At 60.4% G+C, this 56246-nt stretch carries 54 protein-coding genes (1 of these 54 running past the window's edge); 13 read left to right on the forward strand and 41 right to left on the reverse strand.

The annotated features are described in order from the left end of the window. Positions 1-118: 118 nt before the first annotated feature. The 5 genes from hemG to FOT55_RS11600 all read right to left on the reverse strand — a co-directional run bounded on the left by hemG (position 119) and on the right by FOT55_RS11600 (position 5415). Complete coding sequence (gene hemG / locus FOT55_RS11580) at positions 119-652, reverse strand: menaquinone-dependent protoporphyrinogen IX dehydrogenase (RefSeq protein ID WP_043137471.1); 534 nt, start codon at positions 650-652, stop codon at positions 119-121. A 21-nt stretch (positions 653-673) separates the two neighbouring features. Continuing rightward, positions 674-2125 (reverse strand): Trk system potassium transporter TrkH, encoded by a 1452-nt coding sequence (trkH, locus tag FOT55_RS11585; protein WP_025304932.1) that lies wholly within the window; start codon positions 2123-2125, stop codon positions 674-676. 35 nt (positions 2126-2160) lie between these two features. Continuing rightward, on the reverse strand, positions 2161-2775 hold the full coding sequence (locus tag FOT55_RS11590; RefSeq protein ID WP_060434754.1) for an IMPACT family protein: 615 nt from the start codon (positions 2773-2775) through the stop codon (positions 2161-2163). After that, positions 2775-4106: a Xaa-Pro dipeptidase gene (gene pepQ, locus FOT55_RS11595; RefSeq protein WP_025304931.1), complete on the reverse strand. Its 1332-nt coding sequence runs from the start codon at positions 4104-4106 to the stop codon at positions 2775-2777. The genes FOT55_RS11590 and pepQ overlap by 1 nt, the downstream gene beginning before the upstream one ends. Before the next feature lie 112 nt (positions 4107-4218). Next, the gene (locus FOT55_RS11600; protein WP_043137482.1) at positions 4219-5415 is read right to left on the reverse strand and encodes an MFS transporter; all 1197 of its coding nucleotides are present in this window, start codon (positions 5413-5415) and stop codon (positions 4219-4221) included. Positions 5416-5648: 233 nt separating this feature from the next. Between FOT55_RS11600 and fadB the strand changes: the two genes are divergently transcribed. Then, positions 5649-7838: a fatty acid oxidation complex subunit alpha FadB gene (gene fadB, locus FOT55_RS11605; RefSeq protein WP_147823489.1), complete on the forward strand. Its 2190-nt coding sequence runs from the start codon at positions 5649-5651 to the stop codon at positions 7836-7838. A 10-nt stretch (positions 7839-7848) separates the two neighbouring features. Beyond that, the gene (gene fadA, locus FOT55_RS11610) at positions 7849-9012 is read left to right on the forward strand and encodes an acetyl-CoA C-acyltransferase FadA (RefSeq protein WP_025304928.1); all 1164 of its coding nucleotides are present in this window, start codon (positions 7849-7851) and stop codon (positions 9010-9012) included. 172 nt (positions 9013-9184) lie between these two features. On the opposite strand, the gene fre is transcribed toward fadA, so the two are convergent. The 3 genes from fre to pepE all read right to left on the reverse strand — a co-directional run bounded on the left by fre (position 9185) and on the right by pepE (position 12245). After that, on the reverse strand, positions 9185-9886 hold the full coding sequence (gene fre / locus FOT55_RS11615; RefSeq protein WP_060434756.1) for an NAD(P)H-flavin reductase: 702 nt from the start codon (positions 9884-9886) through the stop codon (positions 9185-9187). Between the two features lie 50 nt (positions 9887-9936). Then, positions 9937-11433 carry a 4-hydroxy-3-polyprenylbenzoate decarboxylase gene (gene ubiD, locus FOT55_RS11620; protein ID WP_099816950.1) on the reverse strand — a complete coding sequence of 499 codons (1497 nt, stop codon included), beginning with the start codon at positions 11431-11433 and terminating at the stop codon, positions 9937-9939. 86 nt (positions 11434-11519) lie between these two features. After that, the gene (pepE, locus tag FOT55_RS11625; protein ID WP_025304925.1) at positions 11520-12245 is read right to left on the reverse strand and encodes a dipeptidase PepE; all 726 of its coding nucleotides are present in this window, start codon (positions 12243-12245) and stop codon (positions 11520-11522) included. 246 nt (positions 12246-12491) lie between these two features. Between pepE and rfaH the strand changes: the two genes are divergently transcribed. Next, a complete protein-coding gene (gene rfaH / locus FOT55_RS11630; RefSeq protein WP_025304924.1) occupies positions 12492-12980 on the forward strand; it encodes a transcription/translation regulatory transformer protein RfaH in 489 nt (162 codons plus the stop codon). A 45-nt stretch (positions 12981-13025) separates the two neighbouring features. Here the strand turns inward: rfaH and hemB are convergent, their stop codons facing one another. From hemB to udp, 12 genes are all read right to left on the reverse strand, one after another. After that, complete coding sequence (gene hemB, locus FOT55_RS11635) at positions 13026-14048, reverse strand: porphobilinogen synthase (RefSeq protein WP_141971623.1); 1023 nt, start codon at positions 14046-14048, stop codon at positions 13026-13028. 14 nt (positions 14049-14062) lie between these two features. Further along, positions 14063-14845 carry a 3'-5' ssDNA/RNA exonuclease TatD gene (gene tatD, locus FOT55_RS11640; protein WP_147823490.1) on the reverse strand — a complete coding sequence of 261 codons (783 nt, stop codon included), beginning with the start codon at positions 14843-14845 and terminating at the stop codon, positions 14063-14065. A gap of 53 nt (positions 14846-14898) precedes the next feature. Beyond that, the gene (gene tatC, locus FOT55_RS11645; RefSeq protein WP_004934456.1) at positions 14899-15669 is read right to left on the reverse strand and encodes a Sec-independent protein translocase subunit TatC; all 771 of its coding nucleotides are present in this window, start codon (positions 15667-15669) and stop codon (positions 14899-14901) included. Between the two features lie 3 nt (positions 15670-15672). Then, positions 15673-16218: a Sec-independent protein translocase protein TatB gene (gene tatB / locus FOT55_RS11650; protein ID WP_147823491.1), complete on the reverse strand. Its 546-nt coding sequence runs from the start codon at positions 16216-16218 to the stop codon at positions 15673-15675. A gap of 3 nt (positions 16219-16221) precedes the next feature. Next, positions 16222-16485 (reverse strand): Sec-independent protein translocase subunit TatA, encoded by a 264-nt coding sequence (gene tatA / locus FOT55_RS11655; protein ID WP_004934452.1) that lies wholly within the window; start codon positions 16483-16485, stop codon positions 16222-16224. An 80-nt stretch (positions 16486-16565) separates the two neighbouring features. Beyond that, positions 16566-18197, reverse strand: coding sequence for a ubiquinone biosynthesis regulatory protein kinase UbiB (gene ubiB, locus FOT55_RS11660; RefSeq protein ID WP_025304920.1), 1632 nt, complete (start codon positions 18195-18197; stop codon positions 16566-16568). Next, positions 18194-18802: a ubiquinone biosynthesis protein UbiJ gene (gene ubiJ, locus FOT55_RS11665; RefSeq protein WP_025304919.1), complete on the reverse strand. Its 609-nt coding sequence runs from the start codon at positions 18800-18802 to the stop codon at positions 18194-18196. Before ubiJ ends, ubiB begins: the two co-directional genes overlap by 4 nt. Positions 18803-18815: 13 nt before the next feature. After that, positions 18816-19571 carry a bifunctional demethylmenaquinone methyltransferase/2-methoxy-6-polyprenyl-1,4-benzoquinol methylase UbiE gene (gene ubiE, locus FOT55_RS11670; protein ID WP_025304918.1) on the reverse strand — a complete coding sequence of 252 codons (756 nt, stop codon included), beginning with the start codon at positions 19569-19571 and terminating at the stop codon, positions 18816-18818. 78 nt (positions 19572-19649) lie between these two features. After that, positions 19650-21197: a DNA recombination protein RmuC gene (gene rmuC, locus FOT55_RS11675; RefSeq protein WP_049209369.1), complete on the reverse strand. Its 1548-nt coding sequence runs from the start codon at positions 21195-21197 to the stop codon at positions 19650-19652. Positions 21198-21337: 140 nt separating this feature from the next. After that, entirely contained in the window at positions 21338-21868 is a 531-nt protein-coding gene (locus FOT55_RS11680; RefSeq protein ID WP_004934438.1) for a DedA family protein, read from the reverse strand. Between the two features lie 79 nt (positions 21869-21947). After that, a complete protein-coding gene (locus tag FOT55_RS11685) occupies positions 21948-22730 on the reverse strand; it encodes a tyrosine-protein phosphatase (RefSeq protein WP_025304916.1) in 783 nt (260 codons plus the stop codon). 294 nt (positions 22731-23024) lie between these two features. After that, a complete protein-coding gene (gene udp, locus FOT55_RS11695) occupies positions 23025-23786 on the reverse strand; it encodes a uridine phosphorylase (protein WP_004934432.1) in 762 nt (253 codons plus the stop codon). Positions 23787-24275: 489 nt separating this feature from the next. Between udp and FOT55_RS11700 the strand changes: the two genes are divergently transcribed. Next, complete coding sequence (locus FOT55_RS11700) at positions 24276-25103, forward strand: dienelactone hydrolase family protein (protein ID WP_060434760.1); 828 nt, start codon at positions 24276-24278, stop codon at positions 25101-25103. Between the two features lie 84 nt (positions 25104-25187). Here FOT55_RS11700 and metE read toward each other — a convergent pair whose 3' ends face one another. Then, entirely contained in the window at positions 25188-27476 is a 2289-nt protein-coding gene (metE, locus tag FOT55_RS11705) for a 5-methyltetrahydropteroyltriglutamate--homocysteine S-methyltransferase (protein WP_187181938.1), read from the reverse strand. A gap of 90 nt (positions 27477-27566) precedes the next feature. Between metE and metR the strand changes: the two genes are divergently transcribed. Beyond that, positions 27567-28511 carry an HTH-type transcriptional regulator MetR gene (metR, locus tag FOT55_RS11710; RefSeq protein WP_016929455.1) on the forward strand — a complete coding sequence of 315 codons (945 nt, stop codon included), beginning with the start codon at positions 27567-27569 and terminating at the stop codon, positions 28509-28511. A 15-nt stretch (positions 28512-28526) separates the two neighbouring features. Here metR and FOT55_RS11715 read toward each other — a convergent pair whose 3' ends face one another. Then, the gene (locus FOT55_RS11715; protein ID WP_025304913.1) at positions 28527-29387 is read right to left on the reverse strand and encodes a carboxylate/amino acid/amine transporter; all 861 of its coding nucleotides are present in this window, start codon (positions 29385-29387) and stop codon (positions 28527-28529) included. A 151-nt stretch (positions 29388-29538) separates the two neighbouring features. Between FOT55_RS11715 and FOT55_RS11720 the strand changes: the two genes are divergently transcribed. Next, on the forward strand, positions 29539-29868 hold the full coding sequence (locus FOT55_RS11720; RefSeq protein WP_060434764.1) for a hypothetical protein: 330 nt from the start codon (positions 29539-29541) through the stop codon (positions 29866-29868). On the opposite strand, the gene FOT55_RS11725 is transcribed toward FOT55_RS11720, so the two are convergent. The 12 genes from FOT55_RS11725 to FOT55_RS11780 form a co-directional block, all read right to left on the reverse strand. Then, on the reverse strand, positions 29849-30805 hold the full coding sequence (locus FOT55_RS11725; RefSeq protein ID WP_025304911.1) for an AEC family transporter: 957 nt from the start codon (positions 30803-30805) through the stop codon (positions 29849-29851). The two genes, FOT55_RS11720 and FOT55_RS11725, sit on opposite strands and share 20 nt — an antisense overlap. 60 nt (positions 30806-30865) lie before the next feature. Then, entirely contained in the window at positions 30866-31603 is a 738-nt protein-coding gene (gene ugpQ, locus FOT55_RS11730) for a glycerophosphodiester phosphodiesterase (RefSeq protein WP_025304910.1), read from the reverse strand. Next, positions 31603-32673: a sn-glycerol-3-phosphate import ATP-binding protein UgpC gene (locus tag FOT55_RS11735; RefSeq protein WP_147823493.1), complete on the reverse strand. Its 1071-nt coding sequence runs from the start codon at positions 32671-32673 to the stop codon at positions 31603-31605. Before FOT55_RS11735 ends, ugpQ begins: the two co-directional genes overlap by 1 nt. Before the next feature lie 5 nt (positions 32674-32678). Continuing rightward, positions 32679-33524, reverse strand: coding sequence for a sn-glycerol-3-phosphate ABC transporter permease UgpE (gene ugpE, locus FOT55_RS11740; RefSeq protein ID WP_025304908.1), 846 nt, complete (start codon positions 33522-33524; stop codon positions 32679-32681). Further along, positions 33521-34408, reverse strand: coding sequence for a sn-glycerol-3-phosphate ABC transporter permease UgpA (ugpA, locus tag FOT55_RS11745; RefSeq protein WP_015376293.1), 888 nt, complete (start codon positions 34406-34408; stop codon positions 33521-33523). Before ugpA ends, ugpE begins: the two co-directional genes overlap by 4 nt. Before the next feature lie 78 nt (positions 34409-34486). Then, the gene (gene ugpB / locus FOT55_RS11750) at positions 34487-35806 is read right to left on the reverse strand and encodes a sn-glycerol-3-phosphate ABC transporter substrate-binding protein UgpB (protein ID WP_147823494.1); all 1320 of its coding nucleotides are present in this window, start codon (positions 35804-35806) and stop codon (positions 34487-34489) included. A 187-nt stretch (positions 35807-35993) separates the two neighbouring features. After that, complete coding sequence (locus tag FOT55_RS11755; protein WP_147823495.1) at positions 35994-37181, reverse strand: aminotransferase-like domain-containing protein; 1188 nt, start codon at positions 37179-37181, stop codon at positions 35994-35996. 44 nt (positions 37182-37225) lie between these two features. Beyond that, positions 37226-37927, reverse strand: coding sequence for a high-affinity branched-chain amino acid ABC transporter ATP-binding protein LivF (gene livF, locus FOT55_RS11760; RefSeq protein WP_025304905.1), 702 nt, complete (start codon positions 37925-37927; stop codon positions 37226-37228). Between the two features lies 1 nt (position 37928). Continuing rightward, positions 37929-38699 carry a high-affinity branched-chain amino acid ABC transporter ATP-binding protein LivG gene (livG, locus tag FOT55_RS11765; RefSeq protein ID WP_025304904.1) on the reverse strand — a complete coding sequence of 257 codons (771 nt, stop codon included), beginning with the start codon at positions 38697-38699 and terminating at the stop codon, positions 37929-37931. Continuing rightward, positions 38696-39979: a high-affinity branched-chain amino acid ABC transporter permease LivM gene (locus FOT55_RS11770; RefSeq protein ID WP_025304903.1), complete on the reverse strand. Its 1284-nt coding sequence runs from the start codon at positions 39977-39979 to the stop codon at positions 38696-38698. Before FOT55_RS11770 ends, livG begins: the two co-directional genes overlap by 4 nt. Beyond that, positions 39976-40902, reverse strand: coding sequence for a high-affinity branched-chain amino acid ABC transporter permease LivH (gene livH / locus FOT55_RS11775; protein WP_015376290.1), 927 nt, complete (start codon positions 40900-40902; stop codon positions 39976-39978). Before livH ends, FOT55_RS11770 begins: the two co-directional genes overlap by 4 nt. A gap of 117 nt (positions 40903-41019) precedes the next feature. Beyond that, positions 41020-42135: a branched-chain amino acid ABC transporter substrate-binding protein gene (locus tag FOT55_RS11780; RefSeq protein WP_025304902.1), complete on the reverse strand. Its 1116-nt coding sequence runs from the start codon at positions 42133-42135 to the stop codon at positions 41020-41022. Positions 42136-42540: 405 nt separating this feature from the next. On the opposite strand from FOT55_RS11780, the gene panM reads away from it, so the two are divergent. Genes panM through FOT55_RS11795 form a run of 3 tightly spaced genes read left to right on the forward strand, consistent with a single transcriptional unit; the run spans position 42541 to position 46209 of the window. Continuing rightward, positions 42541-42933 carry an aspartate 1-decarboxylase autocleavage activator PanM gene (gene panM / locus FOT55_RS11785; RefSeq protein ID WP_060434771.1) on the forward strand — a complete coding sequence of 131 codons (393 nt, stop codon included), beginning with the start codon at positions 42541-42543 and terminating at the stop codon, positions 42931-42933. Further along, complete coding sequence (locus FOT55_RS11790; protein ID WP_147823496.1) at positions 42930-44147, forward strand: DUF3142 domain-containing protein; 1218 nt, start codon at positions 42930-42932, stop codon at positions 44145-44147. Before panM ends, FOT55_RS11790 begins: the two co-directional genes overlap by 4 nt. Before the next feature lie 43 nt (positions 44148-44190). After that, positions 44191-46209 (forward strand): hypothetical protein, encoded by a 2019-nt coding sequence (locus FOT55_RS11795; RefSeq protein ID WP_406883178.1) that lies wholly within the window; start codon positions 44191-44193, stop codon positions 46207-46209. A 64-nt stretch (positions 46210-46273) separates the two neighbouring features. Here the strand turns inward: FOT55_RS11795 and rpoH are convergent, their stop codons facing one another. The 4 genes from rpoH to ftsY form a co-directional block, all read right to left on the reverse strand. Next, positions 46274-47131 carry an RNA polymerase sigma factor RpoH gene (gene rpoH, locus FOT55_RS11800; RefSeq protein WP_004934345.1) on the reverse strand — a complete coding sequence of 286 codons (858 nt, stop codon included), beginning with the start codon at positions 47129-47131 and terminating at the stop codon, positions 46274-46276. A 318-nt stretch (positions 47132-47449) separates the two neighbouring features. Then, positions 47450-48403, reverse strand: coding sequence for a permease-like cell division protein FtsX (ftsX, locus tag FOT55_RS11805; protein WP_004934340.1), 954 nt, complete (start codon positions 48401-48403; stop codon positions 47450-47452). Beyond that, a complete protein-coding gene (gene ftsE / locus FOT55_RS11810) occupies positions 48393-49064 on the reverse strand; it encodes a cell division ATP-binding protein FtsE (RefSeq protein ID WP_004934337.1) in 672 nt (223 codons plus the stop codon). The genes ftsX and ftsE overlap by 11 nt, the downstream gene beginning before the upstream one ends. Before the next feature lie 5 nt (positions 49065-49069). After that, entirely contained in the window at positions 49070-50686 is a 1617-nt protein-coding gene (ftsY, locus tag FOT55_RS11815) for a signal recognition particle-docking protein FtsY (protein ID WP_147823498.1), read from the reverse strand. A gap of 242 nt (positions 50687-50928) precedes the next feature. Between ftsY and rsmD the strand changes: the two genes are divergently transcribed. Further along, positions 50929-51549 carry a 16S rRNA (guanine(966)-N(2))-methyltransferase gene (gene rsmD, locus FOT55_RS11820; protein WP_025304896.1) on the forward strand — a complete coding sequence of 207 codons (621 nt, stop codon included), beginning with the start codon at positions 50929-50931 and terminating at the stop codon, positions 51547-51549. Then, entirely contained in the window at positions 51539-51811 is a 273-nt protein-coding gene (locus tag FOT55_RS11825) for a DUF1145 family protein (protein ID WP_004934327.1), read from the forward strand. Before rsmD ends, FOT55_RS11825 begins: the two co-directional genes overlap by 11 nt. Positions 51812-51814: 3 nt before the next feature. On the opposite strand, the gene FOT55_RS11830 is transcribed toward FOT55_RS11825, so the two are convergent. Continuing rightward, positions 51815-52171 (reverse strand): DUF2500 domain-containing protein, encoded by a 357-nt coding sequence (locus FOT55_RS11830; protein ID WP_060434781.1) that lies wholly within the window; start codon positions 52169-52171, stop codon positions 51815-51817. A 159-nt stretch (positions 52172-52330) separates the two neighbouring features. Here FOT55_RS11830 and FOT55_RS11835 point away from each other — a divergent pair, with 159 nt between their 5' ends. Then, positions 52331-52957, forward strand: coding sequence for a lysoplasmalogenase (locus tag FOT55_RS11835; RefSeq protein WP_025304894.1), 627 nt, complete (start codon positions 52331-52333; stop codon positions 52955-52957). Positions 52958-52997: 40 nt separating this feature from the next. Here the strand turns inward: FOT55_RS11835 and FOT55_RS11840 are convergent, their stop codons facing one another. Both FOT55_RS11840 and FOT55_RS11845 read right to left on the reverse strand, forming a co-directional pair. Next, positions 52998-53375, reverse strand: a complete 378-nt coding sequence (locus tag FOT55_RS11840) for an AprI/Inh family metalloprotease inhibitor (RefSeq protein ID WP_025304893.1) — start codon at positions 53373-53375, stop codon at positions 52998-53000. A gap of 54 nt (positions 53376-53429) precedes the next feature. Continuing rightward, a complete protein-coding gene (locus tag FOT55_RS11845; RefSeq protein ID WP_025304892.1) occupies positions 53430-54893 on the reverse strand; it encodes a serralysin family metalloprotease in 1464 nt (487 codons plus the stop codon). Between the two features lie 683 nt (positions 54894-55576). Here FOT55_RS11845 and FOT55_RS11850 point away from each other — a divergent pair. After that, positions 55577-56246, forward strand: partial view of a zinc/cadmium/mercury/lead-transporting ATPase gene (locus tag FOT55_RS11850; protein WP_099816939.1) — the start only. It continues 1649 nt past the right edge of the window; the window shows 670 of its 2319 coding nt (coding positions 1-670); it begins with the start codon at positions 55577-55579; its stop codon lies beyond the right edge, outside the window.

Here is a 56246-nt window from a genome sequence, read left to right on the forward strand (position 1 = left end):
GTTCCCGGTCAGTGGAGGCGCATTATAGGGAGTTCTCGGCGGGCCGCAACCCCTAAATGCAAAAAACTTTTCAAGCGCGGATTTTTTCGGCAAAACGCTGGCCAAACCCGCGTTTTTGTCACTTTTCGTACTGGATCTGGCTAAATTCCTGGGCAAAGCGGTCGACCTGTTGCCAATCTGTGTACTCCACTTCCTTACTGGTATCCGTTTCACCGCCCGTCATACGCATAATGAATTGAATCATGATGCGATCGAACCAGCGATAGCGCGGATAACGCAATGCGCCGGCAAACACCGCGCACTGTTTTGGCTGCCACGGCGAAGCCAACAGGAACTTGCGGGTATAGGCGTTGGTTTGTGGCGAACGCTTTTCCGGTTTGCGCGCGGTCAGGTTGACGGCAAAGAATGCGCTCGGCATCCGATTCAACTGCTCAGCATGACGCTTGACAAATTTATCCAGCGCCGGGTTAAAGTGCCCGTAACGGATAGAAGCGCCGATCATCACCTGCTGATACTGGTTAAGATCGACCTGTTCTGCCTGCAGCAGATCGATCACCTCACAACGCAGCGTGTCCTGCAACTTGCTTGCTATATAAGAAGCGATAGCACGTGTTTGCCCGTCACGGCTCGAATAAAGTATCAATGCCTTCATGGCCTACTCCTTATATCAGGCTTACTCACGCCAGAAGGTTGGCGTGAACAGCACCAGCAATGTAAACACTTCCAGGCGCCCGAACAGCATCGTCACCACCAGGACCCACTTGGCCGCCGCCGGCATCGTGGTGAAGTTATCCGCCACTACGCCCAGACCGGGGCCGAGGTTATTGAGCGTTGCCGTCACTGCGGCGAACGCGGAAAAGTCGTCAACGCCGGTGGCAATGATCGCCAGCATGCTGACGATAAACACCAGCGCATAAGCAGAGAAGAATCCCCACACCGCCTCCAGAATGCGTTCCGGCAGCGCACGGTTGCCCAATTTGATGGTATAGACCGCGTTGGGGTGCACCAGCCTTTTCAACTCGCGCGAACCTTGCAGGTACAGAAGCAGGATACGGATCACCTTCAGGCCGCCGCCGGTCGAGCCGGCGCAACCGCCGATGAACGCCGAGCACAGCAACAACATCGGCAGGAACAGCGGCCACTTGGCGATGCTGTCGGTCGTGAAACCGGCCGTAGTCGCCATCGATACCACCTGGAAGAACGCCTGATTGAGCGTTTCCATACCGCTCTTATAGACGCCATGTCCCCAGAGCACCAACGTACACACCACCACCAGCGTCAACTGAACGAAGATAAACATGCGGAATTCAGGATCGCGCCCATACACCTTCAGGCTGCGGCCGCTCAGCAAAGCGAAGTGCAGGCCGTAGTTACAGCCGGAAATCAGCAGGAACACGGCGATGATGGTGTTGATGGTCGGGCTGGCGTAATAACCGATACTGGCGTCGTGGGTAGAAAAACCGCCGATGGCGATGGTCGAGAAACTGTGGCCGATGGCATCGAACACCGACATCCCAGCCCCCCAGAGCGCCAGCGCACAGGCGACGGTCAGCAACACATAGATTAGCCACAGGGTTTTGGCGGTTTCGGCGATGCGTGGACGCATCTTGTTATCTTTCAGCGGCCCGGGCATTTCCGCCCGATACAGCTGCATGCCGCCGACGCCGAGTATCGGCAGTATCGCCACCGCCAACACGATGATCCCCATGCCGCCCATCCATTGCAGCATTTGGCGATAGAAGAGAATAGCCTTCGGCAGCGAGTCCAACCCCACCAGCGTCGTCGCACCGGTGGTCGTCAATCCCGAGAAGGATTCAAAGAAGGCGTCGGTCAGCGACAAATTGGGCCGTTCCGAAAACAGGAACGGCAATGCCCCCACGCTGCCCAGCACGGTCCAGAACAGCACGACGATCAGGAAGCCTTCACGCGGCTTCAGCTCGTGTTTTTGCTTGCGGTTCGGCCACCACAGCATCAGCCCGATGGTCAGCGCCACGAAGAACGTTTGGCTGAACGCGCGCCCCGCCCCATCGCGATAAATCAATGCCACCAGGCCGGGAATAAACATCGTCCCGGAGAACAGGATGACCAGCAGACCAACGATACGGGTTATGGCGCGAAAATGCATTTCAGCACGATCCTTAGCAATTCAATTGGGAGGAATTATTGCGAAATGGGGGTTAATTGCAAATTACCGCGACTGAGATCACGCAATTTATTCCCAAACAGCTCGACCTCGGTGGCCGGCAACGCCAGATGCAGCACGACGGCGGCACCGTATTCGCCCTGCAGGATCCGACCTGCGGTTTGCTGCAGCAAGTTCTCCACCATCGCCAACTGCGCATAGTCGCACTGCAAGATATATTCGGCTTCCGGCACCTTTTCTACCAACACCAGCTGCTTCAACGCCTGTTGAACACCGTTGCCATAAGCTTTCACCAGCCCGCCGGTGCCCAACTTGACGCCGCCATAGTAACGAACGACCACGGCGGTCACTTCGCCGATACCGCTGCCCATCAGCTGCGCGAGGATCGGTTTGCCAGCGGTGCCCGACGGTTCTCCATCGTCGGAGAACCCCAGCTGCTGTGAGTCATCGGGGCTACCGGCGACGAAGGCCCAACAATGGTGCCGCGCCGCCGGGTGCTCATCCCGCACTTGCTGAATAAACGCCTTTGCCGCTTCTACCCCGCTGGTTGGCGCCAGCAGGGTGATAAAACGGCTCTTCTTTATTTCTTCGGTAAAGCGGGTTGCTTCCGCCGGTATCGGGTACGGCCGCATCAGGCCAGGTTCAGATCGCGCGTCATGTTCTCGATACGCTTTTCATGGATCACGATGTTGTCTTCGATGCGAATACCGCCATACGGTTTCAGCGCATCGATGCGATCCCAGGCGAAGTGCTGCTTGAACTCACCGCTGCGCCACGGCGCCAACAGAGATTCGATGAAGTACAGACCCGGCTCGATGGTCAACACCATGCCCGGCTGCAACACGCGGGTACAACGCAGGAACGGATACTTGGACGGCGCCGCCAGATGGGTGCCTTGCTCGTCCTGCATAAAGCCTGCGGCGTCGTGCACCTGCAGGCCCAGCGGGTGCCCCAGCCCGTGCGGCAGGAACGGCGTGGTGATGCCCGTTTCAACCATCGCCTCTTCGCTGAGGCCATTCACCAGTTTGTGATTCTTGAGCAACTTGGCGATGCGCTGGTGCATCTGCACATGGTAGTCGGTATAGCGCACGCCGGTTTTAATGGTGTCGATCAGCGCCAGCTGTTCACTATTGAGATCTTTCACCAGATGAGCGAACTCGCTGCCGCTTTGCGCCGCATAGGTACGCGTCAGATCGGCGGCGTAGCCGTTATATTCCGCCCCGGCGTCGATCAGAAAACTCAGGGACTCGGCCGGCGGCTGATGATCCAGCTTGGTGTAGTGCAGTACCGAAGCGTGCTCGTTCAACGCCACGATGTTGTCGTAAGGCACATCGGTATCGCGGTGGCCGGTCGCCGTCAGGTAGGCCAGATTGATGTCGAATTCGCTCATGCCGGAGAGGAAGGCCTCATGCGCGGCACGATGGCCGGTTACCGCCGTCTTCTGCGCTTCGCGCATGCAGGCCAGCTCGTAGCCGGTTTTGATCGAACGGTGGAAATCCAGGTAGTTCAGCACCGCTTTCGGGTTGATGTTCTCAGAAGGGATGCCGAGATCGCGGGCGCGCTGTTGGGCATAACCGATATAGCCGACGCGCTCGCGCTGCGGCGGAAGCTGCTGGGCGATGGCGTCGGCGTTGGCCAGCGGCATCAATTCAAGGGATTTGGTCCAGAAACTGTCCGGCAGCGGCTCTACGCTGTGCCAGTAGTCAACCGGGGAGTAGAACCACAGCTTCGGCTTGTTGACACCGTCGATCCACAACCAGCAGTTCGGCACCGACGTCACCGGCACCCAGGCTTTGAAATGCGCGTTCACTTTGAACGGATAGCTATGGTCGTCCAAAAATACCTTTTGCAGTTCCCCGGAGTGAATCAGCAGCGCATCCAACTTGTTGCGCTCCAGCACTTCGCGCGCGCGTTTTTGCAGCTCTGCTAGGTGGTCGTTATACAAAGAAGCCAGCGTTTCCATCACAGTACCCTTATGCCTTAGCACGAAAGAAGTCATCTTAACACAGCGCTCCGACGCTCCAACCTCATCGCGTTGGGCATGCGGAGCAGCTCGCAATTCCCTGCAAATGCCGTTACATCCGCAGCTTAACCATTAACCAGCCGCCCAAACCGAGCAGCGCTATCGCCAGCGCCCACAGGCCATGGTGTTCCAACAACACCGCACCGGCCGCGGCGACGCCCGCCAGACACTGCTGCAGAAAGCCGCACAGCGCCATCGCATAGGCACCATACTCTTTGGCATCGCTGACCGCCATCGCCATGCTGTTGGGAAACAGCACCGCCTGGCCAAAAATGGTCAGGCAATACAGCGCAATGAACAGCGCCATACCGGAAAGGCCGGCCAGGACGCCGCTCCACCACAGCAGCAGGATCGCCGCCGTCGCCAGCGCCACGATGCCGCTGCCGGCCTGCATCAGTTTTTTCCCGCCGAGACGCGCCACCGTACGGTTCACCGTCAGCGCCCCGCTGAAGTAGGCGACGCCGATCACCAGCCCCAGGGCGCCGAACGCCGTGACGTTGAGACCAAACCCCTGCTGCATGACGAACGGACTCACTTCCTGCAGTGTCACCGTGGTGGCAAAACCCAGCCCACCGACGCAGGCCGGCCAAAAAAATCCCGGCCGCCGCAGGATGGCGAAGTAGGTGGCCGCCATCGCCGGACGTGGCCCACGAGCGCGCCCTGCCTCCAGCGGCAGCGTCGCCATCAGCGCCAGAATGGCCAAACCGGTGGCGCCCATCAAGACGAAGCCCATCTGCCAGTGTGAATATTGGCTGAGCAGGCCGCCGACGAACTGGCCGCCGCCCAGCGCGGTGATAAAAGCGATGGAGAGCACCGACAGCCGTCGCGCCAGCTCGTCACCGCTCCAGTTATCCCGCACGATGATACGCGCGATGATCGCCGCACCGCCGGCACCCACGCCCTGCAGCGCACGCAGCGTCAGCAATTGGGCGCCGTTGCTGCACAGCGCCAACAGCCCGCTGCAGCCAATGAAAAGAAACAAAGACAGCGTCAGGGGCGCGCGGCGGCCAAAGCGATCGGCGGCCGCGCCCCAAAACAGCACCGGCAAGGCGGCGCCGATGACGAAGATTGAAATGGACAGCTCGGTGGCACGCCGGCTCATCGCCAGCTCCCGCATCACCGTTGGCAGCGAAGGCAAATACACGGTCGTCGCCATTTGCGCCATAAACACCAACAGACACGCCAGCGCCATGGTTCTGGCGGGAATGCTCCACAAGCCGCTGCGTTTAACACAAGCCGCCTTAGTCATGCGTAACCTCGTCTGAATGTTCATTCGCTGCGAGCAAGTGTATGAGTGCCGACACACTCCAGCAAATGCCGATAGCACATAAAATATAACTTCGTTTCAAATCAAAAAACTAACTTGGCGACTTGTGATCCGACCAGCAAATATGCAATCTCTCATTTGCATATTTTTAACATAAAAACCACAATCCTCTTCATCTGGTCATACCAGATCATACGCTGATTCAGGAGATAGACATGCTCTACCAAGGCGAAACATTACAACTGCACTGGCTCGATAACGGCATCGCCGAGCTGGTGTTCAACGCATCAGGCTCGGTCAACAAGCTGGACACCCGTACCGTCGCCAGCCTGGGTGAAGCGCTCACCGTGCTGGAAAACCAGCCTGAGCTCAAGGGGTTGCTGCTGCGCTCCTCCAAAGCCGCGTTTATCGTCGGCGCCGATATCACCGAATTCCTTTCTCTGTTCGCCGCACCGGCTGAAAAGCTGCACGAGTGGCTGGTATTCGCCAACAACGTCTTTAACCGGCTGGAAGATTTGCCGGTACCGACCATTTCGGCCATTAACGGCTATGCACTCGGCGGCGGTTGCGAATGCATTCTGGCGACCGATTTCCGCGTCGCCTCACCGGACGCGCGCATCGGCCTGCCGGAAACCAAATTGGGCATCATGCCGGGCTTCGGCGGTTCTGTCCGCCTGCCACGCCTGCTGGGTAACGACAGCGCGCTGGAAATCATCGCCGCCGGCAAAGACGTCAGCGCCAAAGACGCGTTGAAAGTCGGCCTGGTGGATGCGGTGGTAGCACCGGAAAAACTGGCCGAAGCGGCGCTGAAAATGCTGCAACAGGCGATCGACGGCAAGCTGGACTGGCGCGCCGCACGTCAACCTAAGCTGGAGCCGCTGAAGCTCAGCCCGATCGAAGCGGCAATGAGCTTCACCACCGCCAAAGGCATGGTGCTGCAGACCGCCGGTAAACATTACCCGGCACCGATGACCGCGGTGAAAACCATTGAAGCCGCCGCCAAGCTGGGCCGCGATGAGGCACTGAAACTGGAAACCGCCAGCTTCGTGCCGTTGGCACGATCCAACGAAGCGCGTGCGCTGGTCGGCATCTTCCTTAACGATCAGTTCGTGAAAGGCCAGGCGAAAAAGCTGGCCAAGAATGTGGACGCGCCGAAACAGGCGGCGGTGCTGGGCGCCGGCATCATGGGCGGTGGCATCGCCTACCAATCGGCGCTGAAAGGCGTGCCGGTGATCATGAAGGACATCAGCGACAAATCGCTGACGCTGGGCATGAACGAAGCGGCCAAGCTGCTCAATAAGCAGCTGGAACGCGGCAAACTGGATGGCCTGAAAATGGCGCAGGTGCTGTCGACCATTCAACCAACGTTGGACTACGCCGGCATCGAGCGCGCGCAGGTGATCGTCGAAGCGGTCGTGGAGAACCCGAAGGTCAAAGCCGCCGTACTGTCGGAAGTGGAAAACCTGATCGGCGAAGAGACCGTTCTGGCGTCGAACACCTCGACCATTCCGATTAATCACCTGGCAAAATCGTTGAAGCGCCCGCAAAACTTCTGCGGCATGCACTTCTTTAACCCGGTACACCGCATGCCGCTGGTTGAAATCATCCGCGGCGAACAAACCAGCGACGAGACCATTGCCAAAGTGGTGGCCTACGCCAGCCGCATGGGCAAAACGCCGATCGTGGTGAACGACTGCCCGGGCTTCTTCGTCAACCGCGTGCTGTTCCCGTATTTCGCCGGTTTCAGCCTGCTGCTGCGCGACGGCGCCGACTTCCGTCAGATCGATAAAGTGATGGAAAAACAGTTCGGTTGGCCGATGGGCCCGGCCTACCTGCTCGACGTGGTGGGCATCGACACCGCACACCACGCGCAAGCGGTAATGGCGGCCGGCTTCCCGGAGCGCATGAGCAAAGACTATCGCGATGCCATTGACGTGATGTTCGACAACCAGCGCTTCGGTCAGAAAAACCAGCTGGGCTTCTACCGCTACAGCCAGGACAACAAAGGTAAGCCGCGCAAGGACAACGACGAGCAGACCGATGCGCTGCTGGCCGAAGTGAGCCAACCGCGCCAGACCATCAGCGACGAAGAGGTCGTTGCGCGCATGATGATCCCGATGATCAACGAAGTGGTGCGTTGCCTGGAAGAGAAGATCGTCGCCAGCCCGGCGGAAGCCGATATGGCACTGGTGTACGGCATCGGCTTCCCTCCGTTCCATGGCGGCGCATTCCGCTACCTGGATACGCTCGGCACCGCCAACTACGTTGAGCTGGCCCAGCGTTACGCACACCTCGGCGCCCTGTATCAGGTGCCGGCCGGTCTGCGCGCCAAGGCCGAGCGCAATGAAAGCTACTACCCGGTGGCGACACCGCTGTCCGACGTCGCTACCCGCCAACCGGCATGAGGTCATAAAGATGGAAAACGTAGTTATTGTTGATGCCGTACGCACGCCGATGGGCCGCTCCAAGGGCGGCGCCTTCCGCCAGGTGCGCGCCGAAGATCTCTCCGCTCACCTGATGCGTGAAGTGTTGAGCCGCAACCCGGCGCTGGACGCCGCCGAGATCGATGACATTTACTGGGGCTGCGTGCAGCAGACGCTGGAGCAAGGCTTCAACATCGCCCGCAACGCCGCACTGCTGGCCGAGATCCCGCACCGCGTGCCGGCGGTGACCGTCAACCGCCTGTGCGGCTCTTCGATGCAGGCATTGCACGACGCGGCGCGCGCCATCATGGTTGGCGACGCACACGTCAGCCTGATCGGCGGCGTGGAACACATGGGCCATGTGCCGATGAACCACGGCGTGGATTTCCATCCGGGGCTGAGCCGCAGCGTGGCAAAAGCCGCCGGGATGATGGGGCTGACCGCCGAAATGCTGGCCAAGATGCACAACATCAGCCGCCAGATGCAGGATGAGTTTGCTGCCCGCTCCCACCAGCGCGCACATGCAGCGACGCTGGCGGGTTACTTCAAAAACGAGATCATTCCGACCAACGGCCACGACGCCGACGGCGTGCTGACCCGTTACGATTTCGATGAAGTCATTCGCCCGGAAACCACCGTCGAAAGCCTGTCGGCCCTGCGGCCGGCGTTCGATCCGGTCAACGGCACCGTCACCGCTGGCAGTTCTTCCGCCCTGTCGGACGGCGCTTCCGCCATGCTGCTGATGAGCGAGTCGCGCGCCAAAGCGCTCGGTTTGAAGGCCCGCGCCCGCATTCGCTCGATGGCGGTCGTCGGCTGCGATCCTTCCATCATGGGCTACGGCCCGGTGCCGGCCAGCAAGCTGGCGCTGAAACGCGCCGGTCTGAGCGTGCAGGACATCGATCTGTTCGAACTGAACGAAGCGTTCGCCGCCCAGTCGCTGCCGTGCATCAAAGATCTGGGGCTGATGGACAGTATCGACGACAAGATTAACCTGAACGGCGGCGCCATCGCGCTCGGCCACCCGCTGGGCTGTTCAGGCTCCCGCATCTCGACCACCCTGTTGAACAACATGGAACGTCGCGACGCACAGTTCGGCCTGGCGACCATGTGCATCGGCCTGGGCCAGGGCATCGCCACCGTGTTTGAACGCGTTTAGCTGTGTCTATCTTGGGATGACCGCGTCACCACTTCAAATCGCGGCATCCCGCCAAGTTTAGTTGCCGTTCTTCCCGCCTGTCAGGGGCGGGTTTTTTATACCTGAAATTTGCCGACGCCCAAATAAAAACGGGGCGACCCTCGGCCACCCCATTCACTGCGCATCGCCTCGGTCAGATAAACGAAAACGCGTCGCCAAACATATGCGCTTCCAGCGCGCCGCGCTCGGCGCAGAAACGCTCACGGGCAATTTTCGCCATCTCGAAACGCCCGGCGATGTAGATGTCGTGCTCCGCCAGCGTACCGAAATCCTGCAGCACCGCGCTGAGCACGGTGCCGCTGCGGCCGCGCCATTCGGCTTCCGGCTGCTCGACCACCGGGATCACCTTCAGATTCGGATGCTGCAACGACAGCGCTTCCAGCTCGCTCAAATCGTACAGGTGCTTCAGCTCACGCCCGCCCCAGTAGATTGAAATGTCGCGATCGGGCTGCTGCTCCAGCGCGGTCAACAAGATTGAACGCGCGTAAGAGAAACCGGTGCCGCCGGCGATCAGCACCAGCGGACGGCTGCCCTCTTCCCGCAGCCAGGCGTCGCCATGCGGCACGTCAACGGTGATCGCCTGCTCTTTCAGGATGCGATCCATCACCGCCATGGCGTACAGATTCAGCTCCGAAGCACCGATATGCAGCTCGATGTACTCTTGCTGCGTCGGGGTTGATGCCAGCGAGAACGGGCGCTTGTCGCGCTCGTCCATCACCACCATCAGATATTGCCCTGCCTTGAAAGAAAACGGCTGCTCGGGCACCAGACGTACCCGATAAACCGTATCGGTAATGGCCTCTACCGAGGTCACTTTACAGCTCAATATTGTCATGCGTTCCCTCTGTCGGGTCATCAATGCAAAGCTGAGAACAGGGCCTGACGCTACAGCGTCGGTTCCCTGTCACTGAAGATTGCGAGCTCATCCCAGATTTCGTCGACGCGCGCACGTACCTTTTCATCCATCTGAATCGGACGGCCCCATTCGCGATCGGTTTCACCCGGCCATTTATTGGTGGCGTCCAGCCCCATCTTCGAACCCAGACCGGAAACCGGCGAGGCGAAGTCCAGATAGTCGATCGGCGTATTCTCCACCAGAACGGTATCCCTTGCCGGATCCATTCGTGTGGTGATCGCCCAAATTACGTCGTTCCAGTCGCGCGCATTGACGTCGTCATCGCAGACGATAACAAATTTGGTGTACATAAACTGCCGCAGGAACGACCAGACGCCCATCATCACGCGTTTCGCATGGCCGGCGTACTGTTTTTTCATGGTCACTACCGCCAGGCGGTACGAGCACCCTTCCGGTGGCAGATAGAAATCGACGATTTCCGGGAACTGTTTTTGCAGGATCGGCACGAACACTTCATTCAGCGCCACGCCCAGGATCGCCGGCTCATCCGGCGGGCGGCCGGTATAGGTCGAGTGGTAGATCGCGTTGCGACGCTGGGTGATGTGCGTGATGGTAAATACCGGGAACTGGTCGATTTCATTGTAGTAACCGGTGTGGTCGCCGTAGGGGCCTTCCGGCGCCATTTCACCCGGCTCGATATAGCCTTCCAGCACGATTTCGGCGCTGGCTGGCACTTCCAGATCGTTGGAAAGACACTTGACCACTTCGGTTTTATTGCCGCGCAGCAGCCCGGCAAAGGCATATTCAGACAGGGTATCCGGCACCGGCGTGACCGCACCGAGGATAGTGGCGGGATCGGCACCCAGCGCCACCGCAACCGGGAAACGCTCGCCGGGGTGCGCCTGGCACCACTCCTGATAATCCAGCGCGCCGCCGCGATGCGACAGCCAGCGCATGATCACTTTATTCTTGCCCAGCACCTGCTGACGATAGATGCCGAGGTTTTGCCGTTCCTTATGCGGGCCACGGGTCACCGTCAGCCCCCAGGTGATCAGCGGCGCGGCGTCTTCCGGCCAGCAGTGCATCACCGGAATACGGCCCAGATCGACATCCTCACCCTGCCATACCTGCTCCTGACAAGGCGCGGACCCCAGCACCTTGGTCGGCATGTTCAGCACTTGCTTGAACTTCGGCATTTTGTCGAACAGATCGCGGAAGCCTTTCGGTGGCTCCGGTTCTTTGAGAAACGCCAGCAGTTTGCCGACTTCGCGCAGCGCGCTGATGTCTTCCTGCCCCATGCCCATCGCCACGCGATTGGCGGTGCCGAACAGGTTGCACAGCACCGGCATGTCGTACCCTTTCGGGTTTTCAAACAGCAATGCCGGGCCGCCTGCCCGCAGGGTGCGATCGGCAATCTCCGTCATTTCCAGGTAAGGATCGATCGGCTGGCTGATGCGTTTTAGTTCCCCTCTCTTCTCCAGCAACGAGAGGAAATCGCGTAAGTCACGGTATTTCATGCTGATCATTATAACGGCCTGTGGGGAGGGCATTATAAGCCCTCTTCACGGTTGTTGCTGCAATTTTGTTAACGCCGCCCGCTGCCGGGTGGCTCTCAGCCGCAGTTGAACGGCACCAGCGCAGCCAGCGCGCGCGTATCCTGATATTCGCGCGTCTCCTCGCCATGGCGGAACACCTTGAAGCCCTGCCCATTAGCGCTGAAGTAACGCAGCGCATTGCCTTCAACATGCAGCAGGCTGCCTTCCCGCAGCGCCACCACCGATTCGCTCGGGTTGATCGCGCAGAACTCCGCCAGGCGCTCGTCACGGGTTTCGCCCATGTGGCCGCTGATGTGCGCGTCGATGTAATGCGGGTTGATCTGTACCGGGAACAGCCCCAGCGCCGACAGCACCACGCTGCAGCGCACCGGCATGTCATTGGTGGTGCGAATGCTCGGCGTGGCCACATTGCAACCGGCGCTCCAGCCGACGTAAGGCACTTCACGCTCGCGCACCGCGCGCTGGATAGGCACGATCAGGCCTTGCTCATGCAGCATTTGGTTCAGCAACCAGGTATTGCCGCCGCTGACCAAAATGCATTCCGCCTGCGCGATCGCCGCCGCCGGTGAAGCGGCGTGGTGGATGCTGGTGACTTCGATGCCCAGCGTTTGCGCCAGTTCCTGCGCACGCTGGTCGTAGTCGTAACGGATCAGGGCGTAAGGGATAAAGACGGCGGATTTGATGCCACGACGCGCAATCATCGCCAGCAGTTGGCTTTTAGCGTACCCCAGCAGCTCGGCTTCACCAGACAGCTTGCCGTTGCTCAACAGAAACAGCTCCATTTATTTCTCCCTCGGTCGAAAACGATGAATAGCGTCACAGCCGGTAGCGCAACGCCTTGCCATACTGTGACGGTAACAAATTTTTAGCCCTCTGTTATACCAGCGCCGTATCGATAAGTGTGTGACCCCTCGCTAATAGCCGCAGATTCATAGAGATAGGTGATGTTACACGCTGAAACTTGCATCACTATGTATCCGGAATAGCTTTTGATATGCTTACCGGCTGGCAGAAAGGCATGTGAAACTATGGAATCCTGGTATCTACTTTATTGCAAACGCGGTCAGCTGTTGCGAGCGCAGGAACATCTGGAGCGGCAGCAGGTAAACTGCCTCAGCCCGATCATCACGCTGGAAAAGATCGTGCGTGGTAAGCGCATCGCGGTCAGCGAACCCCTGTTTCCCAACTATCTGTTTGTGGAGTTCGACCCGGAGCGCATTCACACCACCACCATCAGCGCTACCCGTGGCGTCAGCCACTTCGTGCGTTTCGGCACGTTGCCGAGCGTCATCCCGAGCAAGGTGATCGATGAACTGCGCACGCACGCCTGCGAAACCTATGTCGATCCGGAAACCCCACAGCCGGGGGATACTGTTCTGATCGTCGACGGCGTGTTCGAAGGGCTGCAGGCGATCTACACCGAGCCGGACGGCGAGGCGCGTTCCATGTTGTTGCTGAACCTGATCAACAAGCAGGTCAGTCAAAGCATCGACAACCGACAGTTCCAGAAGATGTAATGCAAAAGGCGCCCTCAGGCGCCTTTTTGTTGGCTCACTTTGCGCTTAACGACGCATCGCGTCGTCGTGCAGCCACTGGGCGACACGCTTGGCGAAGTAGGTCAGCACACCGTCGGCGCCGGCGCGTTTGAAGCACATCAACGACTCCATCACCGCAGGTTGCTCCTGCAGCCAGCCGTTCTGAATCGCCGCCATATGCATGGCGTACTCGCCGGACACCTGATAAGCGAAAGTTGGCACGCCGAAGGTATCCTTCACGCGGCGCACCACGTCCAGGTACGGCATGCCCGGTTTCACCATCACCATGTCCGCGCCTTCCTGCAGATCCTGTGCAATCTCCTGCAGCGCTTCGTCACTGTTGGCCGGATCCATCTGATAGGTCTTCTTGTTGCCGCCCTTCAGGTTGCCGCTGGAGCCCAGCGCATCGCGGAACGGGCCGTAGTAGCAGGAAGCATACTTGGCGGAATAGGCCATAATCTGGGTATTCACCAGGCCCTGCAATTCCAGACGATCGCGGATCGCCCCGATGCGGCCGTCCATCATGTCGCTCGGCGCCACGATTTCCGCACCCGCTTCGGCATGGGACAGCGCCTGACGCACCAGAATGTCTTTGGTCACATCGTTAATCACATAGCCCTGCTCATCGATGATCCCGTCCTGCCCGTGGGTGGTATAGGGATCGAGCGCTACGTCGGTCAGAATGCCCAGCTCAGGCACCGCGTCTTTCAGCGCACGCACCGTGCGCTGTACCAGCCCTTCCGGGTTATAGGCTTCTTCCGCATGCAGCGATTTCAGGCCCGGTTCGATCACCGGGAACAGGGAGATCACCGGCACGCCGAGTTTGGCGATGGTTTCCGCTTCCTTGACCAGCAGATCGATCGTCATGCGCGATACACCCGGCATCGAGGCCACTTCTTCCTGGCGATTGCTGCCTTCCATGACAAACACCGGATAAATCAGGTCGTTGACCGTCAGTTGATTCTCGGCGACCAGGCGGCGGCTGAAGTCATGACGGCGCACGCGGCGCATACGGCGACCAGGGAAGGTACCCGGAAATGCATAGCTCATAGTTTTCTCCTAGCTCAAACCAGCCGGAATAGCCGGCGGGCGTTCTCATCGGTTTTTTGCCCCAGCCATTGCGGCTCTTCCTGTCGCCAGACGGCGACCTGATGCACGATATGGGGCAGGAAACAGGGTTCGTTGCGGCGAGATGCGGGTTTAGGCTGTAAATCCCGGGGCAACAGATAAGGGGCGTCAGTTTCCAGCAGCAGACGCTCGGCCGGGATCTGCGGCAACAGGGCACGCAATTCCAGGCCGCGCCGCTCGTCGCAGACCCAACCGGTAATCCCGATCGACAGGCCCAGCGACAGGCAGCTTGTTAATTCTTCGGCGGTGCCGGTGAAGCAGTGCACCACGGCCGCGGGCAGTTTATCCAACCACGGCGTCAGTAGCTCGGCAAAACGTGCGTGTGCGTCGCGGCAATGAAGAAACACCGGCAATGCCAACTCCGCCGCCAGCGCCAGTTGCGCAATGAACGCCGCTTCCTGCTGCTCCGGCGTCGAGAAGTTGCGGTTGAAATCCAGACCGCATTCACCGATCGCCACCACTTCTGGGCCGGCGGCCAGGGCATAAATCTGCTCGGCGCTGTGTTCATCCCAGCTGCTGGCGTTATGCGGATGCACACCGGCGGTGGACCAGCAATAGCCCGCATGCTGCTGCGCCAGTTTGGCGGCCTCGCGGCTCTCAGGCAGATCGGTGCCGGTAATCAACATCCCGGTAACACCCGCCGTGCGAGCGCGCTCCACCACGGTCTCGCGGTCTTTGGCGAATTGGCTGCTGGTGAGGTTAACGCCGATATCAAACATGGTTTTTTCCAAAGCAAAAGCCGCCCAATGGGCGGCTTCGCAATCAAGATGGATCAGGGGGCTGGGGGTTCGTCACCCTCGTCTTCTTCTTCCGCCTGTGGACGACGTTTTCCAGTATAGAAGCGAGCGAAGAACACCCCCACTTCAAACAGCAGATACATCGGTATCGCCAACAGGGTTTGCGAGAACACGTCCGGTGGCGTGAGCAGCATGCCGACCACAAACGCGCCGACCAACACATACGGCCGTTTCTTCTTCAGATCTTCCGGCGAGGTGACGCCACTCCAGCACAGCAGAATGATGGCGACCGGCACTTCGAAGGCGACGCCAAACGCCATAAACAGCGCCATGACGAAATCGAGGTAGTTTTTAATGTCGGTCGCAATGGTCACCCCCATCGGCGCGGTCTTGGCAAAGAAGCCGAAGGCCAGCGGGAACACGATGAAGTAGGCGAAAGCCATGCCGAGGTAGAACAGCAGGCTGCTGGACACCAGCAGCGGCATCATCAGGCGGCGTTCATGCTTATACAGCGCCGGCGCGATGAATGCCCACACCTGATACAGAATCATCGGCGCGGAGACGAACACCGAGACGATCATGGTCAGCTTGATCGGCGTAAAGAACGGTGACGCCACGTCGGTGGCGATCATGCTCGCCCCGGCCGGCAGCTGCTTGAGCAGCGGCGCAGAGACCAGCTGGTAGATGTCGTTGGCGAAAAACACCAGCACCACGAACACCGCCAGCACGCAAATAATCGAGTTCAACAGCCGCTTGCGCAGCTCTATCAGGTGACTGATAAGGGGTTGGGTATCTTCAACAGCCATGTATTAACGATCGCCACTAGGTTGGTGAGACGCTGGGGTTTTATCCGCAACAGGTTCGACAGGAGCAGGCGCGGTTTCCACCGGCGCTTTAGCCGGTTGCGCCGCCACGACGGCTTCAGGTTCCACTGCCGGTTTTGGCACCGCGGCGGGCGCGCTGGCACTGGTTGCCGCTTCCGCCGGCGTCACGCCGTCGTGCAAGGCTTCCGGATCGATGGCCTGCGGGTTATGAATGGTGTTCGCCAGCTCTTCTTTCTCGCCCCGGTAGGTGCGTTTCAATGATTCCGCCGCGTCTTTCAGCTCATCCATCGACGCCTTCAGCTCCGGCGTCAGGTTCTGCAGGCCGGCCTGTTCCGCTTTTTTCAAGCTGTCCTGCAGCTCCTGCAGCTTCAGTTCCTGAGACAGTTCGTGCTGCACCGAGGCCGCCAGCGAGCGCAGCGCGCGGATCCAGCCCGACACCGTTCTGACCGCGACCGGCAAGCGTTCCGGCCCCAGGACAACCAGGCCGATCACCAGCACCAGCAGCAGCTCACTAAACCCAATGTCAAACACGGTTTATACCTGCTCTTTGTTCTTCGACTCTTCCGGTTTCACTTCCGGCTGCTTATCGGTAATAGGCTTGGCCGAGAAGTCAGCGTCATCCAGGCTGCTTTTCTCAGCCGTGTTGGGGGTCGACGGCGTGTCGTCGCCGATCGCCTTCTTGAAGCCCTTGATCGAGGCACCGAGATCGGAGCCCAGCGTGCGCAGTTTTTTGGTACCGAACAGCAGCACCACGATCACTGCGATGATCAACAATTGCGTAATACTAATACCGCCCATTTTAATTACCTCTAATTTTAAAGGGTCTTTTAAAGCCAGCCCGCATTATAGAGCCGACTTTACCAGAGTAACGAATTAAATCAGGTGGTTCGCTTCCAGCCAATCACCCAGCATACGATGCCGGCGGCCATCATCCAGGCGGGAAACACCTCGATTTGCCCCAGCAGCAACAGCGTGCCGCTTACCAACAGTGTAGCGCCAACGCCGAACAAATAACGTGACTGTCCCTGACGAACCCGCTGAGCCTGCATCTGGTTGGTCAGCTTATCAACGCTTTGTTGCAACAGTTTATGCTGCTGCAGGCTATCGTAAAACAGCTCGGGCAGTTCGGGCAGTTTCTCCGCCCAGAACGGCGCTTTCTCTTTCAACGCACGCACCACGGCGGGAATGCCGACCTGATCGCGCAGCCAGCTCTCGAGGAACGGCTTGGCGGTGGTCCACAGATCCAGCTGCGGGTAGAGCTGACGCCCCAGCCCTTCAACATACAGCAAGGTCTTCTGCAATAACACCAGCTGTGGCTGCACTTCCATATTGAAGCGGCGCGCGGTGTTGAACAGGTTCAGCAGCACGTTGCCGAAGGAAATCTCCGCCAGCGGCTTCTCGAAAATCGGTTCGCACACGGTGCGGATAGCAAATTCGAAATCTTCCACGTTGGTGTCACGCGGCACCCAACCGGAGTCGACGTGCAGTTCCGCCACCTTGCGGTAATCGCGGTTGAAGAAGGCGATGAAGTTTTCCGCCAGATAGCGTTTGTCATCCTTGTTCAACGAACCCACGATGCCGCAGTCGATGCCGATGTAGCAGGGATCTTCCGGATGTTCGTAGCTGACGAAAATATTACCGGGATGCATGTCCGCATGGAAGAAGCTGTCGCGGAAGACCTGGGTAAAGAACACCTGAACGCCACGTTCCGCCAACAGTTTCATGTTGGTGCCCTGCTGCTCCAGCGTGGCGATGTCCGAGACCGGAATGCCGTAGATACGCTCCATCACCAACACGCTTTCGCGGCAGTAGTCGGAGTAGACTTCAGGCACGTACAGCATCGGGCTGCCGTCGAAATTGCGACGCAGCTGAATGGCGTTGGCCGCTTCACGCAGCAGATTCAATTCGTCCAGCAGGGTTTTCTCGTACTCGCGTACCACTTCGCGCGGACGCAGGCGGCGGCCGTCCGGCAACAGCTTCGGCACCCAACCGGCCAGCCGGTACATCAAGCGCACATCGGCTTTGATAATCGGCCCGATATCCGGTCGGATCACCTTCAGCACCACTTCCTGGCCGGTGGTTTTCAACCGCGCGGTATGCACCTGCGCGATCGAGGCAGAGGCCAGCGGTTGCTGATCGAAGTCGTCGAACCAGGCTTCCAGCGGGCCGCCCATCGCCAGCTCGATATGCTTGCGCGCCAGCGCACCGTCGAAAGGCGCCACCCGATCCTGCAGCAGCGTCAGCTGATCGGCAATGTGCGGCGGGAACAGATCGCGGCGGGTCGACATCATCTGGCCGAATTTGATCCAGACCGGCCCCAATTCCTGCAGCGCCAGCCGCAGACGTTCGCCCAGCGGTTTGTCCTTGTGCCGATTAGGCATCCAGAACAGCAGCCGGCGGCCGAAGCGCAGCGGCAGCGTCAAACGCATTGTCGGGATCAGCTCGTCCAGCCCATAGCTGAGAAAAACGCGGACGATAAAATACAAACGACGCAGTTCGCCTGGGGTCATCGCTTGCCCTCCAACTTATCCATGCGGGCAATCAGCGCTTCCGCGCCGCGGGCGAGCGCATCCACTTCTTCATTGAACCACACCACTTCCAGCGGCCCCGGCGCCAGACGCCACTCTTCAGTCAGCGCCTCAGCCATGTCTTGCTGCCGACGCATCAATCCGGCCTTGAGTAACGAAGCGCCTTTGCCCAGCGCCTGCGTAATGCCCTGAGCGGCGATATCGCCGATATAAGGTGCCAGCCATTCCGCCGGATCCCACTCCGCCAGATCGAGCAGGCCAACCAGCTGTTGCACCACCTGAATATCGCCTTCCACCGTCAATTCGCCGCTGCGCATCAGCACTGGCAACTGCTGGCGATCGCGCAGCTTCAGTAAGGCGGGAATGCGGCTGCGCACGGTGCAATCGGCACTGTCTTCAGACTGCCCCAGCACGTCCACACGCAGTTCGCTGAACACCAGCACCAGCGGTGAAGCCAACTCTTCCAGTTCGATGCGCAGCACCTTGCCCGCCAGGCGTTGGCGAGCGGCTTTCATGCTGCGATCGCGAAACAGCAGGTTATTCAGCGAGGTTTCCAGCGCACCGGTCAGCAGAGGGGTAAACAGCATCGGCATCTCCCTCTCAGAACTTGAAGCCGCGATGCAGGGCGACAATCCCACCGGTCAGGTTGAAATAGGTGACGTTTTCAAAACCGGCGTTGCCCATCATGCCTTTCAGGGTTTCCTGATCGGGGTGCATACGGATCGATTCCGCCAGGTAACGGTAACTGTCCGGATCTTTCACCACCAGCTCGCCGATCTTCGGCAACACATGGAAGGAGTAGGCATCATAAGCCTTGCTCAGCGGAGCCAGCAGCGGCTTGGAGAATTCCAGCACCAACAGGCGCCCGCCCGGCTTCAGCACGCGGAACATCGAGCGCAGCGCTTTGTCTTTGTCGGTGACGTTGCGCAGGCCAAAGGAGATGGTGATGCAATCGAAGTAGTTATCCGGGAACGGCAGCGCTTCAGCGTTGGCCTGCACGTAATTGATGTTGCCGACGATGCCGCGATCGCGCAGCTTCTCGCGCCCCATCTTCAGCATCGAATCGTTGATGTCCGCCAGCACCACCTGCCCCTGCTCGCCAACCATGCGGGAGAACTTGGCCGCCAGGTCGCCGGTGCCGCCGGCCAGATCCAGCACGCGCTGCCCACGGCGCACGCCGCTGCAGTCAATGGTGAAACGCTTCCAGATACGGTGGATGCCGAACGACATCAGGTCGTTCATCACGTCATACTTTGCCGCTACCGAATGAAAAACGTCCGCCACCATGGCCTGTTTTTCGTCTCTAGCGACGGTGCGAAAACCGAAATCGGTGGTTTCCTGCGGTTGATCTGCCATTGTCCTGCCTGCTATTCAGTCAATTTTGTGTGGATGAGTGTACCAGAAGCCTGGGGAATACCCCACCTCGCCACGGCCTCAGCCGTGCGAAACGAAGCCCGGTTCCCCGGCGGTATCGTCATCGTCTTTCGTCTGCGGCAGCGCGGCGACATCATCGTCGTTCGCCTCTTCCGCGTCATCGTGTTGCGCGCCGGCTTGCTGCGCCAGCAGCGGGTTGATCGGCCGTTTGACCTCAACCCCCAGCGCGCGGAAACCTTCAATTTGGCCGATAAGATTACCACGGCCTTCGCTCAGTTTGTTCATCGCCTGACGATAACTGCCCTGCGCCTTGTCCAGGCTCTGCCCCAGCGCGGACATATCGTCCACGAACAGCCGCATCTTGTCATACAGTTTCGCCGCGCGATCGGCGATGCGCTGGGCATTTTGGCTCTGATGCTCATAGCGCCACAGGTTGGTGATGGTACGCAGTGCCACCAGCAACGTGGTCGGGCTGACCAGCATGATGTTGTGCTTAAGCGCTTCGCTGATCAGCTCCGGCTCGCGATCGATAGCCAGCAGGAAGGCAGGCTCGACCGGAATGAACATCAGCACATAGTCCAGCGAGCGCAGCCCCGGCAGCTGCTGGTAGTCCTTACGGCCCAGCATGCGAATGTGGCCACGCAGCGAAGCGATATGTTCGCTCAGCGCCGCTTCGCGCTCCGCCTCGTCTTCACCGTTGAAATAGCGCTCGTAGGCGATCAGCGACATCTTGGCGTCGATCACGACATCCTTGCCCTGCGGCAGGCGCACGATCACATCGGGCTGCATGCGACTCTGATGATCTACCCGCACGTTGACCTGCGTTTCATACTCGTGCCCTTCGCGCAGGCCGGAGGCCTCCAGCACCCGGCTCAGCACCACTTCACCCCAGTTGCCCTGGGTCTTGTTGTCGCCTTTCAGCGCCTTGGTGAGGTTGATGGCCTCGCGCGCCATTTGCGCATTCAACTGCTGCAGATTGCGTATCTCGTGCGTCAGCGTGTGGCGCTCACGCGCCTCCTGGCCAAAGCTGTCCTGCACCTGCCGGCGGAAACCGTCCAGCTGTTCGCGCAGCGGCAGCAGTAACCGATCCAAACTTTGCTTATTTTGCTCGTCCACCTTGCGGCCGCTGTGTTCAAAAATGCGGTTGGCGAGGTTTTCAAACTGGGTGGTGAGGCGCTGTTCGCTGTTGATCAGCAGACGCTGCTTCTCCTCCGCCGCCATGCGCGTCTCTTCCAGACGGATGGTGACTTCGCGCAGCTCGGCCTCCTGCGCGCTGTTAACCTCGCGCTGGGCGCGCAGCTCCTGATTGAGCAGTTCGCATTCGTTGCGCCAATGATTGAGCTGTTGCAGCTTTTCATGCCCGGCCGCCAGCTGGCTGTGCAGGTTGCGCAGCTCCAGCTCGCTCTGGCGCAACTGCTGCTCGTGACGCTGCAGGGTATCCTGCCGCACGGCCGTTTCCTGCTGCGCCTGCTGCAATGCTTGCTCCAGCAACCGCAGTTCGGTTTCATGTTGCGCATTCGTCTGCTGCACCCGCAGACTGGCGATCAGCCACCCCAACAGCATGCCGATCGCGACGCCGCCAATCCCATAAATCAGACTGGTATCCACCCTGCCTCCTGTTGCACCTTGCCGTTCCGGCGTTTCGCACGCCCATTGCCCGTCACGTTAAGGGGAGGCTGTATGGATGTCCAGCCTGATTTTGCCCGCCGCGCACAATATTGCGCGGCGCTACGCAATTTAGCGAGAAATCAGCCCAGCCACTGGCTGAGCCACTTGATGCCGAACGCCCCCGGCGCCAGAATGCCGAACGCCCAGATCATCGCCGACGTGACGTTGGCCAGTTGGAAATAGCGCTGCGGCATGCCGCAAATGCCGCCCACCAGCGGCACCACGGCGCGCAGCGGGCCGAAAAAGCGGCCGATGAAAATGCCCAGCACGCCCCAGCGCTCAAAGAAGGCATGGCCGCGCGCCAGCAGCTGCGGATTGCGCGACAGCGGCCACATATGGGCCACGCGATCCTGATAGTGATAGCCGATCCAGTAAGAGAGCCAGTCGCCGAAAAACGCCCCGGCGGCGGCGGCGGCCCAAATCGGCCAAAAGGCGATGCCGCTTTCGCCGATCAGCGCGCCCAGCGCCAGCAGGATCACCGTGGCCGGCAGCAGCAGCGACAAAAACGCCAGCGACTCACCGAACGCCAGGAAGAAGATGATGGGAATGGCCCAGCCTTCGTGCTGACGCACGACGTCGCTGACCCAGTTGATAACGTCATTGAGGCTCAATGCAGGGCTCCTGATACGCGATGATTCGCCGCCTAGGATAAGCCGGGGCGAGTTAAACCCCGGCTAAACACGCGGTAATTTACTCGAGGTAAAACGCCTGCAGCGCTTCGCGCTGGGCCGCGCCCAGGCCGTATTCCGCTTCCAGCCAGCGGTCAGTGGAGCCGTATTGCTGGCGGATGCAGCCCAGCGCCGTCATCAGGAACTCCTCGCGCGCGCTGAGCACGTAGGCGAATTGCTCCAGCGCCGCCGCATTCAGCTTGATAGACAGCTGATCCAGCATCTGCTCGCGGAAAGTGGCCAGCGTGGTTTCAGTCAGCAGATAGTCTTCCAGCACCGTCGCTTCGTCGGCGCCCAGCGCGAACAGCACCAGCGCCGAACCGACGCCAGTGCGATCCTTGCCGACCGCGCAGTGCTGCACGATCGCGCCGCCGCCAGGGTTGCTCAACAGCTGCGCCAGCCGCTGATAGGCCGCATTGCCGAACGGCAGGCGGCGATACAGCTCCAGCATGAACGCCCGGGCGTCGAAAGCGGCCAGCGTTTCGTTGGTGAGCTTTTCCAGGTTGGCGTTAACTTCGCTGCTCAGCGGGTTAGCCGGCACGTGGTGATAGTCGGCGCCATTCCACAGAATATCCGGTTTGGCCTGCACTTCGTCGGCATCGCGGTAGTCCAGCACGGAACGTACCGGCACTCCAGCGAGGAAAGTGCAGTCGCTTTCCGTCAGCCGTTCGAGAGAACCGGAGCGGAACAGCAGGCCGCGTTTGATGCGGCGCCCGTCGGCCACGCCGTTGCCACCGAAGTCGCGGAAATTGATGCCACCGTCGAGCGGCGCAAGCGAAGGATGAAGCAGGATCTGGGCGGTCATAAACGTCCTCGTTGTTTTTGTTATGACAACGCGCGGCAGCCATCGGCGCAGCGCTGAGGAGTATCACCGTAACAGATTCGCCGCGAATGGAAAAACGGGCCGCGTCAGCGGCCCGTTCAGTTCGTTGACAAAGGAGGAAAAAACGCGGTTTTTCCTCCTTTGTGGTCATCAGCCGAAAATCAATGAATTGATTTTCCCTGTTTGTTATCCGCAGCTCTTTGCAAACCCGGCAATGGCATGAGGTTGATGACAAACCTCAACGGGCCGCGTCAGCGGCCCGTTGAGGGAAGGTGATTACAGCAGACGGCGGGCGGCATCCACCACGATCTGCACCGCTTTGCTTTCCGTGTTTTTCATGGTTTCGGCGTTCGGGATCTCTTGCTGGGTGCGGTTAACGATCACCCCAGCCACCATGCCGGCGCGCAGGCCCTGGCTGGCGCACATGGTCAGCAGCGTGGCGGATTCCATTTCATAGTTCATCACGCCCATCGCCTGCCACTCTTCCATCGAGCCTTTAAAACGGCTGACCACGCGGCCGGAGTAGGTGTCGTAACGTTCCTGGCCCGGGTAGAAAGTATCGGAAGAGGCGGTCACGCCAATGTGGGTGGTCGCGCCGCTGGCCTTGGCCGCTTCCACCAGCGCGGTGGTGCAGGCGAAGTCCGCGACCGCCGGAAACTCCATCGGCGCAAAGTGCAGGCTGGCACCGTCGAGGCGTACCGCCGCCGTAGTCACCAGCACGTCACCGACGTTGATATTGGCCTGAATGGCGCCGGTGGTGCCGATGCGCAGGAAGGTGCGAATGCCCAGCTGCGCCAGCTCTTCCACCGCGATAGAGGTAGACGGGCCGCCGATACCGGTGGAGCAGACGATCACCGCCTTGCCGTCCAGCTCTGCGCGCCAGGTGGTGAATTCACGATGGGAGGCCAGATGCACCGGATTTTCCATCAGCTTGGCAATCTTCTCTACGCGCTGCGGATCGCCCGGCACGATGGCAAGCTGGGCCCCTTGTAAATCGTTCTTGGTGAGGCCGAGATGAAAAACATCAGACTGAGACATACGAGACTCCTCATGGATCATGTTTATTGGGAGGAACAAAAAAGCACTCTACTGAAAATCGCCGCTTAATTTCGTGACGATAGTCACTATGAAAAGAGAAACAAATCACATGCTACATATTTTTTGTGATTTTTATCACGAAAAAAATCACTATGACGCATCCAGAACGCACCGCTAAATCTCAGTCTAGCCGACAAACCTTGCCGCTCCCTGCCCGTTGGTTGCCGACTGAAACTATTTAGCTCATCAATTCGAAATACCCCCATCTTATCGGTTGCTTAGGGACAAAAAAGCCCTCTAACGCACCTTATGGCACTTACGTGGGCCAAAACGCGTAATAACATGATAAAAAGCGCTTAAAAATGCCGCAAAGCCAGATAATTAGCCGTTTTTTATCGACTTGTCCGAAAGTGCGCCACGCAGCGCCAATAATGGGTAATCTTTCCTATAGTTAATCTCAGCGCTTTTTTCTATTGCACGGAGACCGCAATGAAAACCGAACATGTGATGACATTAGAACAGGCTCAGGGGGGATTCGCCCCGGCCGCCGCGCCGTTGGCCGCCTCCGCGATTATCACCGACGAACAGGGCATTCACGCCGGGCAAACGACCATCCCTTCTCAGGGCGACGCGCTGCCGGCCTATGTCGCCAAACCCGCCGACCATAACGGCCCCTTCCCCATCGTGCTGGTGGTACAGGAAATCTTCGGCGTCCATGAGCACATTCAGGATCTGTGCCGTCGCCTGGCCAAGCAGGGCTATCTGGCAATCGCGCCCGAGCTCTATTTCCGTCAGGGCGACGCCAACGACTACACCGATATCGGCGAACTGTTCCAGCAGTTGGTGACCAAGGTGCCGGATCGTCAGGTGCTGTCGGATCTGGATCACGCCGCGCACTGGGCTATCCGCCACGGCGGCGACGCCGGCAAGCTGGCGATCACCGGTTTCTGCTGGGGCGGCCGCATTACCTGGCTGTACGCGGCGCACAACCCGCAGTTGAAGGCGGCGGTCGCCTGGTACGGCAAACTGGTCGGCGAGAAAACGCTGAATTCACCGAAGCATCCGGTCGATGTCGCCACGCACCTGTCGACGCCGGTTCTGGGGCTGTATGGCGGGCAGGACAGCGGCATTCCGCTGGAGACGGTGGAAACCATGCGTCAGGCGATCCGCGCCGCCAACGCCGAGGCCGAAATCGTGGTGTACCCCGAGGTCGGGCATGCGTTCAACGCCGACTATCGCCCCAGCTACAACGCCGAAGCGGCGGAGGACGGCTGGCAGCGCATGCTGGCGTGGTTCGCTCAGCACGGCGTCAAATAATTTCCCTCGCATAAAAAAGGGCGCCGAAGCGCCCAATCATCACACCAGTAAATCTACAAGCGGCGGTTTATCCGCCGCACGGCATCACGCGTGCTCGCGCAGGCGCTGCGCCGCCAATACCATGTTGGCCAGCGACTGTCGGGTTTCCGGCCAGCCGCGGGTTTTCAGGCCGCAATCCGGGTTAACCCACAGGCGTTCCGCCGGGATGTTCTGCGCCGCTTTACGCAGCAGCGCTTCAATCCATTCCACGCTCGGCACGTTCGGCGAGTGGATATCGTAGACGCCCGGCCCGATTTCGTTCGGGTATTCGAACTCTTTGAAGGCTTCCAGCAGATCCATATCGGAACGCGAGGTCTCGATGGTGATCACGTCGGCGTCCAGCGCGGCGATGGAGTCCATGATGTCGTTGAACTCGCAGTAACACATGTGGGTGTGGATCTGGGTGTCGTCCCGCGCCACGGCGGCGTTCAATTTGAAGGCGTCCACCGCCCAATTCAGGTAGGCGGCCCAGTCGGATTGGCGCAGCGGCAGCCCCTCGCGCAGCGCAGGCTCGTCGATCTGGATGATGCCGATACCGGCTTTTTCCAGATCTTCCACCTCGTCGCGCAGCGCCAGCGCAATCTGCTTGGCGATCACTTCGCGGGTCACGTCTTCACGCGGGAACGACCAGCACAGGATGGTCACCGGTCCGGTCAACATGCCTTTTACCGGCTTGTCGGTCAGCGACTGGGCGAATTTGGCCCATTCGACGGTGATGGCTTCCGGGCGGCTGACGTCACCGATGATGACCGGCGGCTTCACGCAGCGGGAGCCGTAGCTCTGCACCCAGCCATTCTGGGTAAACACGAAGCCGTCCAGGTTCTCGCCGAAATATTCCACCATGTCATTGCGCTCGGCTTCACCGTGCACCAGTACGTCAAGCCCGAGGCGCTCCTGCTCGACGATCGCCTGTTTGATGTGCTCACCGATGCTGGTGCGGTAGTTGTTGCCGTCCAAACGGCCCTGTTTGAAGTCCAGACGCAGGCCGCGGATCTCGGTGGTCTGCGGGAACGAACCGATGGTGGTGGTCGGCCAGGCCGGCAGGTTGAAACGCTCGCGCTGCGCCCTGGCGCGCTCGGCGTAAGCGCTGTGGCGTTCGCTGTCCTGCGAGGTGATCGCGGCCAGCCGGCGCTCAACCTGTGGGTTATGCACGCGGCTCGACTGACGGCGGGCGCGGATCGGCGCGCTGTAGGCGTCCAGTTCAGCCTGTTTCGTCGTGTCAGGCGCGTTCAGCGCCGAGCTTAATAGCGCCAGCTCGGCGCATTTTTGCAGCGCGAAGGCGAACCAGCTTTTCACTTCTTCGTCCAGACGGCTTTCCACGCTCAGGTCGATCGGACTGTGCAGCAGTGAACAGGAGGAGCCAATCCACAGCGGGCGGGTGCCCACCAGCGGCTGCAGACGTTCAAACCAGCGGCTCAGATCGGCGCGCCAAACGTTGCGGCCGTTGATCACCCCCAGCGACAGCAGCCAGTCTTGCGGCAATGCGGCGCTCAGCGTGGCGATATCGTCATGACCGGCGACCAGATCGACATGCAGCCCCTGCACCGGCAGCGTGCGAATGGTGTCGAGGTTGTGGCCTACGCTGTCGAAATACGTGGTCAACAGCAGCTTCACCTGCCCCTGCAGCGCGTCGTAAGCCGGTTTGAACGCGTCCAGCCAGGCTTGCGGCAGCTCCAGCACCAGCGCAGGCTCGTCAATTTGCACCCACTCGACGCCGCGCTTCGCCAGCTCGGCCAGCACCTGCTGGTAAACCGGCAGGATCTCTTTCAGCAGCGACAGGCGGTCGAACGGCTCGCCCTTCGCTTTCCCTAACCACAGGTAAGTCACCGGGCCAAGCAGCACCGGCTTGATGCGATGGCCGAGCGCCAGCGCTTCATCCACTTCGTCCAACAGCTGAGTCCAGCCCAGTTTGAACTGCTGGCCTTGCTGGAATTCGGGCACCATGTAGTGATAGTTGGTGTTAAACCATTTGGTCATTTCCGCCGCGGCCGCCGGCTCGCCGGTCGGTGCGCGGCCACGGCCGATGCGGAACAGCGTGTCCAGATCGATCGAGCCATCCGCATTCTGATGGCGCGCCGGCACGTTGCCCAGCAGCAGGCTGGTGGTCAACACATGATCGTACCAGGCGAAATCGCCGACCGGCACCAAATCCACCCCGGCCTGCTGTTGCTGTTGCCAATGACGAGCGCGCAGCTCGCGGCCAACCGCCAACAGCTCTTCCTGCGTTGAGTTGCCGGCCCAGTAGCTTTCCTGAGCTTTTTTCAGCTCACGTCGTAGCCCAACGCGAGGAAAACCCAGTGTGTGATTCAAAATTGCCATCGTCATATCCCCCATTTAGCCGTCCAGATGTTTACACATCCATAATCAGCAGGTACTGTATTAACCACAAGCGCAATTTATTCACTGTCAATGTGAAGGACTCTCATGATCGAACTGAAACATTTACGGACGCTGCAGGCCCTGCGCAACAGCGGTTCGCTGGCGGGGGCGGCGGCCCAACTTCACCAGACGCAGTCTGCCCTGTCGCACCAGTTCAGCGATCTTGAACAACGTCTGGGCTTCAAGCTGTTCGTGCGCAAGAGCCAGCCCTTGCGCTTCACCGCCCAGGGCGAGATCCTGCTGCAGCTGGCGGAGCAGGTCCTCCCGCAGATCCAACAGGCGCTGCAGGCCTGCCACGAGCCGCATCAGACCACGCTGCGCATCGCCATCGAATGCCACAGCTGCATTCAGTGGCTGACGCCGGCGCTGGACAACTTCCGCCAGCGTTTCCCGCAGGTGGTGATGGACTTCACCTCCGGCGTCACTTTCGATCCGCAGCCGGCCCTGCAACAGGGCGAGCTGGATCTGGTGATGACGTCGGATATTCTGCCGCGCAGCGGCCTGCACTATTCGCCGATGTTCGATTTCGAGGTGCGTCTGGTGCTGGCGCCGGATCATCCGCTCGCCGGCAAGCCGCACATCGAGCCGGAAGACTTGAGCGATGAAACACTATTGATTTACCCGGTGCAGCGCCAACGGCTGGATATCTGGCGACATTTCCTGCAGCCGGCGGGCGTCAACCCGGCATTGAAGAACGTCGATAACACGCTGCTGCTGATCCAGATGGTATCGGCGCGGATGGGGATTGCGGCGCTGCCGCACTGGGTGGTGGAGAGTTTCGAACGGCAGGGGCTGGTGGTGACCAAAACCCTGGGTGACGGCCTGTGGAGCCGCCTGTACGCCGCCGTGCGCGATGGTGAACAGCGCCAGGCGGTGACCGAAGCCTTTATCCGCTCGGCCCGCCAGCACGCCTGCGATCATCTGCCGTTCGTGCGCGACGCCGCACGCCCTGGCGCGACCGGCGCCAAAGCGTTGGCGGCCGGCGTATAAACTGCCGGCCCCCGTTTAGCCGAGCTGCTTCGGCGCCACCCAGCGTCGATGCACCCACAGTGAAGCGACGATCACCGCCCCGCCGATGATAAAGCTCGGCCAGTGCGGCTGCTGCTGCCAGATGGCCAGATTGACCAGCAGCCCGGCCGGCACATGCATGTTGTTCATGATGCCGAGCGTGCCGGCATCGACCTGCGTCGCGCCATAGTTCCACATGAAGTAACCCAGTCCCGACGCCACCACGCCCAGCCAGATCAGCACGCCCCACTGCAGGTTGGTGGTTGGCAGCTGCTGCGGGTTACCCCACAGGAACCAGGCCACCACCGCCACCACCGCCGCCCCCAGGTAGAACCAGGAAAAGGCGGTGTGCTGCGGCAAGGGGTGCACTTCCATCAGGCGCTTATAGCCGACCATGCCGATGGCGAAGCTGATATTCGCCGCCTGCACCAACAGCAGCCCCCACCAGAAGTGTTCACTCAGTTGGTGATAGCGAATGATCGCCGCGCCCAGCACCGCCAGCAGCGCGCTGAAGACGTAGCCCCAACGCAGGCGTCGGCCGCTCAGCAAGTCGTAGATCAGCGTGATGTACAGCGGCGTCAGCACGGTGAACAGCAGGAATTCCGGCACCGTCAGGTAGAGATAGGCGCGGAAGCTGAACAGGTACATGATGCCCAGTTGGAAGGCCCCCACCAGCATATACAGCAGGATCACCTTGAGTTTGATGTTGCGCCAACGCAGAAACGGCAGAAACACCAGCGCCGCCAGCCCGATGCGCACCAGCGCCGAGAATCCGCTGTCGACGTGGCCCGCCAGGTACTCGCCAATCAGGCTGAAAGAAAATGCCCACAGAATGGTGGTTATAACCAAAAGCAGCACGATGGGTTCACCCTAAAAAGACCGAAAGGGCGATTGTAACGGAAGATGGACGCCTAAGGGGATGAAAGGCAGTTTACATCTGAACAAAAGACAAACTACCGGCAAAATTTCACCGTTGGGTTAGGCTTAATAAAAAGGCGAGGTAACCATCATGAAAACGTCTCACATTCTGTTCGCTCTGCTGTTGCTGCCTGGGTTGGCGGCGGCGGCCAACGGCGTAACCGACCTGCGCTCACAGCAGCAGTTACTCAACCAAAACAACCAGCAAGCGCAGCAACAGCGCCTGTTGAACAACCGGCAGATGGATCAACGCCGCCTGCAGCAGCAGCGACAGTTCGACAATCAGCGGCAACAGCTGATGCAAACCACGCCGAACGGCGGGCAGTTGCTGCCTAACGGCAACCAGCCGCGCGATCCGTTCAACCGCACCGCACCGGCGGTGCCGCAGGCGCCGATGCCGGCTATGCCCGCACGCCCATAACGGTGAGGATCAGCGGCGTGGTGATCGCCGCCAGCACGGTAGACATCACCAGGCTGGTGGCGGCCGGGCCGGTGAGCGTATTGAACTGGCGCGACATCAGGTAGACGTTCACCCCCACCGCCATCGATCCAAGTAGCACAACAACGCGGGTTTCCATCGGCGGCAGATCCATCATCCAGGCCAGCAGCCAAATCACTAGCGGCTGCACCAGCAACTTCAGCACGCAGATGGCGCTGCTCAGCTGCCAGCCTTCGCTGATGCGGTACTCGGCAAGCCCCATGCCAAGCACCACCAACGACAGCGGCGCCGCCACCTGGCCGAGCATGCTGACCGGTCGATCGACGAAGTCCGGCAGCGGCAAGCCGGTCAGGCTAAACAGCGTGCCGGACAAAATGCCGACGATCAGCGGGTTGGTCAGCACGCTGCGCGCGGTTTTAGCGAAACCGCTCAACGTCGGCGAGCCGTTGCGCGCCCATTCGATCGACACCGTCACCAGCGTCCACAGGATCAGGCCGTTGAACACCAGCACCAGCGCCACCGACGGGATCGCCGCCTGCCCCAGCATTACGCTGGCGATAGGTAAACCGAGCATCACGTTATTGGAGAAAATACCGCCTAACGCAAACACCGATCCGGCGACGCCATCCAACCGGAAGAGGTGCCGGGCGACCAGGCGGCCAAGCACAAATACGATCAGGCAGCTGCCAAAGAACGCGATCAGCAGCCGGGCGTCGACCGCCGGGCGCTGCGAGAAGTCGCACATCATGCGAAACAGCATGGCGGGCAAGGCGAGGGAAAACACGAAGCGCGTCAGGCCATCGGTGATGCTGGAGGGCCATTTCCCCCAGCGAATCAGCCCATAACCCAATGCGATCAGGACGAACAGCGGTAAAGACAGCACGATCTGGTGCCACAGTGACAGGATAAAGCCAGGCATCGCATTCCTTCCGGTGGTGCGGCGGCAAGGCTTGTCGTCGCGGGATTCATCGGCGCCGGATTAAAAAGCCGGGCCAATCAAATCTATCCGGTCGGTGCAAATGCAGTCAACGCCCCAGTCGAGCAGCAGGCGCGCGCGATCCGGTTGGTTGACGGTATACACCAAAATACGCAGCCCGGCGTCTTTCAACGCTTTCACCCGCTCGGCGGTCAGCGCTTTGTGGTCGATATGCAGCGAGACGCAGTCCAAGCGTTCGGTCAGCTCGCGCCAGTTGTCGTCCCAGGCCTCCAGCAGCAAGCCGCGCGGCAAATCCGGCACGGTGCGCTGCGCCGCCGCCAGCGCTTCTACCGAGAAGGAAGAAAGCAGCGGATCGGTCTGCCCTTGCCACAGCAACCGCGCCGCCAGCGCCACCACCCGGCCGGTTTCATCGTCGCTGCCGGTGGTCGGTTTGATCTCGATATTGGCCATCAGGCCGTGTTCCCGGCAGCGTTCCGCCACCTCCGACAGCAGCGGCAACCGCTCGCCCTTGAAGGCCGAGCTGTACCAGTTGCCGGCGTCCAGCTGCACCAGTTTGTCCCACGGCAGCTCGCCCGCCACGCCCCAACCGTTGCTGGTGCGATCCAGCGTGTCGTCGTGCAGCAGGAAAATTTGCCCGTCCTGCGCCAGCTTGGCGTCGAACTCGATCATCTTGTGGCCGTGGCGCGCGCCGACGTCGATCGCCGCCAGGGTATTTTCCGGCGCCAGAGAACCGCCGCCGCGGTGGGCGACAATATGAGGGTAAGGCCAGGGTCTTGTCATCAATCCATCCGTAATCCGCTGTGGGTGTCAAAGAAGTGCAGCGCCTGAGCAGGCAGCTGCAAATATAGCGTACTGCCCGCCGTCGGCAAGGTTTCATGCGACAGCCGCGCGATCACCCCGTGACCGCCCCACTGGCCGTGCGCCAGATTGTCGGCTCCCAGCAGTTCCAGCGTCTGCAGCTGCAGCGGCACGCCCTGGCCTTGCGCCACCAATTGAATATGCTCCGGCCGAATACCCAGCGTCAACGGCCGCCCCGCCCACTGCGGCTTGGCCGCCGGCAACGGCAGCGTCATGCCGTCCGCCAGCAGCAGCTGGCCGCCGTCGGCACTGAGGGTGCCGGGCAGCAGGTTCATCGCCGGCGAGCCGATAAAGCCGGCGACGAACAGCGAAGCCGGCCGTTGGTACACTTCACTCGGGGTGCCGATCTGCTCTGCCACGCCCTTATTCATCACGATCACCCGCTGCGCCAGCGTCATCGCCTCCACCTGGTCGTGAGTCACGTACAGGCTGGTGGTTTTCAGACGGCGGTGCAGCTGTTGCAGCTCCAGGCGCATCTGCACCCGCAGCTTGGCGTCCAGGTTGGACAGCGGCTCATCGAACAGGAATACCGCCGGTTCGCGCACGATGGCGCGCCCCATCGCCACCCGCTGGCGCTGGCCGCCGGAAAGTTCGCGCGGTTTGCGCTTGAGCAGCGGCTCCAGCTCCAGGATGCGCGCCGCTTCCTCCACCCGCTGGCGGATATGATCTTTGCCGAAACCGCGGATCTTGAGGCCGTAAGCCATGTTGTCGTACACGCTCATGTGCGGATAGAGCGCGTAGTTCTGGAACACCATCGCGATGCCGCGATCCTTGGGCTCCAGATCGGTCACGCGCCGGGTATCGATATAGATATCGCCGCTGGTAGTGCGCTCCAGCCCGGCCACCATACGCAGCAGCGTAGATTTGCCGCAGCCGGACGGGCCGACCATCACAATAAATTCACCGTCCGCCACGTCGAGGTCGATCTGTTTGATCACCGGCGTTTTACCGTCGTAAGACTTGGTGACCGCCTGTAGTTTTAATCCTGCCATCGTCGTTATTTCTCGCTATCAACCAGACCGCGCACAAACCAGCGCTGCATCAGAAGCACCACCGCCAGCGGTGGCAATAAAGTTAGAATCATCGCCGCCATCACCTGGTTCCACTGGGTCGGCGCGCCGGAGGTGGAGATCATGCTCTTGATGCCCGCCACCGCGGTGCCCATCGAAGCGTCGCTGGTGATCAGGATCGGCCACAGATATTGGTTCCAGCCGTAGATAAAGGTGATGACAAACAGCGCCGCCAGATTGGTTTTCGACAGCGGCAGCACGATGTCCCAGAAGAAACGCATCGGCCCGGCGCCGTCGATGCGCGCCGCCTCCAGCAGCTCATCCGGCAGCGTCATGAAGAACTGGCGCAGCAGGAAGGTAGCGGTGGCCGAGGCCATCAGCGGCAGCGTCAGGCCGGTATAGCTGTCCAGCAGGTTGAGGTTGGAGATCACCTCCACCGTCGGGAAAATGCGCACTTCCACCGGCAACATCAGGGTGAGGAAAATCAGCCAGAAAAACAGGCTGCGCAGCGGGAAACGGAAATACACGATGGCGTAAGCCGACAGTACCGACACCGCGATTTTGCCGCAGGTGATCGCCAACGCCATGATTACGCTGTTGAGCAGCAGCAGCGAGAACGGCACCTTGAGGTTGCCCACGCCGCCCTGCCAGATATTGCGAATGTTCTCCCACAGGTGGCCGCCGGGCACCAGCGTCATCGGCACCTGAAACACCTGTTTGTCATCCAGCGTGGCGGCGACAAAGGCCACGTACAGCGGGAACAGCACCACCAGCACGCCGATAACCAGCATCACATGGCTGAAGATGTCCAGCCCGCGTCGATTCTCAATCATTGATAGCGCACCTTACGTTCAACGAAGCGGAACTGGATCACCGTCAGGCCGATCACCAACAGCATCAGGATCACCGACTGTGCGGCGGAGCTGGAGAGATCCAGCCCGGCGAAGCCTTCGCGGTAGATCTTGTAGATCAACGTGGTGGTGGACTGCACCGGCCCGCCGCCGGTGGCGGCGTCGATCACCGGGAAGGTATCGAAGAAGGCGTACACCAGATTGACCACCAGCAGGAAGAAGCTCACCGGCGCGATCAGCGGCAGCACCAGATGGAAGAAGCGCCGCACCGGGCCGGCGCCATCGATGGCTGCCGCTTCCACCAGCGAACGCGGGATAGACTGCAGCGCCGCGAGGAAAAACAGGAAGTTATAGCTTATCTGCTGCCATACCGAGGCCAGCACCACCAGGAACATCGCCTGGCCGCTGTTTTGCGCATGGTTCCAGTTATAGCCCAGCCCGTTGAGGAAATGGGTGATCAGCCCCAGGCCGGGGTTGAACAGAAAGATCCACAATACCGCCGCCACCGCCGGCGCCACCGCGTAGGGCAGGATCATCAGCGTGCGATAGAGGCGGCTGCCGCGCAGCACGTAGTCCACCAGCGCGGCGAAGAACAGCGAAACCGCCAGCCCGATGCCCGCCACCAGGAAGCTGAAGATCAGCGTGGTGTAGAACGAGTCGAGGTAGTAAGGATCCTGGAACAGCTGTTTAAAGTTATCCAGCCCGACAAACTGGCTGGAGAGGCCGAACGGATCGAGGCTCTGCACCGAATACCACAGCGCTTCGCCGGCGGGCCATAAAAAGAAGACGGCGGTAATCAGCAGCTGCGGCAGCACCAACGCATAGGGCAACCAGCTGCAGCCGAAACCGGGACGGGAAGATGACATAGCAGTTAAACCATTGATCGGGTAAGGAAGGATCGGCGTGAAGATGCGAGCCCGGTCTGTCGGGCTCGCGACGCAGGGTTACTTGGTCGATGCTTCGAAGCGGCGCAGCAGCACGTCACCGCGCTGTACGGCGGCGTCCAACGCCTGCTGTGGCGTTTTCTTGCCGGTCCACACGCCTTCCAGCTCCTCATCCACCACGCTGCGGATCTGCGGCATGTTGCCCAGGCGCAGGCCCTTGGTGAACGGCAACGGCGGCTTGTTCAGCATCTGGCGAGTGGCGACGTCGGCACCCGGGTTCTTGTCGTAGAAGCCCTGCTGCTTGGTCAGATCGTAAGCCGCGGTGGTGATCGGCAGATAGCCGGTCTTCTGGTGCCATTCGGCCGCGATTTCCGGCTGCGCCAGGTACTGCAGGAACTCGGCCACGCCCTTGTAGGTGACGGCGTCTTTGCCGTTCATCACCCACAGACTGGCCCCGCCGATGATGGCGTTCTGCGGCGCATTTTTCGCGTCGGCGTCGTACGGCATCATGCCGACGCCGTAGTTGAATTTGGCGTAGTGCTTGATGTCCGCCAGCGAACCGGAAGAGGCGGTGGTGATGGCGCAGTCGCCGTTATAGAACTTCTCGGTGGATTCGTCTTTGCGGCCAAAGTAGGTAAAGTCGCCCTTCTTGTTCATCGCCTCCAGCAGCGCGATGTGCTTGACCTGCAGCGGTTGGTTGAACTCCAGCTTGGCGTTGGTGCCGCCGAAACCGTTGTTTTCACTGGCGAACGGCACGCCGTGCCAAGCGCTGAAGTTCTCCAGCTGGATCCAACCCTGCCAGCCGCTGGCGTAGCCGCACTTCATGCCGGCCTCACGCAGCTTGGCGGTATCCGCCGCCAGCTCCTGCCAGGTTTTCGGCGGCTGGTCCGGGTTTAGGCCGGCCTTTTTGAAGGCATCTTTGTTGTAGTACAGCACCGGCGTGGAGCTGTTGAACGGCTGCGACAGCAGATGTCCGCTCTTGTTGTCGGTGTAATAGCCGGCCACCGTCGGCACGAACACCGACTCGTCGAAGTTGATGCCGGCCTCTTTAAACACTTCATAGACCGGTTTGATGGCTTTGCTGGCCATCATGGTGGCGGTGCCCACCTCGTAAACCTGCAGGATCGCCGGCGCCTTGCCGGAGCGGTAAGCAGCGATGCCCGCCGCCAGGCTCTGTTCGTAGTTGCCTTTATAAACCGGCACAATCTTGACGTCGCTGTGCGACTGATTGAAGCGATCCGCCAGGGAATCCACTTCCTTACCCAGTTCACCTTCCATTGAATGCCAGAACGGGATTTCTGTCGCCGCCAGCGCCTGAGTGCTGACCGCCAGGGTCAACGCGACGCACAGCGTGGTTTTGCGAATAGCGTAGGTGAGCATGCCTAACTCCTGAAAAAGCTGGTGTAAAAGCGCGTGAGCGAAAAGAATCAGTTTTTTGTTCGGAAGCTAACATGCCATGCGCGGATGACAGAAAAATAACCGTTATATGACAGCCACATGACGGCAAGGTGAAGTGAAGATGGCGGTTTGATGTCGGCGGCGGGCATGGCCTCCGCCGCCGCGAGGATTACAGCGAACGGCGCAGGCGCGCCACCGCTTCTTGCATCTGCTGCTCGGTGGCGGTGGCGAACGACAGGCGGAAGGTCGAACGATCCGGGTTGTCGGAGAAGAAGTATTCCCCCGGCACGAACACCACACCCTGCTGCAAGGTCGTGTTCAGCCATTCGGTGGCGTTGAACGGCTGGCGGAAGCGCGCCCACAGGAACATGCCGCCCTTCGGCTTATCGAAGGTGATGTAGTCGCCCAGCTCCTGCTCCACCAAACCGGCCAGGATCTCGCCCTTTTGCTTGTAGGCGGCGCGGATCTTGTCGATCTGCGCCGGCAGGCGATCCAGGCCGAGATAGCATTCGACGATGCTCTGCGACAGCGCGCTGGCGTGCAGATCCGCCGCCTGCTTGATGATCGCCACTTTATGCAGCAGGAACGGCGGCAGGATCGCCCAGCCCAAGCGCAGGCCCGGCGCCAGGATCTTGGAGAAGGTCGAGGTATAGATGATGTGGTCGGTGTTGCCCAGCACCTGCCGCGACACCTGATGCAGCGTCGGGTGGCGCTCTTCGGTAAAACGCAGCTCGCCGTACGGATCGTCTTCGATGATCAGGAAGTTATGTTCGGCGGCCAGCTTCACCAGCAGTTCGCGGCGCGCGGCGCTGAGGGTGATGCCGCTGGGGTTGCCGAAGTTCGGCACCACGTACACGCCCTTGATGCGCTGGGTTTTCAGCAGCTCGGCCAGCTCTTCCACTACCATGCCGTCGCTGTCGGACGAGACCGACATGATGTTGGCTTCCGCCAGCTCCAGCGTTTGCAGCGCCGCCAGGTAGGTCGGGCGCTCCACCACGAACACGTCGCCGGGGTTGACGATGGCGCGCATCACCAAATCCAGTGCCTGCTGCGAACCGGCGGTGACCATTACCTCTTCCGCGCCAGCGGTGACGCCGCGCTCGGCGCACAGCGCGCAAATGCGCTCACGCAGCAGCGGGCTGCCCTCGGTCAGGCCATACTGGAACGCGCTTTTCGGCTGTTCGGTGATCGCCTGCTGGGTGGCGATGCTCAATCCTTCGAAATCGAACAGCGCATCAGAGGGGATGCCGCCCGCCAGCGAAATGACGTGTTCCATCTTGCTGTGCTTAAGCAATTCACGGATGGCCGAACTTTTTACGTTAACGATGCGCTGCGCGAGTAACCCTTCTGTCTTCATTTCTTCTTCTCGTACCTGATTATTTTAATTCGTAGGGGGGCGGATTAACCGCCCAGATACGCCGACCTCACTGCTTCGTTGGCTAACAATGCAGCCCCCGTATCTTCCAACACCACGCGGCCGTTTTCCAGCACATAACCGCGGTCCGCCAATTTCAGCGCCTGATTGGCGTTTTGCTCCACCAGGAAGATGGTCATGCCCTCTTCCCGCAGTTGCTGAATGATGTCGAAAATCTGCTGGATAATGATCGGCGCCAGCCCCAGCGAGGGCTCGTCGAGCAGCAGCAGCTTCGGCTGACTCATCAGCGCGCGGCCGATGGCCAACATCTGCTGTTCGCCGCCAGACATGGTGCCGGCGCGCTGGCTTCGACGCTCCAGCAGGCGCGGGAACAGCGTGAACACCCGTTCAATGCGCTGTTGATACTGTTGGCGATCGGCGAAGAAGCCGCCCATTGCCAGGTTTTCTTCCACCGTCATCCGCGAGAAGACGCGCCGCCCTTCCGGCACGATCGCCACCGCTTCGCGCATGATGCGCGAGGTTTGCCACTGGGTGATGTCCTGGTCCTGAAAGACGATGCTGCCTTCGCTGGCGCGCGGTTCGCCGCACAGGGTGCCGAGCAGCGTGGTTTTACCGGCGCCGTTGGCGCCGATTAACGTCACAATTTCGCCCTGACTTATCGTGAGACTGACCTGATGCAGCGCCTGAATTTTGCCGTAATGGGCGGATACCTGATTGAATGACAACATATTATTCTTCGCCCAAATAAGCCCGGATCACGTCCGGGTTGTTGCGGATCTCCGCCGGTGTGCCCTGCGCCAGCGGCGTGCCCTGATTCACCACGTAAATGCGGTCGGAAATGCCCATCACCAGCTTCATGTCGTGCTCGATCAGCAACACCGAGACCTTATGCCGATCGCGCAGCTCGACGATCAGGTGATCCAGCTCGTCGGTCTCTTTCGGGTTGAGGCCGGCGGCCGGTTCGTCCAGCATCAGCAGCTCCGGCCGGGTCACCATGCAGCGGGCGATCTCCAGCCGCCGCTGCTGCCCGTAGGCCAGGTTGCCCGCCGAACGGTTGGCCATCTCCAGCAGGCCGACGCGCTCCAGCCACTCCGCCGCACGCGCCAGCGCCTCAGCTTCGGCGCGGCGGAAGGCCGGAGTTTTCAGCAGCCCGGCGAACACGCCGCTTTTCAGGTGCTGATGCTGCGCCACCAGCAGGTTCTCAATCACCGTCATTTCACGGAACAGCCGCACATGCTGGAAGGTGCGCACCACGCCCATGCGGGCGATGGCCTGCCCCGCCAACCCTTCCAGGTGGCGATCGCGCAATTTGATGGTGCCGCCGGTCGGGCGGTAAAAACCGGTCAGGCAGTTGAACACCGTGGTCTTACCGGCGCCGTTGGGGCCGATCAGCGACACGATTTCGCCTTCGTTCAGCGTCAGCGCCACATTGTTGACCGCCAGTAGCCCGCCGAAACGCATCGACAGGCCCTCTACCTGCAGTAAAGGTTGAACGCTCATGCCTGTTCCCCCTTGCCCGCGTGAATGTCCGCCGCCTGCAGCTTCAACTGCGGCCGTTTCATCGGCAACAGCCCCTGCGGCCGCCAAATCATCATCAGCACCATCAGCGCACCCAGCAGCAACATGCTGTACTCATTCAGATCGCGCATCAGCTCGCGCGACACCACCAGCAGGATTGCCGCCAGAATGACCGCGAACTGCGAGCCCATACCCCCCAGTACGACGATCGCCAACACGAAGGCCGACTCGACGAAGGTGAAGGATTCCGGGCTGACGAACCCCTGGCGCGCGGCAAACAGCGTGCCGGCAAACCCGGCGAAAGCGGCGCTGATGGTAAAGGCGGTCAGCTTGATGCGCGTCGGGCTGAGGCCCAGCGAGCGGCAGGCGATCTCGTCTTCGCGCAGCGCTTCCCAGGCGCGCCCGAGCGGCATGCGCAGCAGGCGGTTGATGACGAACAGCGTCAGCACCACCAGCAGCAGCGCCACCAGGTACAGGAATACGATGCGATCGCTCGGATCGTATTTCAGGCCGAAGAAGTTATGGAAGGTATCCCAGCCGCCGTCGCGCAGGCTGCGGTTGAACTCCAGGCCGAAGAAGGTCGGTTTCGGGATCTGGCTGATGCCGTTCGGCCCGCCGGTGATCTCGGTATTGTTCAGCAGCAGGATGCGCACGATTTCGCCGAAGCCGAGCGTCACGATCGCCAGATAGTCGCCGCGCAGCCGCAGCACCGGGAAACCGAGCAGGAAGCCGAAAGCGGCGGTGACGATACCCGCCAGCGGCAGGCTCTCCCAAAAGCCGAGGCCGTAATAGTGATTCAGCAGCGCATAGGTGTAGGCGCCGATGGCGTAGAAACCGCCGTAGCCGAGCACCAGCAGACCGGACAAGCCCACCACCACGTTGAGGCCGAGGCCCAGCATCACGTAGATCAGCGTCAGGGTGGCGATATCCACCGTGCCGCGCGAGACCAGGAACGGCCAGGCGACCGCCGCGACGATGAGCAAAGCCGCCAGCAGCTTTTGCCGCGGCGTGGTGCCGTCGAAGCTCGGCAGCACGAACGCCGGGCCGGAGACTTTTTTCAATCCCTGCTGCAGCAGCGGGCGCAACAGCTGGAAGAAAAAGACGATGACGCAGCCGATGCCGATCCACATCCAGCGCACTTCCGCCGCGCCGTGCACCACCAGCTTGGTGCCGTCCAGGCTGAGCTGCATGCCCATCAGGAACGACGCCATCACGAACAGCACCGCCGTGGCGATCAGCGCATTGAGCAGATTGAGTTTCATACTTTCTCAACCTCCGGACGCCCGAGGATGCCGGTCGGCATGATCAGCAGCACCACGATCAGCAGCGCGAACGACACCACGTCTTTGTATTCGGTGCTCAGGTAGGCAGAGGTCAGCGCTTCCGCCACGCCCAGTACCAGGCCGCCAATCATCGCACCGGGAATGCTGCCGATGCCGCCCAGAACCGCGGCGGTGAAGGCTTTCATACCGGCCATAAACCCGATGTAAGGGTTGATGACGCCGTAGAACTGGCCGAGCAACACCCCGGCCACCGCCGCCATCACCGCACCGATAACGAAGGTCAGCGAGATCACCCGGTCGGTGTTGATGCCCAGCAGGCTGGCCATCTTCAGATCTTCCGCACAGGCGCGGCAGGCGCGGCCCATGCGTGAATAGCGGATAAACAGCGTCAGCGCCAGCATCGCCAGGAAGGTCACGAGCCAGATGGTCAGCTGCATGGTGCTGATGGTGGCGGCGAAGCCGTTGCTTTCTCCCAGCACCCACTGGCCGGTCACTAGGCTAGGCAGCGCCAGATCGCGTGAGCCCTGCGTCAGGCTGACGTAGTTTTGCAGGAATATCGACATGCCGATGGCCGAGATCAGCGCAATCAGGCGCTTGGAGTTGCGCACCGGCTTGTAGGCCACCCGTTCGATGCTCCAGCCGTAGGCGCTGGCGATAACGATCGAGACCAGGAACGCGGCGCCGATCAGCAGCCAACCGACGTCGATGCCGAGCATCATCAGGGCGGCGATAACGATAAAGGAGACATAGCTGCCGATCATGTACACCTCGCCGTGGGCGAAGTTGATCATGCCGATGATGCCGTAAACCATGGTGTAACCGATGGCGATCAATGCATAGGTGCTGCCCAACGTTAAGCCGTTGAACATCTGCTGCAGAAAATAGAGGAGTTGCTCTGACATACTCTGAACCCTTGGCTGCGAAACCCGCCGGCGGAGAACCGGCGGGTAAAGGGAGACGGGGCCGGCAAGCCGACCCGCCGGGCGCAGCGGGCTGCGCCCCACCCTAATCATTATGGCTTATTTGATCGGTGTGGACGTGCCGTTGGCATGCCATTCGAACACGCCGAACTCGAAGCCTTTCAGATCGCCCTTGTCATCCCAGGTCAGCGGCCCCATCACGGTCTCCACCGGCTTGCCGGTTTTCAGATCCTTGACGATGTCCGCCGGCTCCTGGCTGCCGCTGCGCTCCATGCCGGTGGTCAGCGACTGCAGCGCAGCATAGGTGGTCCAGACGAACGGGCCAGTCGGATCCAGCTTCTTGGCTTTCAGCGCATCGACGATCGGCTGGTTGGCAGGCACCTGATCGTAGCGTTTCGGCAGCGTCACCAGCATGCCTTCCGAGGCGGCGCCGGCGATGTTGGACAGCGAGGAGTTGCCCACGCCTTCCGGCCCCATGAAGCGAGTGGTCAACCCGGCCTGCTTGGCCTGACGCAGGATCTGCCCCATTTCCGGGTAGTAACCGCCGAAGTACACGAAGTCGATATTTTCTTTCTTCAGGCGCGCCACCAGGGTGGAGAAGTCTTTGTCGCCGGCGGTGATGCCTTCGAACATCGCCACTTCGGTGCCCTGTTTTTTCAGGCTGTCGCGCACCGAGCGCGCCAGGCCTTCGCCGTATTGCTGCTTGTCGTGCACCACGGCGATGCGCTTCGGCTTGATGTCGCTGAGGATGTATTTGGCGGCGGTCGGGCCCTGATCCGAATCCAGGCCGGTGGTGCGCAGGATCATCTTGTAGCCACGGGTAGTCAGATCCGCGTTGGTGGCCGCCGGGGTAATCATGATCACGCCTTCGTCTTCATAGATATCGGACGCCGGCTGGGTGGATGAGGAGCACAGGTGGCCGATCACGTAGCGAATGCCGTCGTTGATCACCTTGTTGGCGACCGCAACTGCCTGTTTCGGGTCGCAGGCGTCGTCGTATTCCACGCCGACCAGCTTGTCGCCCTTGATGCCGCCCTTGGCGTTAATGTCGGCAATCGCCTGGCGCGCGCCGGTAAACTCCATGTCGCCATACTGCGCGACCGGGCCGGACATTGCCCCGACGATCGCCACCTTGATGTCTTTCGCCATGGCCGCCTGGCTCATGGCCATCGCAATACAACCCGCCAGCAGTGCCTTACCTGTTGTTAATTTCATCCGCAAATCCCCATCTGTCGTTGTGAACGTACCTGTTGTGTTTGCCTGCGCCCGATCGTTATTGACCGCTTTTGTTATAAGTAATAATGATTTAGGCGTTTTGTCGGCATTATTTTCTAATAAGACTTTATTTTTCATGCCATTAAACAGGAATTTTCTTCTGCAAATCAACTTCATCTGGCAGAAACAAGCGGTGTAAACAGGATAAAATTCGAATTAAATCTGCGCTCTTTACCTTTAGGCGTAGTGCGTTGTGCTGGTTAACAATCCGTTTACTAACTATTTACTCGGAAAATGCCCCGTGCAAAAAACATATTGCACAGTAATCGTACAGAAAAACTTACACAACGCTCTGCACAAGATCTATTACACTGTCGACATCATTTAGCTGCGCGGAAATTCTGCATGAAACTGACCATCGAGCGCCTAACCGCGCTGTCCCCGCAAGACCTTATCGACCTCGGTAAAATTTGGCCGCACCAGCAGCCGGAACAGTGGCAAGGCTGGCTGAGCGACGGCAAGGCGCTGTTTGCCGCCCGCTTCAACGAGCGTCTGCTGGGTGCGGTGAAAATTGCGCTGCAGGACGACCGCGCCGAGCTGCAGGATCTGCTGGTACGAGAAGTGACGCGCCGCCGCGGCGTCGGTCTTTATCTGGTGCAGGATGCACAGCGTCAGCTGCCGCAGGTCGCCCAGTGGCAGCTGTCGACCGCCGGCCTGGCGCCGCGTGAACGTGGGGAAGTCGATAACTTCATGCGCGCCTGCGGCTTCGCACCGCAAGGCGATCTCTGGCAAAAATGAAGCGCCGGCTGGCGGCGCTGGTTTTGATTGCGCTGGGGTTGGCGGCCTGGTTCGCCGGGCGCCAGCAGGCGCTGCGCCAGGCCTCAGGCTGGGATCAGCAGGTTTATGTCTGGCAGCGGGTTTGGACGCCGCAGCACGCCGATGCGCTGGCGAGCAGCCGCGATCTGTTCGCCAAGCTGCGGGTGCTGGCGTTGCAGGTGCATCCGCGTGAAGGCTGGCGGGAAATCCCGGCCGATCTCAGCCTGCTGAAGCAGGACGGCCGCCCACTCTGGCTGGTAGCCCGCCTCGACGGCCAACTGCCGCAGCTGGATCAAGAGGCCATTATCCAGCGCCTGCTGGCGCTCACCCAGCGCTGGCAGGCGGCCGGGCTGCCCGTCACCGGCATCGAGATCGATCATGATGCCGCCACCGCCCGCCTGCCGGACTACCAACGCTTTCTGCAGCGGCTGCGCCAACGGCTGCCCGCCGCTTTGCAACTCGGCATCACCGCCCTGCCGGCCTGGATCGGCTCATCCAACCTGCCCGGCGTACTGCAACAGGCCGACAGTTCCGTCCTGCAGGTGCACGCGGTGCTCTCGCCGCAGCAGGGGCTGTTTGACGGCCCGCTGGCGCTGCGCTGGGTGCGGCAGTACGCTGCCGTCACACCGAAGCCGTTTCGCGTCGCGCTGCCGGCTTATGGCATGGCGCTGCTGGGGTTTGATGCGCAGGGCGCGCAGGTGGAGAGCGAATCCTCGCTGCGCGTGGCGGGCAACGGCCGTGAGCTGACGGTCGCGCCGCAGCAGATCGCCGATTTTCTGCAAACGCTGGCGCAGCAAACGCCGCCCCGGCTGCGCGGCATTATCTGGTTCCGCTTGCCGCTGGCGGACGATCGGCGCGCCTGGTCGCTCGCCACGCTGCGAGCGGTGATCGAGCGCCGGCCGCTGAACGTCGACTGGCAGGTAAAATTTAGGCCTCAGCCACAGCAAAACGGGCTGTATGACCTGATAATTCATAACAACGGGCCGGTAGATGCCCCGCTGCCGCAAGAGGTGGTCATCCGCGCCGACGACTGCCTGGCGGCGGACGCGGTCGGCCACTACCGGCTGGAATCCGCACCGCAACAGCAACGCTTTATTCGCATCAGCAGCGACCAACTGCGCGCCGGGCAATCCCGGCCGTTGGGCTGGCTGCGCTGCCAACAACTGACGCCAGGAGGCACCCTTGTCACACCTTGATTCGCGCGCGGCACGGAACACCCGCCGCCTTCTTCCGCTGGCCATGCTGATCGGCGCCGCGCTGGCGCTGCCGCTGAACGGCTATGCCTGCGGCCCGGATTTTCCTAACCGGCTGCTGATCGACCGCAACGGCACCCTGCTGTATATGCCGGAGGGCAATTTCGCCTTCGAAGCCGGCCGGCTGGTGCCGATGGATAAACAGTTGCCGCACTGGCAAGCCCCGCCGCCGCCGATGCCGCCGAAACCGATGCCGCAATCGCCGGAAACGATCGCGATCGGTAAAATGCGCGCAGCCAAAACGGTGGAAGAGGCTGACGCCGTCAATGCGCAGGGGTTGTCCAACGCCGCGCGTCTCTATCAACTGGGCGCCGTCGCTTTCGCCAGCCACGATCCGCGCGCCACAGACTATTTCCAGCAGGTGCTGAAGCTACCGGCCGCCGAGCAGGGCGACTGGGGACTGCGGGCGCAGTATTCGCTTGGCCGCGTCCTGATGGCTGACCACGGTACACCGGTGAATGAATCCGGTGAAGCGGTTCCCGCCGCCGAGCATCCGCCTAAAGCCGAACTTGAACAGGCGCTGACGGCATTCCAGCAGGTGATCGACCGGGTGAAAAGCGGCGCCGCCGATCCCGAACAGTTGGCATTGAGCAGCCTTGGTCAGCAGGCGCGCATCCACCTGTGGCTGGGTGACGTCGCCCCCGCCGCCCACCTCTATGCGCAACAGGCGGCGCAGGGCGATCCGAGCGGCGGGCAGTCGCTGCAGTACGTCTCCAGCCTCCTGGTCAACCCCGACCATTTGGACACGCTGAAACAGATTATCGGCGATCCGTTGATCCAGCAGTTGGTGACCATTGAGCTGTTCGCGCGCAGCGGCAACCTGCAAATGGCGGATACCGACGGCAACGGCCGCTCCGCCCAGATCATCAGCCAGATCCTGACGCTGCTGGACGGCTCAGTGAAAAGCGGCTTCGCCGGCAGCGATCGGCTGGCGGCGTTGGCTTACCGTTCGGGGCAGTACCCGATGGCGGCGAGCCTGCTGAAAAACGCCGGCGACAGCGGCCTGGCGTGGTGGCTGCGCGCCAAAATGGCGCTGCGCGACGGCGACGTGAAAGCCGCCACTGCCGCCTACGCCAAGGCGGCAAGCGCGTTCCCCGCCGACGAAAGCTGGGGTGAACAACGCAACGCCGACTTCGTCGCAGAAACCATCGTGCCCGAGTGCCGGGTGGCCGGCGAACAGGCCATCCTGGCGCTGAACCGCGGCGACTATCTGCAGGCGATGGACCTGCTGTATCGCGGCAAAGCGCTCTACTGGGCCGACGTGGCCGACGTGGCGGAACGGGTGCTGACCGTCGATGAGTTGAAAGGTTTTGTCGATAAGCACGCCCCGGCGCCGACGACGCCGCTCAAGCCGGTTAATCCGGACGACTACGGCGGCCAGCAGATCACGCCGGAAGTGCAGCTGCGCGAACTGCTGGCGCGGCGGCTGATGCGCGTCGGACGAGCGCCGGAAGCGCTGGCCTACTTCGATATCCCCAACTACCGGCAAGCGGCGCAGCAGTTCGCCGACGAACTGAAGGCCGCCAAGGACAAATCCGCCGCGCCGCTGACGCGCGCGCAGGCTTACTATCGCGCCGCCAACCTGCTGCGCGCCCAGGGGCTGGAGTTTACCGGGTATGAGATGACGCCGGATTACGCCATCTATGGCGCCGGCTATTCCTATCTGGGGGATGCGTTCGATACTCGCGAGCTAAAGCATAAAAGCTGGATCGACAGCGCAGAAGCGGCGCGCGCCAAGGCGGCGCTACCGGAGGAAGACAACCGTTTCCTGCACTATCGCTGGCAGGCGGTGGGGCTGGCGCAACAGGCGGCCGATCTGCTGCCGCCGAAGAGCCAGGCCTATGCCGCCGTGTTGTGTAACGCTGCCAGCTGGGTTATCAAGCGTGATGCCAAAACCGGCCGTGCGCTTTATCAGCGCTATATCAACACCGGCACCCGTTATCCGTGGGCGGCGAAATTCGGCTACGACTGCCCGGCGCCGGACTTCACCGCCGTGGCGCCATAACGCCGAATTTCAGGCACTAAAAAGCCCGGCAAGCCGGGCTTTTTTTATCGAATCTCGCATCGACTCAGGCTTCGATCGCCATTTTGAGTTTCTTCATGGCGTTCTTTTCCAGCTGACGCACGCGTTCGGCGGAAACGCCGTACTGATCGGCCAGCTCCTGCAGCGTCGATTTGTTGTCATCATCCAGCCAACGGGCGCGGATGATATGCTGGCTGCGCTCGTCCAGACCTTCCAGCGCATAAGCCAGTTTGTCTGCGGCGTTGCTTTCCCAGTTATCTTCCTCGATGCCTTCGGCGAAGTCCGAGCTTTTGTCCTGCAGGTACAGCACCGGCGCCATCGACTGGCCATCGCGGGCCTCGTCGTCCGGAGTCGGATCGAACGTCATGTCCTGCGCCGCCATGCGAGATTCCATCTCGCGCACGTCTTTGCTGGTTACGCCCAGCTCGCGGGCCACCAGTTCCACTTCGTCCTGGTTGAACCAGCCCAAACGCTGTTTGGTTTTGCGCAGGTTAAAGAACAGCTTGCGCTGCGCTTTGGTGGTCGCCACTTTCACGATGCGCCAGTTGCGCAATACGTACTCGTGGATTTCCGCCTTAATCCAATGCACCGCAAAGGAAACCAGACGCACGCCGACTTCAGGGTTGAAGCGGCGAACGGCTTTCATCAGGCCGATATTGCCTTCCTGAATCAGATCCGCCTGCGGCAGACCATAGCCTGAATAGTTGCGGGCAATATGAGCGACAAAGCGCAGGTGAGACAGGATGAGCTGCTTAGCGGCATCCAGATCGCCCTGATAATGCAGCCGTTCAGCCAGCTCCCGCTCTTCCTCTGCCGTCAGCATCGGATAGGCGTTGGCTGCCCGGATATAGGCTTCCAAGCTACCTTGGGGTACTAAGGCTAAAGTTTGCATTTCTTTGGTCATTCAAACCCTCTCTATGAGAATACAAAATCATGCAGGTGATTATTACAGCGGGGAAATGATTGATTCTACGGCAGTTGCTGAAGCAAAAGCGGTTCCACACGCCGGGCACCTTAACATTTGCTGCAATTTTTGACCGTATTCCGCCCCAGAAGTTCACCCCTTTTTTGCAAGCATTGTCGCTGACAATACGTGACGAAGGTGCAGGCCGATAGGGAATTTGTGCGCTAAGAAGAGAGGGATGGTGCTGACTTCGCTTGAGGTCACTCTTCTCCCGCAACGCGATCAAAAGCAGCAGGAGAAGAGTATACCAAAAAAATCTTACTGTGGTGTAAATCGGCGTAAATGTTGCACCGTCGCCAGCCAGGCGGCGATCCAGCCGATCATCGCGGAGATGATCAGCAGCAGCAGCGCCTCATCCCAGCCCAGCCCGTGCAGGGTGAAGGTGGTGCCGAATACCTTGGCTACCCCGGCGACCACCGACTCCAGCTGCCACACCAGCGCGCCGGACAGCACCAGCGACAGCAGCGCGCCGGCAAAGCCCAGCATCGCCCCGCCGTTGAGGAACGGCCGCAGGATAAAACCGTCGGTGGCGCCGATCAGCTTCATCACGTTGATGGTGTCGCGGCGGCTGAAGATGCTCAGACGCACGCTGTTGCCGATCACCAGGAACACCGCCACGATCATCAGCACGCCGATGATCGCCGCAATCTGACCCGCCAGCCCGGTCAGCGCCGCCAGGCGGGCAAACCAGCTGTCATCCATACGCACTTCTTCCACGCCCTGCACCGCCGCTACGCGATCGCGCAGGGTGTTGAGGGTATCCGAACTCTGGAAGCTCAGCTTCGGCGTGACGATCGCCACCGCCGGCAGCGGGTTCTCTTCCAGCATGTCCAGCGCGCCGCCAAAGCCCGACCAGTTGCGGAACTCGCCGCGCGCTTCTTCACGCGACAGGTAGTTCACCTTCTCCACGCCGGCTTCCGCCTTGATGGCGTCGAGCACTTTCAGCGCCGCGTCGTCATCGAGCGATTTATCCAGATAGACGGTCAGCTGCGGCGTCGGATACCACTGGCTGGCCGCGGTGCTGACGTTTTTCCACACGATGTAGCACACGCTCGGCAGCGTCAGGGAAATGGCGATCACCATCACCGTCAGCAGCGTCGCCAACGGCTGACGCAGCATGTCTTTGATGGCGTTCATCCAGGCGTAACGCCACTGTTCGCGCCAGCCGCCGCGCAGCGCCTTGCTCTTGGCGGTTTTTGCGTTATTGGCCATGGTGAGCGCCCCCTTGCATGCGGCCCTGGCTCAGCGTCAGGATGCGGTAATTGCGGCGGGCGATAAGCCCGGTGTCGTGCGTCGCCATCAGTACGGTCACGCCGACGCGGTTGAATTCTTCAAACAGGCGCAAAATGCCTTCCGACAGCGCGTCATCCAGGTTACCGGTCGGTTCATCCGCCAGCAGCACCGCCGGCTTGTTCACCACCGCACGGGCGATGCCCACACGCTGCTGCTCACCGCCGGACAGCTGAATCGGGAAGTTTTTCGCTTTATCCAGCAAACCGACCTTGTCCAGCGCGGCGGAAACGCGGCGGCGGATATCTTCGGTGCTGGCGCCGGCGATGATCAGCGGCATCGCCACGTTGTCATACACCGTGCGATCCAGCAGCAGGTGGTGATCCTGGAAGATCATGCCGATCTGCCGGCGCAGGAACGGCACCTCGCGGTTTTTCAAACGGCTGATGTCGTGGCCGCCAAACCAGATGTGGCCGGCGCTGGGCCGTTCGATACCGCAAATCAGTTTCAGCAGGGTACTTTTCCCCGCGCCGGAATGGCCGGTCAGAAACGCCATCTCCGCCGGGCGCAGATGGAAATCAACCCCCTGCAGCGCTTGCCGTCCGCCCAGATAAGCTTTACTGACCTGTTCAAAGCGAATCATCCGTATTAATCCTCTCGGGCAAAAAGTGCCTCAATAAAATCGTCAGCCTTAAACGGCCGCAAATCTTCGATGCCTTCCCCGACGCCGATATAGCGGATCGGGATACCGAACTGATCGGCGATGGCGAAGATCACCCCGCCCTTGGCGGTACCGTCCAGTTTAGTCAGCGTGATGCCGGTTAAGCCCACGGCCTCATTAAATAATTTCGCCTGACTGACGGCATTCTGGCCGGTGCTGGCATCGAGCGTCAGCATAACCTCATGGGGGGCCTGGTCGTCCAGTTTTTTCATGACGCGGACGATCTTCTTCAGCTCTTCCATCAGGTGCGATTTGTTCTGCAGACGGCCGGCGGTATCGGCGATCAACACATCGATACCGCGCGCCTTGGCGGCCTGCACCGCATCGAAGATCACCGAAGCGGAATCCGCGCCGGTATGCTGCGCCACCACCGGAATGCGGTTGCGTTCGCCCCACACCTGCAGCTGTTCCACCGCCGCGGCGCGGAAGGTGTCCCCCGCCGCCAGCATCACCGACTTGCCTTCCGCCTGGAACTGACGCGCCAGCTTGCCGATGGTGGTGGTTTTACCCACGCCGTTCACGCCGACCATCAGGATGACATACGGGGTTTTCCCGCTCACATCCAGCGGCTGATCGACCTTGGCCAGAATTTCGGACATTTCCTCCTTCAGCTTGCCGTACAGCGCTTCAGCGTCTTTCAGCTGCTTGCGGCTGGCGTGCTGAGTCAGGGAGGTGATGATCTTGCGCGTGGTCTCCACGCCGACGTCGGCGATCAGTAGCTGTTCTTCCAGCTCGTCGAACAGGTCGTCGTCGATCTTTTTACCGCGGAACAGCCCCATAAAGCCGGAACCGAGGTTTTGCTTGGTCTTCAGCAGGCTGCGTTTCAGGCGAGCGAAGAAGCCTTCTTTGGTCGGGCGTTCCTGCTCTTGCGCAGCGGCCGGCACCACAGGTTCAAGCGGCGCTTCTTCCGGCTCCGGTTCAGGTTCGACGATTGGCTCGGGTTCAACGACCGGCTCAGGTTCGACGATTGGCTCGGGTTCAACCACCGGCTCGGGCTCAACCACTGGCTCGGGTTCAACGACCGGCTCAGGTTCGACCACCGGCTCGGGTTCAACCACCGGCTCAGGCTCGACCACCGGCTCAGGTTCGACGACCGGCTCGGACTCAACCACCGGCTCAGGCTCAACCACCGGCTCAGGTTCGACGACCGGCTCAGGCTCGACGACCGGCTCAGGTTCGACGACCGGCTCAGGTTCAACCACCGGTTGCTGCTGCGCCACCACTTGCTCGGTGACGCTGACGATCTCTTCAGCCAACGCTTGCGGCGCCGCCGGATGTTCAGCCGCCGCCGGCAGGTTTTCCGCGATTTGCTCGCCGGCCTGACCGTTATCCCACTCCCCCGGGGTGTCGACGGAGGCGGCAGGTTCAGATTCCTGGGCGGGGAGCTTGTCATCCAGCTTGACGGCGGCCGATTCAGCCGGCGTCTCCGCGGCCTGAGGTTCCGCCTGCTCTACCGGCTGCTCAGGTTGCTGTTGCTCTTCTTCCTTTTCCTTCTGGCCAAAGCCCAGCCAGGAGAAAAACCCACGTTTCTTATCTTTTGCCATGTTATGACTCTACTCCGTACCGAAGGCTCGCTTACCCTACATACCTGAAGGATATATGCTGACAATAATCCGCCGAGTCTATCACTTTCCCTCGCGCAGCAACACGCATCCGGCATGCTTTCCGGTGTGAAATCAGACAACAAAGTTTTACCGTTCCCCCCGACGCCCGTCACCGGTAGAATAGGGACAACTTTTCGTTAACCTCTGCGGCCCCGCGCCGCAAAAGAAATCAAACAACGCTTATGACAAGACTCTCGCCACGGGCGGCGGCCAAAAAACCGCCCCAGGCCGCAGCCGGACAGATCCGCATCATCGGCGGCCAATGGCGCGGCCGCAAACTCCCGGTGCCAAACAGCCCGGGGCTGCGCCCCACCACCGATCGGGTGCGTGAAACCCTGTTCAACTGGCTGGCGCCGGTGATTCAGGGCGCGCGCTGCCTGGACTGCTTCGCCGGCAGTGGCGCATTAGGGCTGGAAGCGCTGTCGCGCTATGCCGGCAGCGCCACGCTGCTGGAATTCGAACGGCCGGTGGCTCAGCAACTGGAAAAAAATCTGGCGCTGCTGCAGGGCAAAGGGGTGGTTATCAACACCAACGCGTTGAGCTGGCTGGCGGGCGACGGTCAACCGTTTGACGTGGTGTTCCTCGATCCGCCGTTTCGCAAAGGCCTGCTGGCGGAGACCGTCTTGTTGCTGGAGCAGCGTGGCTGGCTGGCCGACGAGGCGTGGATCTATGTAGAAGCCGAGGCGGAAAGCGCCGCGGCGGACGTGCCTGCCAGCTGGCAGTTGCACCGGGAGAAGGTCGCCGGTCAGGTGGCTTATCGCCTTTATCTTCGTTCGAAAGAGAAAACCGACCATGCTGATTAATCTGGGCCGCTTGCTGATGCTGTGCGTATGGGGCTTCCTGCTCTCTAACCTGTTCCATCCGTTTCCCAAGCCGCTGAAGTATTTCATCGACGTGGCGCTGTTTTTTATGGTGGTGATGCATGGCCTGCAGCTGGTGCTGTTGAAATCCACCCAGCCGAAGGATCAGCCGATCAGCTACTGGCAAGAGGCCAAGATCTTTATCTTTGGCGTGTTTGAGCTGCTGGCCTGGCAAAAGAAACAGCCGCCCATCAAGAAAAAGTGACCGCTACGGCTGAACGGTGAACGAGACGAACCGCGTGCCCTGCATGTTTAACGTGCCGTGCGCGCCTTTTTCTATCGGGTTGTACTGCCATTGCTTCAGCCGCAGCGTAATGTCTTCACCGCCCTGGTTCGGGCTGAACACCACCTCGTAATACATCGGCTCGTTGACCAACGGCTCGCGCTGCGGCGCACGGGTCTTGGCGACCGGGAAGCTCCGCTTGTCGCTCACCGTCACCTGCAGACTGCGCATCGGCGCACGATCGTTTTCCGTCTCCTGCTGGCGCTGTTTGAAGTAGCGTTGCGTGGCCAGCACGGCGATCAACGCAATGACGGCGACAAAAAATAACGGTGGCTTACTCATCGGTTTCCCATTTCCTTCACGGCCAAATCGGCGTAAACATAGCATTCTCAAGAAAGCATTGTCGATCGTCGGCAGGCTACCTACACTGAAATAAGAAGTGACATGGGTGACAGTTTGGAGCCGGTGGTTGCGGCTCCCTCCTACATAAGGATGACATCAATGAGTTGGCCGTTCCTTGCCGTATTCTTTTCCGGTTGGCTGTTCGTCGACGCCTCTTACCGCGGGCCGCGCTGGCAGCGTTGGGTGTTCAAACCCGTCACGCTGTTGCTGCTGTTGCTGCTTGCCTGGCAGGCGCCGGTGCTCAGCGCGGCGGGTTATCTGATCGTACTCGGCCTGCTGGCAACGCTGATCGGCGATGCGCTGCTTCTGTTGCCGCGCGAGCGGGTGCTGTACGCCATCGGCGCCTTTTTCCTGTCCCACTTGCTGTACACCCTGAGTTTCGCCAGCCAGATGACGTTCAGTCTGTTCTGGCCGCTGCCGCTGGCGCTGCTGGCGATCGGTGCATTGCTGCTAGCCACCCTTTGGACCCGGCTGGAAGAGATGCGCTGGCCAATCGTCACCTACGTGGCGATGACGCTGCTGATGGTCTGGCTGGCAGGCGAGCAATATTTCCTGCGCAGCACCGATTTCGGCTTCTCGCTGCTGGCCGGCACCTCGCTGCTGCTGCTGGCCAACGTGGTTTGGCTGCTCAACCGTTACCGCTTCACCTTCCGCGCGGCGGACGCCATCGTGGCTTTCTGTTACTTTTCCGGCCACTTCCTGATCGTGCGTTCGCTCTACCTGTAGAGACCTGCCGCGGGTTCGGCGCGCCGAACCAGTTTCTTCATCAAGCCAGCGCTTTCAACGTCAGGGCATCACCCGCACCCAGCTGATTGCGGTACAGATCGCCGTCGCGCGAGAAGAACGCCAGCGTGCTGCCATCCGCCTGCAGCAGGGCGATGCCGTCCGGCGCCGGGCGCCAGCCCACCACCTCGGCCGCAAATACGCTTTGCAGACAACGCTGCCGATCCACCAGCTGGTAGCCGTTGGTCTCGCTTTGTTCATTGGCCAGAAACTCGATTTGGCATTGCCTTTCGCTGTCGGCTACCTGCCATTGCCCCGCCAGCGACTGCGCGGTCGGCAGCGCCAGACTGCCGGCCATCACCGCACTCGTCACCATCATGCCTCCCGCCGCCAGGGCGGCGCGCGTTAAAGTACCTTTCATACCGGCTCCCACATCACGCCCGGCCGAGACTGCGCCGGGCGCTCCGTTGCTGCGTTACACGATAAAGTCAGTGGCGACGTCTACCTGACCGACGATTTTCACCAGGAAGTCCGGCGCCTGATGACCCCCGATGTTCACCGACAAATCGGTCACGTTGTTGGAAGCGTTATAGCTGAGCAGCGCTTCACCGGCCGCGCCGCTGAAGTGATCGACGAAGTGAATGAAGTCGCTGCTCTGCGCCTCTTTGTTGAAGAACGACAGATCAATCTTGTCGATCCCTTTCTGGAAGTCGCGGATCCAGTCTGAAGCGCCCGGTGCGGAATCGCTGGCGGCAGAGAACACGAAGATGTCTTTACCGGCACCGCCCCACAGCTCATCCGCCCCGCCGCCGCCGAACAGTACGTCGTTACCCGCGCCGCCTTTCAGCACGTTATTGGCCGCGTTGCCGACGATCACGTCGTTGCCGGAACCGCCAATGGCGTTCTCAATGGTCACACCGGCGGCGATCGACACGTTGCCCTTCAGGCCGCCCACGTCGGAGAACGACTTCTCGTTCAGGTTGATGCGTTGGTTAGCGGTGTAACCGGAGAAGTCGAAGGTATCGTTGCCGCCCGCATCCCAGGCCGCAAAGATCACTTTTTGCGAGTTGCTGGTGGTGCTGAGGAAGTCACGACCAGTGTTGGAGTTAAAGCCGTACACGGTGTCGCCGGTGCGGGTCGACAGGTTGGCGCCATACAGGTGCTGAATGGCGGCAATGTCATCCAGCAGCGGAGCCGCGGCGTAATGACCGCCGTTGTCGCCACCGGTATTGGTTTCACTCCAGTAGCTCATCAGGCTGAACTGACGAGTATCTTCCGCGTAAGTGACGTCGCGGTAGGTCGGGTTGCCTTCACCGGCGTTGTAATCGCCCGGATGGCTCAGACCCAGTGCATGGCCAATTTCATGGGTGAACGTCTGGCGGCCGTAGTCTTCGGTCGCCGGATGCTTGACGTTGGACTGATTGACGTTGTACCAGGTCTGGCCCCCCAGATCCTGGCCCTGCCAAATGGTGTTCGGCAGGAAGGCGTAGGCCTGGGTGCCGTAATCATAGTGGCCGGGGCGATCCTGGCTGTAGTTGCCGAAGGTGATATTGGCCTTTTGTCCGGCCGCCACTTCGGTGAAGGTGATATTGGCGACGTCGGCCCAGGACTGCAGCGACAGCTTAGCCTGCTGCTGCTGTTCCGCGCTGAACTTGCTCAGCCCGGTGTCGCCGGCGACGTTAGTGGAAGAGAACTTATAATCCGGGAAGGAGAAGGTTAATTTGATCGGCTGGCCAAATACCTTGTAACCGTTCCAGGTTTGGTTCTCGCGGGTAATAAACAGCCCAGCTTGCTCGTTAGAAAATGAATCCTTGCCATTAATCTGAATCCCGTTACCCCGCTCATGATAATGCAGCAGGTCGTCTACAGCATCGTAACCGGTTGTCGCGGCCGCGAGGCTGGATTCAGTAATTTCAATTGCCTTTTTAGTAGATTGCATTGGTTCGATTCCACTCATTACCTGATTGATATCAATCAGACAGATAGACATAACCTCCCCGTAAGCCACGGTTAATGAACCTCAAGCTTGCTGGAAGGGGCTTATGCGCCGTTACCGGCAGTGTGTTAGGTAGAATTAATGCATATATATCAGCAAATAAGATCACCATTAAAAATGGTAATCGATTCCAATTATAGGCAGGACCGTAAAACTGCACATAAAATAATCAACCATTTATTATCGCAACGAAAGTTTGTTATGCTGCTTTTTAGGCTTCTTTACAAAGCAAACGAAACTTGATGAGGATAAGTTGGCACCAAACTTCAATAGCAACGCGGCCTGCAGACTCAAGCGAATCATGCTGGCTTTACTTAGGGGAAAAGGTAAATTTTGCTAAAGCGTTATAGATTAATAACTCTTTATTATTAGGTCGGGCGATTTTTTAGTTTCTATAGGAATATTATTTTCTTATTTAAACTAACGGTAGCGAGCCTTTTCGCCCAAATAGGGGATAAGAAAAGCCGATATATTTAAATTCGCATTATTCATTATTGAATGAATCCCCCCTTTTCTACGCCCGAACGCCGTTAGCAATAATTCTCATCCGGCGCTTGACTCTGGAGTGGACTCCAGGGTGTAGAGTCAGCTGAGCAAACCCGTTTAACAGCCCGAAGGGGGACGTTATGCACAATCAGCAAAACCATAATCATCAGGAACATCACCACGCCGAAGGCGGGTGCGGCTGCAACCACAGCCACAGCAAAACGCAGCATGGCTGCAGCAGTGAGCCGAAAAGCGCAGCCGTACAGGCCGAACACGCCCACCATCATCACGATCATGGCGATAGCGGCTGCTGCGCCACCGCGCCCGACGATCCGGACGAGGAAAGCGACAGGCTGGCCGCCGCTCCCCCTTCCGGCAGCCAACGTTTCAGCTGGAAAGTCACCGGTATGGACTGCCCCAGCTGCGCCAAGAAAATCGAAAATGCCGTCACCGCGCTCCCCGGCGTTGACAGCGCACGCGTATTGTTCGCCACTGAAAAACTGGTGGTCGACGCGCAGTCCGACATCAGCCTGCGGATCCAGGACGCGGTCGCCCAGGCCGGCTTTACCCTGCTCGGCACTCAGACCGCCAAAGCCGCCGCGCCGAAAACCTCACGCTTCGGCGAATTCGCACCGCTGCTGCTGTTGACCACCCTGATGGTCGTCAGTTGGGTGCTGGATCGGGTTAACCCGGAGCTGGGCCGCATCGCCTTTATCGCCACCACGCTGGTCGGATTGGCGCCAGTCGCCGCCAAGGCGCTGCGTCTGATTCGTTCCGGCACGCCGTTCGCCATCGAAACGCTGATGAGCG

It is taken from the genome of Serratia bockelmannii, from assembly GCF_008011855.1.
Taxonomy (GTDB): domain Bacteria; phylum Pseudomonadota; class Gammaproteobacteria; order Enterobacterales; family Enterobacteriaceae; genus Serratia; species Serratia bockelmannii.

Excerpts from the sequence above, each read along its gene's own strand:
- hemG (WP_043137471.1), bottom strand. The coding sequence starts at position 652 with ATGAAGGCATTGATACTTTATTCGAGCCGTGACGGGCAAACACGTGCT.
- trkH (WP_025304932.1), bottom strand. The coding sequence starts at position 2,125 with ATGCATTTTCGCGCCATAACCCGTATCGTTGGTCTGCTGGTCATCCTG.
- FOT55_RS11590 (WP_060434754.1), bottom strand. The coding sequence starts at position 2,775 with ATGCGGCCGTACCCGATACCGGCGGAAGCAACCCGCTTTACCGAAGAA.
- pepQ (WP_025304931.1), bottom strand. The coding sequence starts at position 4,106 with ATGGAAACGCTGGCTTCTTTGTATAACGACCACCTAGCAGAGCTGCAA.
- FOT55_RS11600 (WP_043137482.1), bottom strand. The coding sequence starts at position 5,415 with ATGACTAAGGCGGCTTGTGTTAAACGCAGCGGCTTGTGGAGCATTCCC.
- fadB (WP_147823489.1), top strand. The coding sequence starts at position 5,649 with ATGCTCTACCAAGGCGAAACATTACAACTGCACTGGCTCGATAACGGC.
- fadA (WP_025304928.1), top strand. The coding sequence starts at position 7,849 with ATGGAAAACGTAGTTATTGTTGATGCCGTACGCACGCCGATGGGCCGC.
- fre (WP_060434756.1), bottom strand. The coding sequence starts at position 9,886 with ATGACAATATTGAGCTGTAAAGTGACCTCGGTAGAGGCCATTACCGAT.
- ubiD (WP_099816950.1), bottom strand. The coding sequence starts at position 11,433 with ATGATCAGCATGAAATACCGTGACTTACGCGATTTCCTCTCGTTGCTG.
- pepE (WP_025304925.1), bottom strand. The coding sequence starts at position 12,245 with ATGGAGCTGTTTCTGTTGAGCAACGGCAAGCTGTCTGGTGAAGCCGAG.
- rfaH (WP_025304924.1), top strand. The coding sequence starts at position 12,492 with ATGGAATCCTGGTATCTACTTTATTGCAAACGCGGTCAGCTGTTGCGA.
- hemB (WP_141971623.1), bottom strand. The coding sequence starts at position 14,048 with ATGAGCTATGCATTTCCGGGTACCTTCCCTGGTCGCCGTATGCGCCGC.
- tatD (WP_147823490.1), bottom strand. The coding sequence starts at position 14,845 with ATGTTTGATATCGGCGTTAACCTCACCAGCAGCCAATTCGCCAAAGAC.
- tatC (WP_004934456.1), bottom strand. The coding sequence starts at position 15,669 with ATGGCTGTTGAAGATACCCAACCCCTTATCAGTCACCTGATAGAGCTG.
- tatA (WP_004934452.1), bottom strand. The coding sequence starts at position 16,485 with ATGGGCGGTATTAGTATTACGCAATTGTTGATCATCGCAGTGATCGTG.
- ubiB (WP_025304920.1), bottom strand. The coding sequence starts at position 18,197 with ATGACCCCAGGCGAACTGCGTCGTTTGTATTTTATCGTCCGCGTTTTT.
- ubiJ (WP_025304919.1), bottom strand. The coding sequence starts at position 18,802 with ATGCTGTTTACCCCTCTGCTGACCGGTGCGCTGGAAACCTCGCTGAAT.
- ubiE (WP_025304918.1), bottom strand. The coding sequence starts at position 19,571 with ATGGCAGATCAACCGCAGGAAACCACCGATTTCGGTTTTCGCACCGTC.
- FOT55_RS11685 (WP_025304916.1), bottom strand. The coding sequence starts at position 22,730 with ATGACCGCCCAGATCCTGCTTCATCCTTCGCTTGCGCCGCTCGACGGT.
- udp (WP_004934432.1), bottom strand. The coding sequence starts at position 23,786 with ATGTCTCAGTCTGATGTTTTTCATCTCGGCCTCACCAAGAACGATTTA.
- FOT55_RS11700 (WP_060434760.1), top strand. The coding sequence starts at position 24,276 with ATGAAAACCGAACATGTGATGACATTAGAACAGGCTCAGGGGGGATTC.
- metE (WP_187181938.1), bottom strand. The coding sequence starts at position 27,476 with ATGGGGGATATGACGATGGCAATTTTGAATCACACACTGGGTTTTCCT.
- metR (WP_016929455.1), top strand. The coding sequence starts at position 27,567 with ATGATCGAACTGAAACATTTACGGACGCTGCAGGCCCTGCGCAACAGC.
- FOT55_RS11720 (WP_060434764.1), top strand. The coding sequence starts at position 29,539 with ATGAAAACGTCTCACATTCTGTTCGCTCTGCTGTTGCTGCCTGGGTTG.
- FOT55_RS11725 (WP_025304911.1), bottom strand. The coding sequence starts at position 30,805 with ATGCCTGGCTTTATCCTGTCACTGTGGCACCAGATCGTGCTGTCTTTA.
- ugpQ (WP_025304910.1), bottom strand. The coding sequence starts at position 31,603 with ATGACAAGACCCTGGCCTTACCCTCATATTGTCGCCCACCGCGGCGGC.
- FOT55_RS11735 (WP_147823493.1), bottom strand. The coding sequence starts at position 32,673 with ATGGCAGGATTAAAACTACAGGCGGTCACCAAGTCTTACGACGGTAAA.
- ugpE (WP_025304908.1), bottom strand. The coding sequence starts at position 33,524 with ATGATTGAGAATCGACGCGGGCTGGACATCTTCAGCCATGTGATGCTG.
- ugpA (WP_015376293.1), bottom strand. The coding sequence starts at position 34,408 with ATGTCATCTTCCCGTCCCGGTTTCGGCTGCAGCTGGTTGCCCTATGCG.
- ugpB (WP_147823494.1), bottom strand. The coding sequence starts at position 35,806 with ATGCTCACCTACGCTATTCGCAAAACCACGCTGTGCGTCGCGTTGACC.
- FOT55_RS11755 (WP_147823495.1), bottom strand. The coding sequence starts at position 37,181 with ATGAAGACAGAAGGGTTACTCGCGCAGCGCATCGTTAACGTAAAAAGT.
- livF (WP_025304905.1), bottom strand. The coding sequence starts at position 37,927 with ATGTTGTCATTCAATCAGGTATCCGCCCATTACGGCAAAATTCAGGCG.
- livG (WP_025304904.1), bottom strand. The coding sequence starts at position 38,699 with ATGAGCGTTCAACCTTTACTGCAGGTAGAGGGCCTGTCGATGCGTTTC.
- FOT55_RS11770 (WP_025304903.1), bottom strand. The coding sequence starts at position 39,979 with ATGAAACTCAATCTGCTCAATGCGCTGATCGCCACGGCGGTGCTGTTC.
- livH (WP_015376290.1), bottom strand. The coding sequence starts at position 40,902 with ATGTCAGAGCAACTCCTCTATTTTCTGCAGCAGATGTTCAACGGCTTA.
- FOT55_RS11780 (WP_025304902.1), bottom strand. The coding sequence starts at position 42,135 with ATGAAATTAACAACAGGTAAGGCACTGCTGGCGGGTTGTATTGCGATG.
- panM (WP_060434771.1), top strand. The coding sequence starts at position 42,541 with ATGAAACTGACCATCGAGCGCCTAACCGCGCTGTCCCCGCAAGACCTT.
- FOT55_RS11790 (WP_147823496.1), top strand. The coding sequence starts at position 42,930 with ATGAAGCGCCGGCTGGCGGCGCTGGTTTTGATTGCGCTGGGGTTGGCG.
- FOT55_RS11795 (WP_406883178.1), top strand. The coding sequence starts at position 44,191 with ATGCTGATCGGCGCCGCGCTGGCGCTGCCGCTGAACGGCTATGCCTGC.
- rpoH (WP_004934345.1), bottom strand. The coding sequence starts at position 47,131 with ATGACCAAAGAAATGCAAACTTTAGCCTTAGTACCCCAAGGTAGCTTG.
- ftsX (WP_004934340.1), bottom strand. The coding sequence starts at position 48,403 with ATGGCCAATAACGCAAAAACCGCCAAGAGCAAGGCGCTGCGCGGCGGC.
- ftsE (WP_004934337.1), bottom strand. The coding sequence starts at position 49,064 with ATGATTCGCTTTGAACAGGTCAGTAAAGCTTATCTGGGCGGACGGCAA.
- ftsY (WP_147823498.1), bottom strand. The coding sequence starts at position 50,686 with ATGGCAAAAGATAAGAAACGTGGGTTTTTCTCCTGGCTGGGCTTTGGC.
- rsmD (WP_025304896.1), top strand. The coding sequence starts at position 50,929 with ATGACAAGACTCTCGCCACGGGCGGCGGCCAAAAAACCGCCCCAGGCC.
- FOT55_RS11825 (WP_004934327.1), top strand. The coding sequence starts at position 51,539 with ATGCTGATTAATCTGGGCCGCTTGCTGATGCTGTGCGTATGGGGCTTC.
- FOT55_RS11830 (WP_060434781.1), bottom strand. The coding sequence starts at position 52,171 with ATGAGTAAGCCACCGTTATTTTTTGTCGCCGTCATTGCGTTGATCGCC.
- FOT55_RS11835 (WP_025304894.1), top strand. The coding sequence starts at position 52,331 with ATGAGTTGGCCGTTCCTTGCCGTATTCTTTTCCGGTTGGCTGTTCGTC.
- FOT55_RS11840 (WP_025304893.1), bottom strand. The coding sequence starts at position 53,375 with ATGAAAGGTACTTTAACGCGCGCCGCCCTGGCGGCGGGAGGCATGATG.
- FOT55_RS11845 (WP_025304892.1), bottom strand. The coding sequence starts at position 54,893 with ATGCAATCTACTAAAAAGGCAATTGAAATTACTGAATCCAGCCTCGCG.